The sequence below is a fragment of the Nostoc sp. genome, assembly GCF_036917135.1.
Classification (GTDB): Bacteria; Cyanobacteriota; Cyanobacteriia; order Cyanobacteriales; family Nostocaceae; genus Nostoc.
In genome coordinates this window covers 172387-216418 of sequence record NZ_JBALEA010000031.1, presented here as the reverse complement: position 1 = coordinate 216418, position 44032 = coordinate 172387, and the positions used below count along the sequence as shown (strand labels likewise).

The 44032-nt window shown below is 42.5% G+C and carries 37 protein-coding genes and 1 pseudogene; 12 read left to right on the top strand and 26 right to left on the bottom strand.

All coding sequences use genetic code 11. The features are described 5' to 3' along the window. Positions 1 to 240: 240 nt before the first annotated feature. The 13 genes from V7K50_RS09585 to V7K50_RS30660 form a co-directional block, all read right to left on the bottom strand. Positions 241 to 1173, bottom strand: a complete 933-nt coding sequence (locus V7K50_RS09585) for a polyphosphate kinase 2 family protein (protein WP_334959404.1) — start codon at positions 1171 to 1173, stop codon at positions 241 to 243. A gap of 41 nt (positions 1174 to 1214) precedes the next feature. Continuing rightward, positions 1215 to 3755, bottom strand: coding sequence for a plasma-membrane proton-efflux P-type ATPase (locus tag V7K50_RS09580; protein WP_334959402.1), 2541 nt, complete (start codon positions 3753 to 3755; stop codon positions 1215 to 1217). A gap of 206 nt (positions 3756 to 3961) precedes the next feature. Next, on the bottom strand, positions 3962 to 5104 hold the full coding sequence (locus tag V7K50_RS09575; RefSeq protein ID WP_334700534.1) for a baeRF7 domain-containing protein: 1143 nt from the start codon (positions 5102 to 5104) through the stop codon (positions 3962 to 3964). Between the two features lie 48 nt (positions 5105 to 5152). After that, complete coding sequence (locus tag V7K50_RS09570; protein WP_334700533.1) at positions 5153 to 5686, bottom strand: DUF3122 domain-containing protein; 534 nt, start codon at positions 5684 to 5686, stop codon at positions 5153 to 5155. 104 nt (positions 5687 to 5790) lie between these two features. Beyond that, a complete protein-coding gene (locus V7K50_RS09565) occupies positions 5791 to 6468 on the bottom strand; it encodes a DsbA family oxidoreductase (protein ID WP_334959399.1) in 678 nt (225 codons plus the stop codon). Between the two features lie 70 nt (positions 6469 to 6538). Beyond that, complete coding sequence (locus tag V7K50_RS09560; protein ID WP_334959397.1) at positions 6539 to 7060, bottom strand: rhodanese-like domain-containing protein; 522 nt, start codon at positions 7058 to 7060, stop codon at positions 6539 to 6541. Between the two features lie 203 nt (positions 7061 to 7263). Beyond that, the gene (locus V7K50_RS09555) at positions 7264 to 7629 is read right to left on the bottom strand and encodes an HPF/RaiA family ribosome-associated protein (protein WP_334959395.1); all 366 of its coding nucleotides are present in this window, start codon (positions 7627 to 7629) and stop codon (positions 7264 to 7266) included. 50 nt (positions 7630 to 7679) lie between these two features. Further along, positions 7680 to 10091 carry a phosphoketolase family protein gene (locus V7K50_RS09550; RefSeq protein ID WP_334959411.1) on the bottom strand — a complete coding sequence of 804 codons (2412 nt, stop codon included), beginning with the start codon at positions 10089 to 10091 and terminating at the stop codon, positions 7680 to 7682. Positions 10092 to 10113: 22 nt separating this feature from the next. Further along, positions 10114 to 10638, bottom strand: coding sequence for a universal stress protein (locus tag V7K50_RS09545; protein WP_334959393.1), 525 nt, complete (start codon positions 10636 to 10638; stop codon positions 10114 to 10116). Between the two features lie 133 nt (positions 10639 to 10771). Then, positions 10772 to 11284 carry a DUF1269 domain-containing protein gene (locus tag V7K50_RS09540; RefSeq protein WP_334700529.1) on the bottom strand — a complete coding sequence of 171 codons (513 nt, stop codon included), beginning with the start codon at positions 11282 to 11284 and terminating at the stop codon, positions 10772 to 10774. Positions 11285 to 11295: 11 nt separating this feature from the next. Beyond that, a complete protein-coding gene (locus V7K50_RS09535; RefSeq protein ID WP_334700528.1) occupies positions 11296 to 11859 on the bottom strand; it encodes a DUF3611 family protein in 564 nt (187 codons plus the stop codon). A gap of 114 nt (positions 11860 to 11973) precedes the next feature. Then, positions 11974 to 12549, bottom strand: a complete 576-nt coding sequence (locus V7K50_RS09530) for an HdeD family acid-resistance protein (protein ID WP_334959391.1) — start codon at positions 12547 to 12549, stop codon at positions 11974 to 11976. Continuing rightward, a complete protein-coding gene (locus V7K50_RS30660; RefSeq protein ID WP_363318227.1) occupies positions 12536 to 12625 on the bottom strand; it encodes a hypothetical protein in 90 nt (29 codons plus the stop codon). The genes V7K50_RS09530 and V7K50_RS30660 overlap by 14 nt, the downstream gene beginning before the upstream one ends. Before the next feature lie 702 nt (positions 12626 to 13327). On the opposite strand from V7K50_RS30660, the gene V7K50_RS09525 reads away from it, so the two are divergent. Together V7K50_RS09525 and V7K50_RS09520 are read left to right on the top strand one after the other, a co-directional pair. After that, a complete protein-coding gene (locus tag V7K50_RS09525) occupies positions 13328 to 14770 on the top strand; it encodes a glycosyltransferase (RefSeq protein WP_334959389.1) in 1443 nt (480 codons plus the stop codon). A 149-nt stretch (positions 14771 to 14919) separates the two neighbouring features. Further along, on the top strand, positions 14920 to 15693 hold the full coding sequence (locus V7K50_RS09520) for a sucrose-phosphate phosphatase (protein ID WP_334959387.1): 774 nt from the start codon (positions 14920 to 14922) through the stop codon (positions 15691 to 15693). A 65-nt stretch (positions 15694 to 15758) separates the two neighbouring features. Here the strand turns inward: V7K50_RS09520 and V7K50_RS09515 are convergent, their stop codons facing one another. The 11 genes and pseudogenes from V7K50_RS09515 to V7K50_RS09465 all read right to left on the bottom strand — a co-directional run bounded on the left by V7K50_RS09515 (position 15759) and on the right by V7K50_RS09465 (position 32165). Beyond that, entirely contained in the window at positions 15759 to 17999 is a 2241-nt protein-coding gene (locus V7K50_RS09515; RefSeq protein WP_442944566.1) for an HD family phosphohydrolase, read from the bottom strand. A 573-nt stretch (positions 18000 to 18572) separates the two neighbouring features. After that, on the bottom strand, positions 18573 to 20213 hold the full coding sequence (locus V7K50_RS09510) for an alpha/beta hydrolase (RefSeq protein WP_334959383.1): 1641 nt from the start codon (positions 20211 to 20213) through the stop codon (positions 18573 to 18575). A gap of 23 nt (positions 20214 to 20236) precedes the next feature. Next, the gene (locus V7K50_RS09505) at positions 20237 to 21055 is read right to left on the bottom strand and encodes an alpha/beta fold hydrolase (RefSeq protein WP_334959381.1); all 819 of its coding nucleotides are present in this window, start codon (positions 21053 to 21055) and stop codon (positions 20237 to 20239) included. 171 nt (positions 21056 to 21226) lie between these two features. Beyond that, positions 21227 to 22411, bottom strand: a pseudogene (locus V7K50_RS09500) (cation:proton antiporter); the annotation flags it as partial. A gap of 316 nt (positions 22412 to 22727) precedes the next feature. Continuing rightward, a complete protein-coding gene (locus V7K50_RS09495; protein WP_334959379.1) occupies positions 22728 to 23186 on the bottom strand; it encodes a cupin domain-containing protein in 459 nt (152 codons plus the stop codon). Positions 23187 to 23300: 114 nt separating this feature from the next. Further along, on the bottom strand, positions 23301 to 24377 hold the full coding sequence (locus tag V7K50_RS09490) for an AI-2E family transporter (RefSeq protein ID WP_334959377.1): 1077 nt from the start codon (positions 24375 to 24377) through the stop codon (positions 23301 to 23303). 33 nt (positions 24378 to 24410) lie between these two features. Then, positions 24411 to 26807: a glycoside hydrolase family 15 protein gene (locus V7K50_RS09485; RefSeq protein ID WP_334959375.1), complete on the bottom strand. Its 2397-nt coding sequence runs from the start codon at positions 26805 to 26807 to the stop codon at positions 24411 to 24413. A 50-nt stretch (positions 26808 to 26857) separates the two neighbouring features. Further along, on the bottom strand, positions 26858 to 27796 hold the full coding sequence (locus V7K50_RS09480) for a cation diffusion facilitator family transporter (protein ID WP_334959373.1): 939 nt from the start codon (positions 27794 to 27796) through the stop codon (positions 26858 to 26860). Between the two features lie 18 nt (positions 27797 to 27814). After that, positions 27815 to 29056, bottom strand: a complete 1242-nt coding sequence (locus V7K50_RS09475) for a permease (RefSeq protein ID WP_334959371.1) — start codon at positions 29054 to 29056, stop codon at positions 27815 to 27817. Positions 29057 to 29091: 35 nt separating this feature from the next. After that, entirely contained in the window at positions 29092 to 31215 is a 2124-nt protein-coding gene (locus tag V7K50_RS09470) for an amylo-alpha-1,6-glucosidase (protein WP_334959369.1), read from the bottom strand. Positions 31216 to 31352: 137 nt separating this feature from the next. Beyond that, positions 31353 to 32165 (bottom strand): SDR family oxidoreductase, encoded by an 813-nt coding sequence (locus tag V7K50_RS09465; RefSeq protein WP_334959367.1) that lies wholly within the window; start codon positions 32163 to 32165, stop codon positions 31353 to 31355. A gap of 729 nt (positions 32166 to 32894) precedes the next feature. Between V7K50_RS09465 and V7K50_RS09460 the strand changes: the two genes are divergently transcribed. From V7K50_RS09460 to V7K50_RS09415, 10 genes are all read left to right on the top strand, one after another. Next, entirely contained in the window at positions 32895 to 33389 is a 495-nt protein-coding gene (locus V7K50_RS09460; protein WP_334959365.1) for a DUF2231 domain-containing protein, read from the top strand. Continuing rightward, positions 33386 to 33967 (top strand): DUF2231 domain-containing protein, encoded by a 582-nt coding sequence (locus V7K50_RS09455; RefSeq protein WP_334959363.1) that lies wholly within the window; start codon positions 33386 to 33388, stop codon positions 33965 to 33967. Before V7K50_RS09460 ends, V7K50_RS09455 begins: the two co-directional genes overlap by 4 nt. 150 nt (positions 33968 to 34117) lie before the next feature. Continuing rightward, positions 34118 to 35038, top strand: coding sequence for a cytochrome c oxidase subunit II (locus V7K50_RS09450; protein WP_334959361.1), 921 nt, complete (start codon positions 34118 to 34120; stop codon positions 35036 to 35038). After that, positions 35028 to 36704: a cytochrome c oxidase subunit I gene (locus tag V7K50_RS09445; protein WP_334959360.1), complete on the top strand. Its 1677-nt coding sequence runs from the start codon at positions 35028 to 35030 to the stop codon at positions 36702 to 36704. The genes V7K50_RS09450 and V7K50_RS09445 overlap by 11 nt, the downstream gene beginning before the upstream one ends. Before the next feature lie 115 nt (positions 36705 to 36819). Next, positions 36820 to 37482, top strand: a complete 663-nt coding sequence (locus tag V7K50_RS09440; protein WP_442944565.1) for a cytochrome c oxidase subunit 3 — start codon at positions 36820 to 36822, stop codon at positions 37480 to 37482. A gap of 38 nt (positions 37483 to 37520) precedes the next feature. Then, on the top strand, positions 37521 to 37766 hold the full coding sequence (locus V7K50_RS09435; protein ID WP_334959356.1) for a hypothetical protein: 246 nt from the start codon (positions 37521 to 37523) through the stop codon (positions 37764 to 37766). Between the two features lie 199 nt (positions 37767 to 37965). Next, the gene (locus tag V7K50_RS09430) at positions 37966 to 39333 is read left to right on the top strand and encodes an NAD(P)/FAD-dependent oxidoreductase (RefSeq protein WP_334959355.1); all 1368 of its coding nucleotides are present in this window, start codon (positions 37966 to 37968) and stop codon (positions 39331 to 39333) included. A gap of 84 nt (positions 39334 to 39417) precedes the next feature. Continuing rightward, the gene (locus tag V7K50_RS09425) at positions 39418 to 39546 is read left to right on the top strand and encodes a hypothetical protein (RefSeq protein WP_334959353.1); all 129 of its coding nucleotides are present in this window, start codon (positions 39418 to 39420) and stop codon (positions 39544 to 39546) included. Between the two features lie 51 nt (positions 39547 to 39597). Next, the gene (locus V7K50_RS09420) at positions 39598 to 40308 is read left to right on the top strand and encodes a VOC family protein (protein WP_334959351.1); all 711 of its coding nucleotides are present in this window, start codon (positions 39598 to 39600) and stop codon (positions 40306 to 40308) included. Then, positions 40305 to 41807 carry an FAD-dependent monooxygenase gene (locus V7K50_RS09415; RefSeq protein ID WP_334959349.1) on the top strand — a complete coding sequence of 501 codons (1503 nt, stop codon included), beginning with the start codon at positions 40305 to 40307 and terminating at the stop codon, positions 41805 to 41807. The genes V7K50_RS09420 and V7K50_RS09415 overlap by 4 nt, the downstream gene beginning before the upstream one ends. Before the next feature lie 69 nt (positions 41808 to 41876). On the opposite strand, the gene V7K50_RS09410 is transcribed toward V7K50_RS09415, so the two are convergent. Both V7K50_RS09410 and V7K50_RS09405 read right to left on the bottom strand, forming a co-directional pair. Further along, positions 41877 to 42443, bottom strand: a complete 567-nt coding sequence (locus V7K50_RS09410) for a DoxX family protein (RefSeq protein WP_334959347.1) — start codon at positions 42441 to 42443, stop codon at positions 41877 to 41879. Next, on the bottom strand, positions 42440 to 43369 hold the full coding sequence (locus V7K50_RS09405; RefSeq protein ID WP_334959345.1) for an SMP-30/gluconolactonase/LRE family protein: 930 nt from the start codon (positions 43367 to 43369) through the stop codon (positions 42440 to 42442). Before V7K50_RS09405 ends, V7K50_RS09410 begins: the two co-directional genes overlap by 4 nt. Between the last annotated feature and the right edge of the window lie 663 nt (positions 43370 to 44032).

Genomic DNA, 44032 nt, shown 5'->3' with positions numbered 1-44032 from the left:
AAAAAGCGATCGCTAGAGTCGAGTCTCAAGCCAAAAGTTTGACGGAGAGCGCCAAGGGTAAGGCTACTAGCATTTGTAATCACGGTTAAATTCTTGTAGTAATTACATGAAGTTTAAAAGTCTAGACATTTGATCTAGGCTCCAATACCTAATATACGATATATTAAGAGCAAAAGAGAGATCGCCTAAAAATCACGACTCACAGGAATAGCGATCGCTAATATCAACCAATTCTCATCCTTATTTCTGGCTTTCCAGAATTTCCTTCGCATTTAAAAGTCCTTGATATTGTTCTTCGCTGACCTTTGGATATTTGAGATTCAATTCCTTTAACTGCGTGTAAATGATACCTGCCACAACTAGACGAGTAAACCATTTGCGATCGGCGGGGATAATGTACCAAGGAGCATATTTTGTACTGGTGTGATTGAACATATCCTCATAGACAGTCATATAGTCATCCCAAAAGCTACGCTCTTTCGCATCATTCACAGAAAATTTCCAATTCTTTTCAGGGCGATTAATCCTTTCTAGAAAACGTTCTTTCTGCTCCTCCTTAGATACATTGAGAAAAAACTTGAGGATAATCGTCCCGTTATTAACCAGATGTTTCTCAAAGTTGTTGATTTCTTCAAAGCGGCGCTTCCAAATATTATTATCAATTACACTAACAGAGATCGGTCGCTGCTCTAGGATTTCTGGATGCACTCTTGTTACTAAAATTTCTTCGTAATAAGAACGATTAAAAATTCCAATTCTTCCTCTTTCGGGTAAAGCCTTAGAACATCGCCACAAATAGTCATGATTTAACTCTTCCGTAGATGGAGCTTTAAAGCTATGTACCTGACATCCTTGAGGATTAATGCCCGACATCACATGTTTAATAGTGCTATCTTTACCAGCCGCATCCATAGCCTGAAAGATGATTAGCACAGCATGGGTGTTTTCGGCATAGAGAACATCCTGATATTCAGCTAACGCCTCAATACCTTCCTTTAATTGACCTTTAGCTTTCGACTTTTTGAGGTGATCGGTTTTGTAAGCAGGGTCATAGTCTTTGGCAAGAGAAATTTTTCGTTCTGGTGGCACAATAAAAGGACGAATCAAATCGTCAAGCTTTTCGATGGGAAATGGGTTTAAGGATGAATCAGTGTGGTTATGTTTATCGGTCATACTTTTAACTCTAAAATATTAAATTAATATCTTGGGTAAGCTCATGGTTTATTCTTCTTTGACGGCGATCGCTTAGAGATATCAGCTTGGGTTACGTGGGAAAAAGGCTTATGAGAAAACCATTGATTCAACCGTCTTAAACCCCGTGTTACATAGACGGGTTTAGCATGATTAAACACGCCGTAGGCACGTTGTTTTACCCAGTCTGCAATCAAAAACCAGATCAACGCATAAATCCAGACAAAACCTGCCAAACCCCATCCGAGAGGGGTCATAAAGATGCCATACACTGCAATCAGGGTTGCGAGTATTTGAGTTCCCAGGACGGCTGCTAGCAAAATTCGGGCTGGTTTAATCGACCAGAATGACCCCTTAGTGCGCGTTACGAAGATGGTGAGATGTCCGGCAATGGAGAGTTTCAGGTAAATTAGCGTTTGCAGAATGCTGCGATCGAGGTGAAAGTACCGTTCTCCCAAATACAACATCCCAAAAGAACTGGCTAACCCAGTTACCCCCAAAACAGTTGCCAGTCCCAAGACGATGGGCATATTCCAGGTTTCGGGGCGATTGGCGGCACGGGTGTTATCGTAGGCAATGGAGATGATCGCACCATCATTCAACAATGCCAGTAGCACAATCATGATGGCGGTGACGGGATAGAAGTTGTAAACCACAATGGAAAGGGTCATGAACAACAAAACCCGGATGGTTTCGGTAATCCGGTAAATAGCGTAGTTGTTCATACGCTGAAATATCCGGCGGCTTTCTTGAATCGCCTCTACGATTACAGAAAGTCCAGGTGTGAGCAAAACAATATCGGCGGCGGCGCGGGCGGCATCAGTGGCTCCAGAAACCGCAATTCCGGCATCAGCTTTTTTGAGGGCAGGGGCATCATTAACACCATCGCCAGCCATGCCCACGAGATGCCCCCGTTGCTGCAAGACATCGACGATATCGTATTTGTGTTCCGGGAAGACTTGAGCAAATCCGGCGGCGGCTTCAATCGCATCGCTAACTTGTCCAGTTTCGTGAGGTGCGGCTGCTTCTAGCAAACTGGCATCGAGGATGTCTCCCTTTAGACCTAGTTGATGAGCAGTTTCACGAGCGATCGCCTGTTGATCTCCCGTTAACATTTTCAGGTCAATTCCCAGCTTTTTCACTGCCTGAATCATCAGTTGGGAGTCGCTGCGGGGTGGGTCAAATAGCGGTAGTACGCCCAAAAATTGCCAGTTCTCACCATCGTCAGTCCGGGCAACCCCCAGCGATCTAAATCCGCGTTTGGCAAACTCGGCGATCGCTTTATCCACTTGCGGCTGCACCTGAGCGACATTTTTTGAGAGCGCCAGAATCACTTGGGGCGCACCTTTAGTTACTTGGAAGCGATCGCCACCACTTTCAACGGTGGCTTCGGTACGTTTCCCCACGGGGTCAAAGGGCTGGAAGTGGACAATTTGGTAAGCATCTAGAGGTTGATTTGGCTTCAAACCAGCGAGAATTGCCAGGTCAATGGGGTCTTTGTCTTCATCACGAGAAGCAAGGGCGGCGTTGAGGATCAGCGATTCTGGAGCCGTATTGCCCACGCAGAAAGGATCTCCCAGAGTTAACTGGTTGAGAGTTAAAGTACCCGTTTTGTCGGAACAGAGAATGTCAATGCCAGCCATCTCTTCAATGGCCGCCAACCGACTGACGATCGCTTCCTTTTTCGCCAGTTTTTGCGCTCCTACTGCCATTGTCACTGACAGCACCGTTGGCATTGCTACCGGGATGGAGGCTACTGTCAAAACTAAGACAAACCGTAGGGTAGTCAGCCAGGGATCGCCCCGAAACAGCGCTACCATGAACACCACTACCACCAGCACCAAGGCAATCACGATCAAGTAATCGCCAATTTTTAATACTGCTCGTTGAAAATGGCTGACTGTCTGGGCAGACTCTACCAGGTGGGCAGTTTTGCCCATGTAAGTATTAACTCCAGTGGCATAGACAATGCCATCCAATTCTCCTTGCTTGAGGATAGAACTGGAGTACAGCACACTTCCCACTTGGCATTCTACGGGTAGTGATTCCCCCGTCAACGCCGATTGGTCAACCTGTGCCGGATCGCCTGATAAAAACCGCACATCTGCGGGGACAATATCGCCCAGACGCAACCGGATCAGGTCGCCAGGAACCAGTTCGCGGGCAGGGATCTGCGTCCAGGTGTTGTCTCGTTTCACCCGTGCTTGGAGTGCTAATTTTGCCTTGAGAGCAGCGATCGCATTACCCGCTTGAAACTCTTCCCAAAAACCCACTACTCCGTTGCCAATTAGGAGTAGCAAAATGATGCCAAAATTAACCCAGTCTCCAACTATTGCGGAAAGAATCACCGCCGCCTCAATCATCCAAGCGATCGGCCCCCAAAAGTGCGATAGGAATTGCATGATTGGGCTGATGGTCGTTTCGGGTAACTCGTTGTAGCCACCTTTTGATTGCCGTTGCAGTGACTCTTTTTTGCTCAATCCCTGATTGGAAGTAGTCAGTTGCTTTTGTAGTGCTTCTAACGATAGATGTGAAAGCGTTTCTTGATCGGTAGATACAGTCATGAGATCACGCCTTTATGAGCAAATCGGCTTTTAACAAAGTTTGGGGGTTCAAATCCCCAGACGCTCTCTACGAGACGCTACGCGTAGCTTGCTTCTCCGTAGGAGTACGCGGACTCGCTAACGCAAGACTTAATTACGAATTACGAATTACGTTAGCATAGCGGGGCGTAGCGGGGCGTAGCGGGGCGTAGCCCATTACGAATTATTTAATAGCGCAGGATAGCAGCGATCGCTTTATGTTCAGGTACATCTCCCTGTTCTACGGCGTAAACCGTTCCCCCATTGGTCAGCGTATGTAGTGCCGCTAGATCGAGTAAATCTTCGTCACCTGTTTCCTGTTGAGCATGAATCTGAATGGAATTCCTCACTGGATCGAATATTCCCCAAACAGTTTTATCAATAGGCACAAACAAGGTTTCAACACGCTGGAAATAAGCGGCAGTTACAACTTTTTCGATAGTATTAGCCGTTTTTTCGCTACCTTGTAGTTCCTCGTAATGGGAAATTGTTGATACTTTGGTAAGATCAAAATAGGGTTGTGCAATCTGCCAAGCCTGGGTATGCAGTTCTTCTAGAGTCAAAGTTTCTGGATTACCAGTGATACCATCGGGTAGCAAGTGGGAATATGTATTTGCCTCGTGATAAATCGGCAATAGATAATCAACTCCTGCCAAAATTAGCGGTGCTTGCTGGTTTTTGAAGAAAGACTCTAAACCATTGTTAACTTGGCGAAAGTAACTCAATAAATCATTTTTGTGATCTTCGTTTCCGGCTCCTTGTCCATGAAAAATCGCACTATTGCCTTTTGATGAGCCTGTATGTGCTTGGAGGCTTTTTTCGGGATCATCGTACTGCAAGGCTGCTGCAATGTTGGTCGGTACATCCGTTAACTCAACTTCATCCAGGTGATAACGGGTTCCTTGAAATAACCGAACTTGGTTTTGGCTCAAGGCTAGAACAGAAAACGTCCCATCCCCTGACATTAGTTGCAGTAGTGGTTTGATGTGGAAGCGATCGCCAACTACCGCTAATTCAGGGAAAGCGATCGGTAAACAGTAGTAGCGGAACTGATTGGGAGATAGAAAAATTGCCAGTCCATCGCTTTGATGTTGCCAGAAGTCATCATTTATATTTAGTTCGTGGATGGGTTGCAGCAACTCTTTGGCATCCTGTCCACGTAGTCCTAGCGCCAGCAATTTTTCTTCAGCTTGTCGAACCAAATTCTTTAATCGAATCGGATTTTGCTTGGTTTCGATTCCTAAACGCTCCATTGGCGCATAGATCGAGATACACGTCGAGTTTGATGCTGTGGTTAAAGTGGTTAATTCATCAATAGTTAATAAGTTCATGATGTACCTCTCAGTAAATTTTTTGCTCAAGCTTGTATCAGGTTTTAATCAATGGCTAGTAAGGGTTTGCCATTCCTGAATTGCAGCAGAGGGAACAGATAAGCTGACGGATTCACCGTCGATGGTTGGTAATGTCAATTGCAGGGGAATCTCCGCCTGTAACTGAGGTAGGGCAAGCTTAATGTCATATTCTCCAACGTTCGTTGGGGTTGGTGTGTCCTGAGAAATTTCGCTAGAAATATCCTTGGCGGTCAGAGTTTGCCCCAGGGATGTTGTCAAGGTAAGTGGTTGAGTGCGATCTAATTTTGCCCCACCATAAAAGCCGATTAATCGCAGGGAGACGATCGCACTACCTTCTGGATGGATGCGCTTAAAGGCGATCGCTTGCCAGGAGTTTCCGTCCTGATCTCGCAGGGTTTGCCGGGATTGGTAGAGCATTTGCCCTGGATATTCTTCGATTTGCGTCACAGATGCAAAAGCGGATAAGGGACTTCCGACAACCAGTAAAACGCAGATTAAAGCAGCCAGTATCCAGCGCATCAGGCGAATTTTAGACCTGTTAAAGCTGATAGAGTTGATCATAAGAGTCCTCATAAAGTTAAAGTCTCTAGCCATTCCAGAATAAATTTTGGGGTTTTAATCTTAATTGTTGTTGTGCATTACCTATAGGCGATCGCCCAACATCCCTAACACCAGGATTGTTCTCCCGGAGGATTGTGTAGTAACTCCCGAATATTGGCTTCGATGACTCTGTAGCCCACATTGCCGTTGAGTCTCTGTCGTCCTTCATTAAAAATCAGGGTGGGGCTGACTGTAACTGTATGCTCTTTGACTAATTCAAAATCCTTGGATAACTGGGCATAAGCCTCACCACTATCGATCTGAGCTTGGATACCAGCGATCGGCAGTCTTAACTCCTCCGCAATTTGAAATTGCACCTTGCGGTCAGAAACGTTTGCCAGTTGAGTAAAAAACGCCTCCCGAAATGCCCAGGTTGCTTTTTCAAATACCTGTTGAGATTGGTCTACCAAACCCTTCGCTTCTAGTAGTTGAATCGCATGGAGAAACAAATGACAGGATGTAGATGAATGTGGTGTAAAGTTAGCCCAAATATCAGGATGAACGGTGATGTGATCGAACTTTTTCGCAACCTCCTGAATATGATTACTGTATCCTTGCAATCCTCCCCGATCTCGCCATCCGTTCTCCAGTTTTTCATGAGCAGTACCAAAGACAGAGACGAAGTGGGGTTCAATCGCAATTTGGTCTTGAAAGGTTGTTTTCAACTCATCCAGACGGATATGAGCAATATAAGCCCAAATGCATAGAACATCGGAAAAGTAAAAGATACGAATGGGTTCCATTGTTATTCCAGTGTGGGGATTGGTTTCCGTGCAGATTGTTTCTCAATCTCTCCCGTCGAATTTTGCACAGTCATGATTTGGTGATCGCTTCTCCTGCGGCTTGCCAACCCGTAAAGCTAGGTGGAAATCCCTGGACATTCTCATAGCCCAATAGGTGCAGCGTCATTACCCCCATTGCCGATCGATAACCGGCGGAACAGTACAACACTACGGGGCGATCGCGTGGAATTTGATCTAGATTATCAGTCAAGGTTCGGAGCGAAATATTGATTGCATCAGGTATATGTCCAGACTTATACTCAGAGGGTTCTCGCACATCCACCAACACAGTTTGAGGGTTCTTTAATAGGTTTTTTAACCCTTCCACACTAGCGATCGTGTAATAGCCTGGTGGAATCGATGTGAGAAAGCGATCGATTGCTGATTCCAGATTCACGGTTTTTTGAGACATTGCTTGCATCTTTTCTTGAAAGATTGGTCTAGTTTCTACGAGAGTTGCTGCGAGAATCGGCTTTTGCCCAATGCCAACCAAAAGACAAAAACATAGTGCAAAACCCAGTAATATGGTCTGAATTGATTTCTTAAAGCTCATAAATTTCTCCTAAAGTCCCAGTAAAAATTTGAGCCGATTTGATCTATTTCCTTTCAGGTCTTGTGCATTCATCTCTAACTCGAATGGCACTAAGAAAAACCCAAAGGCTTGTGTAGTCTCGTTCCCAGCCTAGAGGCTTGTTCCAGTCAGAGCAGAGGCCGTATCTTTTCATAGTGCCATTCATCTCTGACTCCTCGGAAAATTTATTGACTATTAACTGAGCTAGATAGAGGTGGGTCAGTTCTGTGATTTTCTTGGTGGTGCAGCCGTCCGAGAGTGCTATCGATCAATCTGGTCAATTTATCAGCAGCCCCGTCAACGGCTTGGTCTACGGTCGCTGCCTGATGTGTTACCGCAAGGGGTTGGTATCCTTTGAGGCGGGCTTCTATCATGCAGCGCATATCGTCATCGCCGCCCTTCTTGTCGCTGTTCTCATCGCTCAGGTGAACATCAACGTGAGTGATGCGATCGCTGAATCGGCTCAGGCTCTCTTCCACTACACCACTAACCTGAGTGGCTAGTGCTTCGTGACCTTCGATGTTATGGCCGGTATGGATTTGGATTTGCACGATGTTCTCCTGTTGTAATTGTGATTGGCTTAATATTCAGATGGAATGACCTAATTATTTCCTGCCCCCCACTTCCAATTGCGGATTTCCGGTAAGTCTTCGCCGTGCTTGTCGATGTAATGCTTATGCTCGATCAACTTATCCTGCATCATCTGCTTGAGATAGGCTCCTTTACTACCCAAATGCAGCAGACGATCCACTACGTCTTGCACCAGATGAAAACGATCCAGGTCATTTTGCACCCTCATGTCAAAAGCCGTTGTGATCGTGCCTTCTTCCTTGTAGCCCCGGACGTGGAGATTGCGATTGGTACGGCGGTAGGTTAGCCGATGCACCAGCCAGGGGTATCCATGAAAGCCAAAGATGATGTGCTTGTCTTTGGTAAAGAGCGAATCGTAATCCGTTTCGCTCAGTCCGTGCGGGTGTTCGCTCTCGGACTGCAACTTCATCAGATCGACGACATTAATTACCCGAATTTTCAGATCCGGCAGATGTTCCCGCAGGATGGAAACGGCTGCCAAAATCTCTAACGTCGGCGTATCTCCACAGCAAGCCATCACCACATCCGGCTCGGTATCCTGGTCGTTGCTAGCCCATTGCCAGATGCCAATGCCTTCAGTGCAATGCACGATCGCCGCCTCCATACTCAACCATTGCGGAAGCGCGTGTTTGCCAGCAACCACCACATTCACGTAGTGTCGGCTGCGTAAGCAGTGATCGAAGACCGATAGTAGACAGTTCGCGTCGGGTGGCAGATACACACGCACGATATCGGCTTTCTTGTTGATTACGTGGTCGATGAAACCGGGGTCTTGGTGCGTGAAGCCGTTATGATCTTGCTGCCAGACGTGGGAGGCAAGCAGATAGTTCAGCGATGCGATCGGTCGTCGCCAGGGCAGTTCCGATGTTACCTTTAGCCACTTGGCGTGCTGGCTGAACATCGAATCAACGATGCGAATAAACGCCTCATAGCTGTTGAACAGCCCGTGCCGTCCAGTTAGCAAATAGCCTTCCAACCAACCTTGACACTGGTGTTCACTGAGCATCGAGTCTAGTACTTGTCCGGCTGGCGCGAGGAATTCATCATTTTTTTCTTCCCGTGCGTCCCACTGACGATTAGTGACTTCAAACACCGCGCCCAAAAGATTCGAGAGTGTCTCATCTGGGCCGAAGATGCGGAAATTGCGCTGATTCAGCTTGACTACATCACGCAGGAATTGGCCCAGTACGAGGGTATCTTGGCCGTCAACGGCACCAGGTGAAGGCACATACACCGCGTGGTCGCGGAAGTCTGGCATTTGCAGGTCGTGCAGCAGTATACCGCCGTTGGCGTGGGGGTTCGCACCCATGCGGCGATCGCCCTTCGGGGCTAGTTCAGCTAATTCTGGCAGGAGTCGGCCATCCTCATCGAACAGTTCTTCTGCTTTGTAGCTTTTCATCCAACTTTCCAACTGCTGGACATGGCCGGGATGCTCGGAGTTCACCAGTAGCGGCACCTGGTGCGATCGCGATGTGCCTTCGATTTGCAGACCATCGACGACTTTTGGCCCCGTCCAGCCCTTGGGCGATTTCAGGACGATCGCCGGCCAGCGCGGGCGAGTCATATCGTTCTTGTCCCGTGCATTGCTTTGGATTTGCCGAATATCTGCGATCGCCTTGTCCAGAGTGCTGGCCATAAGTTCGTGCATCCTTTCCGGCTCGTCGCCTTCCACAAAGTAAGGTGTCCAGCCGCAGCCTCGGAGAAATTGCTCTAACTCCTCATGCTCGATGCGAGCTAACACAGTTGGGTTGTTGATTTTGTAGCCATTCAGGTGCAGGATTGGCAGCACGGCACCGTCGGTAATTGGGTTGAGTAACTTGTTGGACTGCCATGCGGTCGCTAAGGGGCCTGTCTCCGCTTCCCCGTCGCCGATGACGCAAGCGACAATCAGATCGGGATTGTCGAAAGCAGCGCCGAAAGCATGACTGAGGGAGTACCCCAACTCACCCCCTTCGTGAATTGACCCCGGCGTTGTCGGCGCAACGTGGCTGGAAATCCCACCAGGAAATGAGAATTGCGTGAACAGCTTTTTCAACCCAGCTTCGTCCTGAGTGACGTTGGGATAAACTTCGCTCCAGGTACCTTCGAGGTAAACGTTACCCACAATTGCTGGGCCTCCGTGACCGGGGCCAGCGATGTAGAGCATATCTAGGTCATATTTCTTAATCACCCGATTCAAGTGTACATAGATGAAGTTCTGTCCCGGTGTCGTACCCCAGTGTCCAACCACCAGTGGTTTGACGTGGGAGAGTTTTAGAGGCTCCTTCAGCAATGGATTGTCGTAGAGATAAATTTGCCCAACTGACAGATAGTTGGCGGCACGCCAGTAGGCATCTATCTTGTGGAGTAATTCTGGAGAAAGGGTCTTTGTTTTTATGGTTGATTGCCCAATGTCTAAGGCTAATACGCTAGTCCGATCAATTGCTTTCACGGTTCTTCCCTCTTTATTTATCTTTATCAGGATTTGTATCTTTTATGACTAAAACAGAACAATTCGCACGATCGACTACATGATTGCTGACACTACCTACGAAAAACTCTGCGATCGCTTCCAGCGGGGCGTAGCCCATCGCTGAGTGGTCATGCCGACCCAGTACGATCAGATCGGCATTCCACTCTTGAGCAACACTAGAAATCGTTGCCCCTGGCTCACCAAAATGGTGTTGATATTCAGTTGAAATATTTCGAGCAGTTGCCTGATGACAGTATTCTTGTAACCAAGCTTTTGCCTGCTCAATCTCTAGCTGAAGTGTTTCCTCGCGGAGTGATGGAGAAAACCCAGTGTTGATCGGATAGAGTCCAAACGTCCCACCTGGCTGGAATCCTGGATCGATCGCAGTAAAGTCTACAAGGCAATGAAGGATCATCAATTGAGCTTGCTCTTGCTGCGCTAAATTGAGTGCCCGATCGAACACTATGGATGTTAAAGGAGAATGATTAATGGCAACCAGAATGCGTTTAAAGTTCATTGTTTCGAGCCTTCAGGTTCATCTCACTTAAAGTAATCTGCAACTATTGCAACCAAGTATGTGGCGATCGCATCTATCGGGCGGTTACGTCATCGCCAGAAGGCGGGGCGGAGCATCGTCGCAAAAAGTGAGGCTATCCTACCTGAACTTCCTGCTCAGTTTGAACCTTTGCTAAAGCCGCTTTGAGATTTGCTTCCTCGACATTCGAGAGCGAAGTTCGTAACACTTTGCCGTCAAAGGGTTTTAATTCTTCTAGAACTTTATCTGGAGTGACTTTGCGGGCAAGAATAAAGATAGCAGAGGTTCCAGGCTCCAGAGTCTTGCCCAATTCTCGGATAAAGTCGTCATCAATTCCAACATCAGTTAATGCACCTGAAAGCGCCCCACTGACGATGCCAACGGTGACACCCAACAACGGATGGAGAAACAGCAACCCAATCAGCAATCCCCAAAAACTTCCACCTGCGACTCCTGCTGTCACTAAATCCAGAGTTTGCTTAACTTTGAGTTTACCCTTGTGGTTTTTGACTGCGACGACGGCATCTTCCAAGTCAACTAAATGCTCTTTCTGCATTTTTGCCAGCTTGAGCAACACTTCGTCCGCTTTAAATTCATCATTAAACCCAATCACAATTAAGTCACTCATAGTATTATTTTCTAATGGTGTTCTACACGACTTGCAAGCCAAAATGGAATTCCAATTCCCACAAATTGAGCCACAATCATACAGATATTTGCTTGTACAACAAAAATATGAATTGGCTCAATCAATTGCCCTGTCCGATAGATAGCGGCTCCTTGCGGAACTGAAAGCGTTTTGAGGAGCAATGTTCCAACAATTGTTTCGATGCCGACTAACGTCATTAACATTGCTGCCAAGTTAACTACAACTCCTAGTTGTAAAACTTGAATTATTTCTTTGCGGCTAGGATGTAAAGCTGGTTCCGGGGCTGACAATTGTTGCCCAAGATGAACGTAACGAAAGAACCAGTAAATGCTTAAGCCTAAAGCCGCAATTCCCCCAATTGCGGACAGCAAACCAATCCCTGATTTGAGATTGAGGTTGAGAGTCGGATCGAGAATCGCGAACCCTAAAATCAGAAGAGAAACAATGGTTAAAACAAACTGTATCCAAAACCCACTCCACCCCAACGATTGCAGTAAACTAGCAGCTTGCTGCCTCTCTGAAGGATGAGATTGTGATTTTAGGTAGGTAGACATAAGGCATTGCTCTCTAAATCTTGGCTTTGAAAAATAGCAGGTGTGTCAAACTGTGAGGCACACTCGACAAACGCATACCACTAGTCCTGCTGTGTGCGGTGCGGCTCTGAGTCTCTACTGTAAAGTGCGTCGCTGTCCTGAATGCAGAGTCAGCATCCAAACTCCATCAAACAAGAGATTGATTCCAATGAAAGTGCCAATTAGCCAAACTGCGCCAAACGGAAAGTTAGACCAAACGAAAATACCGAAAATAATGCCGATGATTCCGCTCACCAGCATCAATCCCCAGTTAGGTGAAATCCGGCGCATTTGAAATGCAATGGACACTTGAATGATGCCTTGCAAAAAAATGGTAATGCCCAACACTAACGTCAAGGCCAGCACCCCTTTTAGCGGATTTACCACTACTAAAATTCCAGCCAAGAGATACAAAAGACCGAGAATCAGCTTCCCGACGACTTTACCTGCACCTCTCGATTGAAAGGCATAAACGATTTGAGTAATTCCGGCAAAGATAAATACCCAGCCAAATACTAAGGTTGAAGCAACGCTGGCAAAGAAGGGAAAGGCGATCGCAATGACGCCCAACAGGATCATGAGAATAGCGATGCCTACGGCTACCAAGGGTATCGCGGTTGTCCATCCAGAGCTAACAACTTGCTCATCAGTTTCAGGCTCAATAGTTCTCATGTTGATCTCCTTTTGAATCAAATCTTAAATGACCGCAGAGTTCTCGAAGAATTTCTTCACCGTTGCACTCGCTCATCACTTTCTGTTGATTAACTCTCGACCTCCGCAAAATTCCTGATTAGTTCCCTAGTTTTTCACTAGAACAGAAAACATCGAATACTTCCTCTATCTTGCTAGGTAAATAAGTTCAATTTCATCTACCGCTTTTGAATGGTTTATCAGAATTTGTATAATTTATACATCAACTAAAACATTAAATATGACTTGTTGATAATTGCTTGTGGCTTCAAACCCTTATTTTGATATTTCCAGACTTAATTCGATATTTGATATTTTCAAATGAGATAGAAATTAATTTAGATAGCATTTTTTTATTAGTAACCGATTTCTCACCGATATTTAACCGATATTTCAACTTCTAAAATGTAACATCTTGGAACGAAAGCATTTTGGTAAGTTTATTTCAGTTTTCAGGAAATTTTTATGTCCCCTTTCTCAATAAATATTTCCAATATTGTTATTACTAACAAAGAGTATCGCAAGCTTAGAGCTTATGCAGTAGATAATCAAATATCAATTCATGAAGCAATACGGTTATTAATTGATTCTCTTCCAGAATGCTCTCAAAATCATCAAAAATCAAGTAGAAGCCATTCGTTTATTTTTCCTAGAAGGTTTTTACACGTTTCTTTCGATGATAGGTAACTTAATAAATAAATTTTTCTCCAACTTACCTAACTGTGAATTTTTGTACCACATACCATAGTGAATTTTGATTATGAATACTCTTACTTCTTTAAATTTAGTTAAATCTCTAGAAAATTCTGTTTCAGAAACGCCAAATTCTCAACCCATTTATGCCCTAATTTCAGTTCATGGCGACCCGACAGCTGAAATTGGTAAAGAAGGGGCAGGTGGTCAAAATGTCTACGTGCGAGAATTGGGATTAGCATTAGCAAAACGCGGCTGTCAGGTTGATATGTTTACCCGACGCGAATACCCCGACCAAGAAGAAATTGTGGAATTAGCACCAGGGTGTCGCACTATTCGTTTAAATGCTGGCCCAGCAGAATTCATTACTAGAAACGATTTATTTGAATATTTACCAGAATTTGTAGATGCCTGGCTGAATTTTCAACAACGAACAGGGCGCAGCTATGCCTTGATTCACACTAACTATTGGCTTTCTGCTTGGGTAGGATTAGAACTTAAATCTCGATTGGGACTACCCCAAGTTCATACCTATTACTCTATAGGGGCAGTTAAATACCGTAATGTGGAGAATCCGCCGCAGATTGCTGCAATTCGTAATTGTGTGGAGAAGGCTATTTTAGAACAAGCAGATTATGTAATATCCACTAGCCCTCAAGAAGCGGAAGATTTACGTCAGTTCATTTCGCAACATGGTCGTATTAAAGTCATTCCTTGCGGAATTAATACTGAACACTTTGGTTCTATAAGTAAAGAAGTTGCTCGGCGACAGTTGGGAATTGCTCCAGATTCTCAGATAATCTTGTATGTAGGACGTTTTGACCCCCTCAAAGGAGTTGAAACCCTGGTAAGAGCTTGCGCCAATTTGCCTTCAGCATTTCAACTCTATCTAGTTGGTGGTAGCCGTGAAGATGGAGCAGACTTCAAAGAACAACAACGCATTCAAACTTTGGTGAACGACCTGGGATTGGAAGCAGTTACAGTTTTCGCTGGACGAATTTCTCAAGCGCTTTTACCTGCTTACTATGCCGCAGGGGATATCTGCGTTGTACCGAGTTACTACGAGCCTTTTGGTTTAGTGGCGATTGAAGCAATGGCAGCCGGAATACCCGTAATTGCTAGTAATGTGGGAGGATTGCAGCATACGGTAGTGCATGGTGAAACTGGATTTTTAGTTCCTCCTCGTGATTTTAAGGCATTGGCGATCGCTATTCACAGTTTATTACAAAACCCGACTCTCAAAGAGAGCTATGGCAATGCTGCACAAAATTGGATTCAGTCTCGTTTTAGCACTCAGGGAGTTGCCACCCAAGTTCAGGAACTCTATCAATCTTTAACACTTGATACATTTGTTCAAGAAATTATTCAAACTAAAAAGTTAACTCCAGATTTGGAAAGACAAATCCAAAGTTTGTTGAAGTCCAAAGTTTTGAAATCCAATGAAATTAAAGCTCTAGAAAAATTAATTGACTCTTTTTCTAATGGCATTGTGCAGTGGGCAACCAGTTAAATGATATCGTTGCCGGTTAAAGACAGATAATTAAGGGCGCAGTTGTTGCTGGGAGCAGGCTTGCCGTGACTTGTGCCGAGCGGAGTCGAACGGGAGCAGGGGGAAAGAGGTTTATCAAAACTGTACTGTTTTAGTGAAAACAAACAAATATGAAACTGCTTTTGGTGATTGAATTAGATAATACCTTGGTTGGTAACAATCGAGCTATTGCTGCTTTAAACCAAAGGCTAGAAGCTATACGCAATCAGATTTACTTAGTCTATGTTACTGGTCGTTCTTATGCTTCTAGCCGTCGAGTGATAACAAAAGCACGGCTTTTGAAACCCGATTATTTAATCACCAGTTTAGGTACTGAAATTTATCAACAGGGTGTGCTTTTAGAAAAAGATTGGGCAAATCAAATTTCAAGAGATTGGGATTGGGATGCAGTTTGGACAATTGCTAGTTACTTTCCGGCACTGATACCTCAACCCGACAGCGAACAAACCCCCTATAAATTAAGCTTTTGCCTAGATATGGATGCGCCGCTTGAGGTTATCCATGATTTGCAGGATTTGTTAACTTTTACTGGATTGCAAGCGGAGGTGATTTTCAGCAATGGGCGAGACGTTGATATCATACCCAAGAACAGTAACAAAGGTGAAGCAACTGCATATCTGCAAGAATTGCTGCAAGCACAATCAGATGCAACCGTTATCTGTGGAGGTTCTGGAAATGACATCAGTTTATTTCAACAGCCATCAGCTGGGATTATCGTTGGTAATGCCCAAACAGAACTTCTATGGTGGTATTACAAGACACATTACCCTTGGCACTTTTTAGCTCACTACCCTGGCGCTGCGGGTATTCTTGAAGGATTAATTTATTTTAATATTTTGCCATTTCCTAATAGTTGGAGGGTGATGGGCTACGCGCCACCATAGGCCGCAACCTATTCCAAATTAACTCTATCGCACTTTGGAAATCCAGGAGTAGCCTTAGCTAATATCTAAAGTTTAGGATAGGCAATCCGTTGGTGATGAAATTGCTGCCAAACCTGGACAAAAATATGAGCAATTTGAGACATCTCTGCCCGTGTTAACCCTGAATCTACCAACTGATTATCCTGCCAACGTGCTTTCAAGATTTTATTTACCATTGTCAGTGCTGCTTCTGGGGTTGCATCTTTGAGGGAGCGTAATGCCGCCTCACAAGCATCAGCCAATATAGCAATCCCCGTTTCTTTGGATTGGGGAATGGGACCGTCATAGCGGAAATCTGATTCGTGTAAAACTTTTTCAGGATTTTGTTGCTGTGCTTGTTGGTAGAAATACGCAATTAAAATGGTTCCTTGATGTTCGGGAATAAATGCCTGAATAGCGCTCGGTAGCTTGTGTTGACGAGCCATTACCAACCCTTCGCTCACATGCTTTTTGATAATTTCGGCACTTTTCCAGGGATCATTAATCACATCGTGTTTATTAATACCTCCCATTTGATTTTCAATAAATCCTAGAGGGTCATGCATTTTACCAATGTCATGATAGAGAACCCCAGCCCTAACCAGTTCCACATTACAATTTAATGCTCGTGCCGCAGCTTCTGCTAGAGTAGCGACAAACAGTGTGTGCTGGAAAGTTCCAGGAGCTTCATTAGCTAGGCGTTTTAATAAAGGTCGGTTGGGATTGGACAATTCAGCCAAACGAATAGGTGTGACTAGATCGAATAAAGCTTCTAGGTAGGGGCTTAAACCTAGTGCTAAGATGCTCCAAACTAACCCTGCTAAACCGTTGAGGACTGCTGCACCCAGCACAGCATACCAAAGGGGTGCGATCGCAGTGTTGACCAACAAATAAACTACTCCCTGCGTCAACCCAATTAAGATTCCCAAGGTAGCTAATTCCTCTCGCGTTCGCAGTGCTTCTCTACCAGGGAATCGCCATTGTCCCGCCATCAATCCGCCAAGAATTCCGCCAGCTGCACTAGGTACTAAATAATGCCAGCTAAGTTCCGTTCCCATTGAGAGCAATATCGTTAGTAACCCCATAACAGTACCTCCGATCGCAGTACCGTAGAAGCTACCAACAAGCAAACCAATAGCAGGTAAGCCTGTAAATGATTTGGTCAAGATTATTAGCAACGGCGCACTGAGAGTAAGGAGCAGTATCAAGAGATAATCGCTTCGTCGTAATTTGGCGTAAATCCTTCGTTCTACCAGTTTGAAAACAGCCACAGCCAATCCCACGATCCCACTAAAACGAATCAGATGCAGCCAATCGATTCCGCGTTGACTCAAGTGAAAGTGGTCTAATAGAACAAAATCAGCCTGGGTAATTTTTGCTCCAGCCTGAACGATAACTTCACCTTTTTGAATGCTGACAATCGCCGATTCTACTGCTTCGGCTGCTTGTTCTGCAATCAGCTTGGTTTGCTCAATATCTTTAATTAGATTAGGTGCGATCGCCGCTGATAGCAATCGCCTTGCTAAAGATTGTGCTGCTTCTGGCACAGAAACACTCACCTGCATCCCGATTGCATAGTTCAGGTTTGTTTTGGATAACCCTGGATAAATACCCTGTGCTAACATTCGGTCTAAAGTTTGACGCACTTGGATTTGAGTTTTTTGCCAATCTGTATCAGACAGGTTTAAGAAAGTGGCATCGTAAAGGGTTTCGGGTTGAGCATAGACGCTTTGCGTGTTGTCTTTAGACATCGCGCTCAGGGCTTTTAGGCTGATATTATAGCGCTGACGAGCTTGGGCGATCGCTTTTAATAGTTGAGCAAAAGCCTGGGAGGAGTTAGACTCTCGGTAAGTTCGCAGTTTTTTCACTGCTAGCTGCTGGGCAGAATTTAAACCAGTCAGATTGCTATTTTTATCCAAACCTCGTAATACTTGCTGCCATTGAGGTTCTGGTGCTTGTCGCAGGTAAGTTTGTGTAGCAGTGGACAACACTGAAGTCTTAACAAAGGGAAAATTGCCCAAATTTTCGCGGATTTGATTGCCTTTTGTGAATAATTGCTGGAGATTTTGGTGAATTTGCTCATTAATTACTGGGTCGTCAACCCAGACTGCTGAAGCACCGCTACGAGCCTCCCTGCGTCTTTCTTCTGTTGTTTTTACATCTTCAACATTGGCTGAACTTGGTGCGGTAAGCGTTTGGGGAGCTATCTTACCTACATCCAGTTTTGGTTGGTTATAAAAACGGTAGCCTAGTCCACTGGAGAGAGATAGTACGACAAACACAAACATCCCAGTAGAATAGAGACGGTTTTTTAGATGCGATCGCTTACTCTTAGGTCTAGTTTGCCTGTAATCCCTACGAAATAAACTCAAACACCACCCCCAAAAACTACACCACTATAGTGCTTGTTCATTATAATTGGGCAATTATCGATATCAGTGACCAATCTATTTTATCTACAACAAAACTTACTTTACATTCCTCCCCTATCTAACTCACTACCCTACTACCGCAGATATTCTTTAAGGATTGCTCTATTTTAATGTTTTGCCATTCCCTCACAGTTGGAGGGCGATGGGCTACGCCCCACCATAGGCGATGGTCTCCGACCGACCGGAGGTCATCGCAACCTATTCCAAATTAACAATGATGGCTTAATATCAACTTGCACCTGCTGCTGGCAATATTAACAGCAATAAGCCTAAAGTAATCCAAATCAGTGATATTTCTGGAATTAGGCACAATACATAGATTGTCTCATTGCGATTTGCCATATTCATAATTACTGCTAATTATTAAGCCTTGCTTTCCAAATTAATAATATTTAGTATTTATTTTATCAATCTATAGCTTCAAAATCTTTATTTAAACGCTTGTTCTAATTCTTCAGGTGTCAGAGATTTTATTAAACTTAACGGTAGTGGCTGCTGGCTAATTGTATTAACGTAATCTGTACTCAAATAAGGAAGGTAATTTGACTGTTCAGCAATGTATGTTTCAAAAAAAGGAACACTCAAAGCTTTAAGATAACGACGTGCCAAAGCAGGACTTGAACCGATTACTTGTGTAGGAACAGGTATAGTTGCATTTGGTGATTCTGCAATAGTAGAAAAATGTGTACCGCCATTGACAAGTACTAAATATTTATTTGGAGTTGTTAACCAAGTAAAAGGCTGAATTTGCTCTGGTAAAGCCGGAGCAACTGTATCAGAACTGCCAGATACAATCATCACCGGAATTTTGATTTGGCTGAGACTAGCTTTTCCAAAAATACTACTATCAACTGGATCGATCGCAATTACTGCTTTTACCCTTGCGTCAGATAAGTTATATTTAGCATTTGGTAAATTGAGTGCTAAACATTGAAGTAAAAGCGAAACATTTAATGTATCTTCCAAAGCTGGACAGTCAGCTTTCAGTTGCTCAAAATTAATCTTTGCACCCGCCAATGCTAATGCCGTATATCCACCAAATGATTGCCCTATTACACCAACTTGTTCTAAATTTAAACGTCCCTTAAATGTTGAATCAGACTGTGATAATATAGTAAGTTCATCTAGTAAAAATTTAATATCTAAAGGTCTATCAATTAGTTCTCTAGGATTGGTAACTCTATTTGCTGTACCTGCTAATAATGCTTGCAGTTGTCTTGCATCACTACCAGGATGTTCTGGAACAGCAACCACAAAACCATAAGATGCGAGATGTTCGGCTAAATATGCAAAACTCGTTCTATCAGAACCAAGTCCGTGGGAAATGACAATTATCGGACGAGGAGTTTGAGCAGTTGGGAGGTAAATATCAGCAGGAAATCTCCTCTGACGCGAGAGGTCATTAAGTGTAATTGTTTGCTTTGAGAAGCGAAAACTTCCGATTTTTCCCAAGTCCATTAATGGAACAGTCTTAAGTGTAGAAGCTGTAGTTAGTTTTTGTTGAGATTGTTGGTTAATAAATGCTACTGCATTTTGAGTTTGATTTACTAAATTCTGTAATGACTCGGCTATTGCCAAACTCTGGCTTAAGTTAATGGAAATTGCGCTTGCTGGAAACTTACGTAATACATTTAAAAGTGTAAAACTTTTTTGATCTGCGGCTGACAAAATAAGTGCTGCACGAATTGCATAGAACCCTGATAAGCGAGATTCTGTCTGAATAACTTTCCCCAATTTTTCTAATAATCGCTCACCAATGGGTGTATAAAGAAATTGCGAAATTTCTACTTGATTTAAAGGAATAGGAGTTAGTAAAACCTGACGCAGTTGAGTTAGTTGTTTTTTGTCTACATAATGACTATATCCAGCTAAATCATTGTCTACTTTGCCTGTTCTAGCATAGGTTTCGAGCGAACTAATTGGGATAGAGCTTTCTAAAAGACCATAATTAAATTTTAGTCGTTCTGCACCGAAAGCCGGATAAGCAGTTAGTGTAGGTAGCAATCCTATACTAAAAATTCTCAAAGCCAATTTTAGCCAAACAGTTTTTTTATTTATCAAATGAGTCATGGTATGTCAGTTAAAATAGTACATTATGCAACAGTAAAATTAGCGGATAATAAAAGTTGATAGAGATTAATATCCCTTTCAACTAAGCAAGCATGACCGCTATAAGGTAAATTTATTATCTGAGAATTAAGGAAAATATGACTTAAATATTGTGCTTCTGCTTCTGAAGGTAAAAGTCGGTCATTTCTACTACCAATTAGTAAGACAGGTTGAGTAATTTGAGATAATTTATTCTCGTCAACATCAAATTCTCTCATCAGGGATAATCGCTGATTAGCAGTTTCTTGTGGTGCGGAACTAGTCGATTTTGAAAGAGCAAGGCTTGCAGTAGGTGAAATTCGACTTAAATTAGCTAGAAAAGGTAAAGATAAAAACGAGGATATTTTATAAAAAAGTTGAGGTGTGTAAGGAAATAAAAGTGAACCTAAGTTTAACCAAGGTACTCGATGAAATGAAGAAGCAGAATTAATTAAAATAATCTTTGTAAATAACTGAGGAAACTTTTCTAATACTTTAAGTGCCAAACAACCACCGAATGATTCTCCACAAAGATAAACGTGCGATGTCTCACGACAAGACACTTTGTGTCTACGCGGTACTTTTTCTAGTTCTATCTTGGTTAAAGTTGCTACTTTCTCTGTCATTTCATCCCAACTTGTTAGAACATCAGGGGGAATGACAAAACAACGTACATCAAAAGCTGCTTCTAAACCTGCTGTTTGAATATACATCAATTCCTTGCCAGTCTCATCCATTCCAGGTAGAAATACAAAGAGTGGATAATTAGAGTTAGATAATTCTGGAGTTAAAAAATAAGGATGACTACGAATTTTAGATGGCATAAATAAACTAATTTACGAGAACAAGAGTGATAATTTCGATAAGTTAGTAAAAAAATTTAGCTACGACTCAATTAACTTAGAAGTCAAGCTGTTTTTATCTACATCTTTTTGGCTATTGACATCATCATTAGTTCCTTGCAAAGAATCTTGATCTATTTGATCTACTAAACGTAAATCAAGCAGACTGGCGACCCAAGCAGCCGTCAATCCTTGGAAAAAAACTGTCATCATTATTGTCAAAAATACTAAGGCTTTAATTGAATCACCGCCATTGATACCCTGTTTTGTAAGTGAAACTGCAAATAAAGAAGCCAAAGAAGCAGCTACAATTCCACGAGGAGCAACCCAAGATAAAAATAACTGCTGTTGCCAGTTAAAACCTTGATTCCAGGTGGATATTAAAATATTAATAGGACGCACTATTAGCATCAGCGCTAGAACTGTCAGAACACTACCCCAACCTAAAGCGAAAACACTGGCAATTGATAAGTCTGCTGCTAACAGAATGAACAAAACCGAATTAGCTAAAATGCTCAACTGTTCATTAAACTTACGCAATAAAGATTCTGAAGGTAGGTTACTAGCTCTTAAAACTATCCCCATAACTACAGCAACCACCAAACCAGATTCACTACGTAACACCTGTGCCAAACTAAATAAACCCCAGACACTAGCTAAAACGACTAGATTTTTTAACTCTTGGGATAAGAATTGATCCTGTTTGATAATTTGGGATAGTAACCAGCCTCCAGCTATACCAATAACTACGCCTATACCCAAACGCAAAACCAAACCCTTAATTAAAATGAGCGGCTCCACATTTCCACTCAAAACAAAGTGAAGCACAATCACAGCCAAAATTGCACCAATTGGATCGATAAAAACACCCTCCCCTTCTAAAAGTGTTGAGACTTTTTTTTCTACACCAATTTGTTTAAGGAGTGGATTAATTACTGTTGGGCCTGTCACAACTACTAAGGAGGCATAAAGAAAAGCAATTGACCAGGGAAATTCACTCAGCCAGTGTGCAGCTATTCCAGCACCAGTTAATGTCATCAGCACTCCCAAAGTGACAAGATTGCGAAGACTACTAGAAACCTCTTTTAACTCTCCTAACTGTAGATTTAAACCACCCTCGAATAAAATTAGCGCCACTGATAGGGAAACCACAACTTCTAAACCAATGCCCAGTAAAGATGGATTTAAAAAATCAAAACCATCTCGTCCCAGAAGAATCCCAAACAGAAGTAGCAAGACTATACTAGGAATGTGAAAATAACCAGCTAAAACTTGAGCAGCAATACCAGCCACAACTGTTGCACTGATCAGAATAGTAATTGGCAAGGATTCTTCCATAGAAAAATTAAGTTGCGCTGTACAACCTCCTATAACTGAATACTCCTAAATTATGAGGTTTATATTTCAGGAAAAAATGATAGCTATTTACGCTGTGCTGTACTAGCTTTTTAACAGGCTGATGCTGGTGTGAGTAGGCTATGGATTTTACTTCACTAAAGGAGTATAGTAACGCACTGCTAGCGCGATCGCTACTAACTCAATACGCTTGGGTTAAGGGCTACTGGCAACAATTTTGGGTTTTCGAGACGCGATAAATCGCCGTCTCTACAAAGATTTTGTTGCTTATTCTGAACTGTATTGGCTACTAACTCACTTATCTAAATCGACAAGATTGATCTATAGTCGGAGTCTCTTCAAATTGCACCATTATTAGAACAGCTGGTACATCGCCTACTGTTCCAGACAAGTGACCTTTATGACCTTGTGCGTCTGCTTTCGTACCCTGGTCTTCTCCAAAGGAAATTTCGCCTTCCCCCATCTCGACTCGCTGTCCGTCCATAGTCTCCACAAACCAGCGTCCCGACAAAGGGATGATCCACTGGGGTTTCGGGTTTTCATGCCAGTTACCAACCCATCCTACGGGTAGGACGGTAAAGGTGATTGTAGCACCGGACTGTTTCAAATTAGAAAGCCACTGCGGTGAGGTATCCGGGGCTATGCCTTTTTCGATGAAGTCTTCAATTTGACAACGGGATTGGTGACTTATACCGTCGTCGTCAGTCCAGACGTGCCAGTATTCAATTGTTGGTTTGGGTGATGAGTTATTCTGCATAATAATGGCTCTTTTTGATCCGAAATGTATGAAAGGCGATCGCTATTCAATAGCTTCGCCAATTTACGAGGCTTACGAATAGTGTTCACCTGAGTGAATATGATAGTTGCTTATTTAGTCGTTCGATTCAACATCTATTCTACCTTCAATTCCTACCGACTCTATCAGCTTTTCTTCAGGCATAAACTCATCAATCAACGTAATTATCACTGCTGCCGCAGGCACTGCAAGCAGCACACCAATAAATCCAAATAGCTTACCCATTACCAAAAATGTCACAATCACCATTACTGGATGGATATTAACTTGTTGACCCATCACCAAAGGCTGAACAACATGGGCATCTATTTGATTCATTACAAAAAAAAGTATCAATACAAATATTAGTTTTAGCGGTGAAATACTCAATGCTACTAATGCTGGTAAAAAAGCACCAATAATCGAACCAAAGTAAGGAATTATTTCAAATAAACCTGTAATAATCCCAAATGTTAGGGCTGACGGAATCCCCAAAATCAAAAGTCCAAACGTTACTCCAGCACCCAGAAATATCATCGCTATTCCTGTCCCAAAAATCCAGCCTCGCAATCTTATTTCACAAGCCTTAAGGATTCGTTTAAACCTCTGTTGATGTTGCCTTGGTACTAATCTTAAAATCCCTTTCACTAAGGAATTAGGATCGTAAGCCATGTAAAGCGCTAAAATTAATGTCGCTACCAACTCAATGGTTAAACTTAAAGCTTCACCTAAGAAAACTGGTACTCCCCTTAGCAACTGCTCGGTCAAATTCCGTAATTGTATTAGTGCTCGCGAAATGTCAGGAATAAAAGTGAATTTTTGGCGCAGTTGCTCAACATCTCCTGTCAACCTATTGAGATAAGTTGGTAATGTTTTGATTAATTTTTGAGATTCAAATGTCATATTAGGTAGGACTACAGTAGCTAATACCACCACAAATCCGATGATTAATCCAATCAGTAGCAAAACAGCAACATTCTGTGATTTGACTAACTTTTGTAAAAATCGTAGTAGAGTTCGCAAAATTAAAGCGATCAATGCTGCAATAACTAAAAGTTCTAATACTGGTAAAAGTTGATATAAAATGTAGAGTGCCGCAGCTACTATTACTGCCAATGGCGCACCACGAGTTAACTGCGACCATCCATTGTCTGTATCTCTGGAATTCGACATTACTATCACTTCTTATTATGTTTTAATTACGAATTACGAAATTGCAACCGTATAATTCCGTCCTTCCCATTTGCTGCTTTCAATCCAGAAAAAGGTAAAGTTTATTGGCTGTTCCTGATTATCAGAAATAGATATATCTACAAAATTTACTCCTAATTTTGTAGAATTTGCAGGTGTATCTTTTACGGTTTGCCAATTATCATCCGACCAATGCAAATGAAAAGATGCTAAAGCATGAATTCGCAATGTATAACCTTTTTTAACTTTCTCTATTTGTCGGTTAAACTTCCAAATTTCAAATGATTTACACTCTCGTCTTTCGCCTAGATATCGATTCGCCACCTCTGGAATCAAATCAAATACCTGACCATCATGAGTTGACCGCAACATCTTGATATACTCCGAATGCGCCCACATCAAAGGCATTGCCGAACCTGTTGGTTTTCCTAAATACAGATGGTTTTCAGGTATATCTGCTTCATCCCAAACCTGTTCGGGTAGTAAACAAGTATCTGATGCAAATCCTTCCATCGCCTTGATATATGTTTTGACATCGCCGCCAACAGCTAATTCATAATGTCCCCGTTCTCCTGTTAAGAGAGGCCAAGCGCGTCCCTTACCAAAACTGGTATAAGGACTGCTGTCTTCTTGTTGTCCGTAGCCGTCGTGGTTGTAACGATGCCAACAAGGCCCAGCAGATGTATCTACTTTTAAAACTGCATCAATTACTTTGACAGAATCAACAATAATCGGGTCATCAGGCTTGCGAATTCCATAGCGTACTAATTGCAAAAACCCACCATCAACAATTTCCTTCGCGGGAAATTCTGACGGTTCACCAGGTGGTTGACTGCTGATAACCAGAGTTCCTTGGTTAGGATTTTCGTTGGGTTGAGGATTATTAATATCTGTAGGAGTAATCCGAATGTAATGGCGTTTGATGCCAGAAACTAAAGTTCCTTCAGTAGTAACTGTCCAAGCTTCGATGTGAGATTCTAAAAAATCAGCGTATTCTTCGATAAAGTTTGCTGTTGCTTCATCGCCACGTTCACGAACAAATTGAGCAGCACAAATTAAGGCGGCAATATTAGATGCTAATGTTGATGGTGAATAACCACTATTTTCTTCCCAGCGTTCTTGTTGGGTAGCTGGGCCATGACGAATTAAATAACCCGCCGCCCGTAAAATCATCGGATAAATATCGAAGTTTAAACAAGTTTTCTGTTGGTGCAATAGCCATGCTAACAGAATGGGAAATGCCACCTCGTCAAGCTGGATGCCTGTCCAATAAGGTTTACCATCAACCCAGAAGTTTTGGGGAAAACCGCCATCTTCCTGCTGACTAGTGGCGAGATAAATTAGCGATCGCACTGCTGTATCAGTTTTGCCAGCAGCCACTAAACCTGATACACTGCTAACCATATCCCGCGTCCAGACAAGGTGATATCCTCCTTGGTCTTGGTCGTCTTTGGCTTCACCCCAAGGGATAGCTAGAGATGCAATTAATGCACCGGGATAGGTTTTATCTTCGTGTGCCAACAACAGACTAATGCTGTTGTGATACAACTTACCCTCATCATAAGAACTATTTTCTAATGAATGGATGCTGTCGCGCGATCGCTTCCACTGCTCGTTATATAGCTGCTTCTGCTTTTCAAAAGGAATATTGAGTGACTGAAATAGTGTGGAAATTGCGTTGTGCAGATTTGTCCCAAATGCCAATCCTAAAGTAAACTCTTTAGTGCTATCTAAATTTAGTTCTCCAGTCAGAGCCAGGTTGCCATCTACAGCACTGTCAAACTCCCAATCCATCTGAAAATTATCAGCTAAATCTGACCAACCATCACTTTCACCAACGTAGCCACAAGAAATCCGGGTAAAGGGAATTGTTGCACCCAGCGCTAACCATCTTCCTCCTTTCTCGGCTGTGAGAATTCGATGTCCAGCAACTTGTACAGCGTAACCATTATTCCCTCTACCTCCAACTTCCAGATGTGGCGCACACAAAGCGTATAGCTGGAGTTGGGAAATAAAATCGCTATCTCCTGTTAATTTTGTGCGTTGTAAAATACAGGATAAATGCGGGTCAGCAATTACTTCTTTGATTACAGCATAACGCCCTTGTGGATCGGAATTAGTAATGCGATATCCTAAACCATGAGTCCACATCGGTTCAACTTTTGATTCAAGATGGCGCTTCTCTTCGTGAAAAAAGCTTTTTCCATCAGAAATTAAATACTGCAAGTCCCGAACTTGGGGACTGTCTACTGTGGGATGGTAGACTTCAGTAACAACACCATTCCAAATAGTAAACCAAATGTTACTAGAGGTAGAGTAAGCTGTGCCGACTCCATCTTTATTCGCATGAGTCCATCGAGGATCGATACCCGGTGAGCCAAAAGCCTGTCCTTGACTAAGAATTTTTACCATAATTTGTTGTGCAGTTCAGTGCTGTAGTTGATATTTATTTGATTAAAAAATTATTGAGAACGTTGAGAAGTTCTTCGAGCAGTAGTTAAGGATTTAGCTTCAATAAAAATTTGTTTGATTTCAGGATGCTTTTGGCGAATACTTGCTTCTAAACTTTCTACAGTTAAAGCTATTTCTTCACCTGTAAGATTGTGAGAAAATTGAAGTTCTAAGTTGAGTAATACCTCTTGTGGAGCAAGTTGCATTGTTAGCACCCGGATAACTTCTTTCACTCCTGGTTCTGTTTTTGACAGAGAACGGATATTAGCTATAGTTTGAGGATCGGCACTTTCACCAACTAATAATCCTTTACTTTCTCTCGCTAGTACCACTGCTACTATAGCTAAGATAATGCCAATAATAATTGAGGCAATACCATCAAAATAAACATTATTAAATAAATGTCCTAAAAAGATACCTATTAAGGCAACGATTAAACCTAAAATTGCCGCAGTATCCTCAAATAATATGGTGAATACTGTGGGATCTTTACTGCTTTTGATAGCTTGCCAAAAATTTTGTTTACCCTTTGTCGGCAAAAACTCTTTTAAAGCTACAGTCCAAGAATAACCCTCCAATAATATTGCCATACCTAATACAATATAATTCCACATTGGGTCTTCTAAAGGACTGGGGTTAATTAAATGAGTAATTCCCTCATAAATTGACATCCCGCCACCAATGGCAAAGATGAGGATGGCAACGATAAAAGTCCAGAAATAAAGTTCTTGTCCGTAACCAAAGGGATGACTATCATCTGCTGGTTTTTGGCTTCTGCTAATTCCCAGCAAAAGTAATAGTTGGTCGCCAGTATCTACAACTGAATGAATACCTTCAGATATCATAGCCGAACTGCCAGTAATAGAGGCGGCGATAAATTTAGTAATAGCGATCGCTAAATTCGACCCCATCGCCGCAAAGATTGTTTTTTTAGATGAATCAATTGCCATGATTGTAAATATTAGCTTCTAAATAGGTAAGTTTCTCACAGATTTATTTCTCCTCCTTCTCATAGCATAATGCATCATATTATGGTGTTTGCTATGTTCTTGTTCGCTGCCGCTATTCATCATTTGCAGCATATTCAGACCGCCAGTTTTGAAGAACCGCGCAACTAGTAAAGCTGCTAGAGCCAAAAACAAAATATTCAATGTTGTAGTGTAGTTAAATTGGATAGATGCCTCAACTACTTTGGCGTTGTGTTCTTGTGGTATTAACCCCAAAACTTGGAACAGAACTTCAATGATTAATGCCGCACTTACCATCGCTGTGTAGAAAGCGATCGCTAGAAATATGCTAACTTTTAAACCGTAATATTTGCGGTAAATATTCAAAATTGGTAGTATAATCAGGTCGGCAAAAATAAATGCTACTACACCTCCAAAGCTAATACCTCCATTCCACAGCACAGCCGCTAGAGGAACATTCCCCACAGAACAAACAAAGGAAAATATCGCTACAATTGGCCCGACAATTGGCCCCCATAACTTCGACCATATAGGGTGATCTGTGAGAAAGAATGCTTGCCAAAAGTCGTTGGATACCCAAGCAGCCAAAGCACCTGCAATTACTAATCCCAGTGCAATATCTAACCACACAGAAACCCAGTCCATAACAAAGTAGTGGCTAATAGATGTAAACCCTTTATCAGAAAAAATTCTTTGCCAAATAGAACCTTCTGTTACTGACATATCCATATTGGCGTGTCCTTCCATTTTGCCAGAGAGTCCCCGGTTGGCTTGCTGTTTAGCTGATTTCACCATCTGGGGTTTTAGGAATACTTTAAACAGAAATACCAGTATGGCAATCATCAACAGCCCACCGACATACTCAGCTAGGGTAAATTGCCACCCCATTAATACTGCCAAGATAATGCCCAGTTCAATGACTAAATTAGTTGAGGCAAATTGAAATGCGATCGCTGCTGTAAAGTTACCACCTTTGCGAAAGATGGAACGGGTAAGGGCGACAGAAGCATAAGAACATGACGATGAAGCTGCACCCAAACCACAGGCTACTGCAATCGATTTTGGTGACGCATCTGGTAGTAGTCGGCTCATTTCCCCTTTAGAAATTACCGCTTGAACAATCCCTGATAGTGTAAAACCAAGAATGAGCGCCCAAAGAATTTCCCAGAACATAGAAAATGTCATGCTGAGTGCTAGGAAAATTCCATTTATGGGGTCGCTGAAAGGGTTTATAATGTTCATTTTTATCAATTATCAGAATAGTTTTATCCCAATTTCTAAGTAGTAGAAACTTCTAATTCACCATCGAGATGGGTAACTTCCCATTGGGTTTGTTCGCCATTGCGCCAAAATCGCAATCCCACCGTAGCGTCTCCTACGGACAAATTTGTAAGTTCCAAATCGGGTAAGCAATCTGGTAGATTCGGCTGTACTTTTAACTGTTGCTTGTAAGCATCAGCCTTGAGTCCTAAAATGGTACGAATGAGTAAAAAAATTGAACCAGCAGCCCAAGCTTGGGGTATGTTAGCGTCTGGGTATGGGACTGGAAAGTTATCATCTTGGCGTTCAATTCCCGCAAACAATTCTGGCATTCGTCCAGCTTGAAAATAACTAGCAGCAGCAAAGATACCCTCAGCAATGCAGTTAGCTTCTTGGTGATAGCCATACTTTTTTAATCCCGCCGCGATGATCGAGTTATCATGAGGCCATACACTACCCCGTTGATAACTAATTGGGTTATATGCCGGATTTTGAGATGAAAGAGTCCGCACACCCCAACCACACCACATATCGGGTTGAAAAAGTCGGTTAACAAGTTTTTTTGCTCGTTCCTGTGGGACAATACCAGACCAGAGGAGATGACCAGGATTTGAGGTAATTGATTGAATTTGCTGCTTTTTATCGTCTAATCCTAAACAATAAAAGCCAACTGAATCCATCCAGAATTGTTCATTAAATCGTTGATAAAGTTCTTCGGCTTTTTGACGCAGCTTTTTGGCTTGCTCTTTTTCGCCCCAGACTTCATAAATTAAAGCTGCCCTTAGCCACGCATCATAAACGTAGCCTTGAACTTCACATAAAGCGATTGGCGGCTCAACTAACTGCCCATCGGGGTAAACTATTGCGTCACCCGAATCTTTCCAACCTTGATTGCGTAATCCTTTTGATGAACGAGTTAAATACTCAACAAAGCCATCCCCGTCAAAGTCGCCGTATTTGTCAATCCAATTTAGGGCTTTTTCCAGTGGCGCTCGACATTCATCAAGCATACTGACATCGGCGTTCCAGTTATAGGCTTCAGATAAGGTAACAATCCAAAGGATGGTAGTATCTACTGTTCCGTAGTAGGGATGATATGGAAGTAGGTTTAATGTAGTTAACTCATCTCGGCGCATTTCGTGCAGCATTTTACCTGGTTGGGCATCGTGCCAATCATCCAACTCAGTTGCTTGGAGTTGAGCCAGTTTCAGTAAGGTGCCACGGGCAAATTCATGATAAACTGCGATCGCCTGCAAGCTAGCAATTATTGAGTCGCGTCCAAAAACAGCAACAAACCAGGGAATACCAGCAGCTGGCATCCAAAATTGATGTCCATTATCATCTACCTCAATTCGCAACGCTCCCATATCTGCGATCGCTTGCTGATAGTATTCGGCAATTTCAGCATTAGACGATCGCAACTTTGTCGCATTAGTCAGAAATTCATCTCTAACCTTTCCCGCTTTTGTATTGTGAGGCACAGCGCAGGTATTTTGAGGTTTGAAGACATTTCCATCGGCTAAGGCTGTAAAATTGACACAACTGTGCCATGTTTTGCCAGGAGCAATGACCACATCAAACATTAAACGACCATTGGCATAGCGTGGTTCAGAAGTAGTACAAACTGGCTCAATCACAATACCTCGGAAGAAAGAGCCGTTGCAATATTCAGTGGTGAGTACACCATTTTCCCATTTGGTTTGTGTCTCACCTCGCGTCAATATTTGCTGTGATTTGACATCAAAAATATCCGCAAAATCAGAACGCACAGCTAGCATTAATTGAAACTTAACAGTTTCATTCTGATAGTTAATTATATCAATATCTTCATGCATCCCTTCCACAATGTCGCGCCGAACGGTTACAAGCAAACTACCAGCAGGTAACGAGCCGTTGATAATAGAAAGTTGTGGGTTGGTAAATTGGTAAAGGGCATCATGATGGCTGATATTGTTAGAGGCTAACAGCGAAAGTCGGCAGCGATTCACAGAAATTTCGTAGTAAGAGATTAGCCGTGTATCCCGAACAAAAAAACCTTGAGGTAAATTTTCGTCGATGGAACCATCACTAGCCGTTACTAAAAAAGAGGAACCATCGTTGATGGTTATCAAACCAGAATTGACAGTAACTTTTGTAGGCATTCTCAATTAACTAATTCTGTGGTTTTAATTCCCGCGCTTCCAAAAAGCACCAATTTTTGTGGCTCTTTTTAAATCCCATTTACAAAACTTAATTACATTAGCGAGTCCGCAAACATCATTACGAATTACGAATTATCCTAACCGTTCTCTGTAAAACCCGGATACAAAGTCATTCCACCATCTACAAATAGTGTTGTACCGTTGACATAATCAGAGTCATCAGAAGCCAACCAAACTGCTGCTTTGGCAATATCTTCTACATTTCCCACACGTTTTGCTGGAATCAGTTTTAGTAAATTCGCCTCTGCTTGTGGAGTATCCCAAGCTGATTTGTTAATTGGGGTTTTGATTGCACCAGGAGCAATACTATTAACACGAATTTTGTGAGGTGCAAGTTCTTGGGCAATACTTTGCATCATCATATTAATACCACCCTTGCTAGTAGCATAATTAACATGAGTAGCCCAAGGAATTACCTGATGTACAGAACTCATACAAATAATCTTACCTGCCGCACATGAAATATCAGGCTTCACACCCCGACGCAAAAATTCCTTGGCAGCTTCTTTAGCACATAAGAATTGTCCTGTCAAGTTCACATCAATAACTTTATTCCATTGGTCAAGGGTCATATCTACAAACGGTGAATCTTTTTGAAGACCAGCATTGTTGATCAAAATGTCAATAGTGCCGAATTGCTGGATCGTCTGGCTGAACATTGCCTTTACTTGGTCTTCTTTGCTGACATCGGCTTGAATAGCGATCGCTTCTCCATTAGTAGCTTTGATATCATCAACAATTTTTTGGGCTTCTTCGGCTTCCGAATGATAATTGATAACTACTGCTGCACCTGATGCAGCTAAATAACGAGCTATAGCTTCACCAATTCCAGAACTAGCACCCGTCACAAGTGCTTTTTGACCTTTAAGTAGGTAAGGGGAATAACTCATAATACTTTTTCAGAATTTTTGCTATGTATTTTCATTTGCAAAGTTTGAGGATAGCTGATATTGAAAACTTATGATTGAATCCAAATTGAAGCAAGCTGTCCTACGTTTAAATTTTTATACCAATTACACATTTTGCTTATGTGTTTAATTTTTGACAGCTATTTTGATGATTCTGGCATTACTTTAGAGGTTTGCAAGAATGAACGCTTCTAGCCATTGGAATAATAAATATCTCTACCGAAAGAACTATAAAAATTTCATCACGATTTCATTATTGGATGAAATCTTTAAAGGATGAAGTCAGTTGCATGTCTTTCTTAAGCAGGAGATAGATTTTTTGAAGAATTCAGAAGTCAGAATTCAGGAGTCAGAATCAAGACACTCGCGGACTCGCTATCAGTCGAGGATTCAGACCCGCGACGGATTGAAGACCACCAAATCTACGATTTGGTGGTCTTCAATCCGGTTATTCAGACGCTCGTGGACTCGCTAACGCTGCGCTATCCGCCACTCGCACAGAATACCCAACGGAATTCTGTTCGATAATAATTTCAATTTTTTGATATGGATTTATTTATACAAGAGTTTGATTAATGGTAAGTAACCAGTTACTAAAGTTATTTATTAATATTATAAAGATGCATATTTTCAGGTGTATATAATTATTGATGATAAAATTCAATGGATTTCTGTAGTAATCACCGATCCTGATATCCCAAGGAAAAAGCGATGTCTGCCTTACCTCTCAATAGCCAGAATCTACCGTACCCTGATCCCTTGCACCCGATCATTGTCCACTTCGTAATCGCAATGGTGCTTTTTTCTTTCGTGTGCGATGTTCTAGGCTATTTTACCCGCAACGTGCGTTTGTTTGAGGTGAGTTTCTGGAATATGTTTGTTGCTGCGATCGCAATTTTTGTAGCGGTGATCTTTGGTCAGTTTGAAGCAGGATTAGCCCAAGCCCAGACAGCAGCCCAGTCAACACTGAATTATCATACCGTCTTAGGTTGGTCATTGGCGGCGATTGTTGCCGCGATCGCAGCTTGGCGTTTTGTGATTCGCAACCGCAGCCCCCGAAAAGTACCACCTGCTTACTTGGGGGCTGCAACCTTTTTAGTCTGTCTAGTGTTTTTGCAAGTGTATTTAGGTAGTAAACTGTTTTGGGTATATGGATTGCACGTCGAGCCTGTAGTTCAAGCCATGAAACAGGGAGTTTCACCATGAACCCACAACTGATAGATCAGTTGAGACTACGACTGGGTGCTAACGGATTACCCTACGAGATTCCTGTACATCCGCAGTTAGTGCATTTAACACTGGGTTTATTCATCATTGCCATCATTTTTGATATAGCAGGAGTGTTGTTTTCTTTAGAAAAACCAATTTTCAAATTTTTGGGATTGGCTACCATCCGTTCTAGCTTTTTTGATGTCGGCTGGTACAACCTCATAGCAGCAACAGCTATCACGTTTTTCACAGTTGCGGCTGGTTTTTTTGAGCTACTTTTGGCAAATCCACCAGTCGATCAAAAGAGTGCTTGGGGATTGAGTGCTGGTTGGACGATGCTTTTACATGGTTTGGGTGGCGTTTTGCTGTTGGGAATTATTGTAGCCATGACTGTATGGAGAGGTTTGCAACGCTATCGCTGGCGCAAAGATACTTCCAGACAGGTGCAGTGGAGTTACCTGTTAGCGGGGATTGCAATACTAGGTATCTTGTTCGTTCACGGAACTTTGGGGGCGCAATTGGGAGAGGAGTTTGGGGTTCATGTTACTGCTGCTAAGTTAGGTAGGCATAATTAAACATAAAATAAAATCCTAGTTCGTAGTGAGCGATTCATCGCTCAAAACAAGGATTATCATCAGGACTAAAGTCCCGACTACAAACTTTAATTTTTTTGTACCTAGTTACTTAATACCATTGCCAAATTAAACGAAAATTTATTGAATTTTATGTTTAGTGTTTTTGAATATGTATTAATAGCGTTTTATGTAGCATTACTGCTCGTAGTCAGTCGGTGGATTGGGCAACAGGCGTTTTCTTGGATGCCTCCCCAAGCCACAGCAGAAGCACAACGGGTAGATGATTTGTTTAGCTTCTTAGTCTCAATTGGAGCATTTATCTTGCTTGGGCTAGTTGGCGTTATGGTGTATGCGATCGCATTCCATCGCGCCCCCCCAGAAGACTACACCGAAGGACACGCTTCTAGAGGTGATGCGAAGCTAGAAATATTGTGGACAGCAACCCCAACATTGTTAGTAGTGTGGATTGCCTTTCAAAGCTTCAATATTTATCAGCAATTAAATATTTTGGGTTTAAACGAAATCGTGCATTTGCATACACCCCTAGAATCTGCACCAGCATACGCCGAAACTGTTAGCGATCGCCCCAAGCCTGCATCTGAAACTATTGATGTTTTCGTTAAGCAGTGGGATTGGTCTTTTCGTTATCCAAATAACGTTACTAGCAATCAACTGCATCTGCCGATCAATCGCAGCACTCGCTTAAATCTGCAAGCCCAGGATGTAATCCACGGTTTCTATGTCCCTGAGTTTCGCTTAAAGCAAGATATTATTCCAGGGCGCGACATTGATATTGTGCTAACGCCCATTCGCCCAGGCAAATATCGGCTGAAAGATTCTCAATTTAGCGGTACTTACTTTGCCCTAATGGAAACGGATGTATACGTTGAATCACTCGATCAATATAATCAGTGGCTCACACAAACTGCTAATAGCGAACCAACCCCTGTAAATCAGGTAGTTGCCGAAAATATTCAACCACCAAAAACATTGTTTAATAGCGGTTGGTACACCGTCACACCGGCTCAACCTGGCATTGCCAATAAAAGGAAGCAAAATAATGACACATGATTTTAGTCAAGAGATTACCGGGGATCAAGAATCGGAAAGTTCCCAGAACCAGCAGGGTAATACTTGGCGGCAATATTTCAGCTTCAACACCGATCATAAGGTGATTGGAATTCAGTACATGGTGATGACCTTCATTTTCTTCCTGATTGGCGGGCTGTTGGCAATGCTCATTCGGGCTGAATTGCTCACCCCAGAATCAAATTTGGTCGATCGCCCGCTTTATAATGGTTTGTTCACCATGCACGGGACAATCATGATTTTCCTGTGGATTATTCCCTTCAATGCCGGTCTTTCTAACTATTTAGTACCGCTAATGATTGGAGCGCGGGATATGTCTTTTCCCCTGCTCAACGCCATCTCATTTTGGATTCTACCACCCGCAGGTCTTTTACTACTATCTAGCTTCTTCTTACCAAACGGCACTGCCCAATCTGGTTGGTGGGCTTATCCACCAGTTAGTCTGCAAGTTATAGGTGGTCAGTTGATTAACGGCCAATTTATTTGGATAGTTAGCTTAGTACTAATCGGCATCTCTTCAATTATGGGGGCTGTCAACTTTGTCACAACCATCTTTTGGATGCGCGCCCCAGGGATGACGTTTTTTCGGATGCCCGTGTTTGTTTGGTCGGTTCTCAGCGCCCAGTTGTTGCAACTGATTAATTTACCTGCCTTGACAGCTGCATTGGTACTGCTGTTGTTTGATCTCTCCTTTGGTACACAATTTTTTAAACCGGATGGAAATGGCGACCCCATTATTTACCAACACCTATTTTGGTTCTACTCTCACCCAGCAGTTTATATCATGGCACTACCTGCCTTCGGTATTTTTGCTGAGGTTCTGCCTGCATTTTCTCGCAATCCCCTATTTGGTTATCGGTCAGTTGCTCTTGCTACTCTAGGTATTGCTGCGATCAGCATCTTCGTTTGGGTACATCACATGTTCACCAGTGCCACCCCTGGTTGGATGCGGATGACCTTCATGGCTACCTCAATGTTAGTTGCGATACCCACTGGTATTAAAGCCTTCGCTTGGACTGCCACCATCTGGAGGAGCAAACTACACCTAGAGACACCAATGCTGTTTGCAATGGGAGGTGCAGCCATGTTTATTTTTGGCGGTGTTACTGGTGTAATGCTTGCTGCCACGCCCTTTGATATCCACGTTAATAACACCTACTTTGTTGTGGGACACTTCCACTACATCGTTTTTAATACGATCACAATGGCAATCTTCGCGGCAATTTACTACTGGTTTCCTAAGATCACTGGAAGAATGTATGCTGAGGGTTGGGGCAAGTTACATTTTTGGCTGACCTTTATTCCTGCCAATATTACCTTCTTCTCTATGCACCCATTAGGTTTACAAGGGATGCTCCGCCGAGTTTCTTCCTACGATCCACAGTATCAAGGATGGAACGTCGTCGCTAGCTTGGCATCATTTTTACTAGGAGCATCCACGCTGCCTTTTATTGCTAACATAGTAGGTTCTTGGCTTTACGGGCCGCGGGCAGTTGACAATCCTTGGCACGCGACTGGCTTAGAATGGACAACCTCTTCACCACCTCCGCGAGATAATTTTGAAGAGATTCCAACTGTAACCAGACCTCCTTATGACTATGGAAATCCCAAGTACTCAATAATCGAAAACTCTGATAACAATGAGTAAGGAATTAGACCAATTTTAATTACGAATTACGTTAGCGAGTCTTCGATAGCGACGCAGGAGCGTCGCGTCATTACGAATTACGTAGCTTGCTTCTCGCCTTTGACGAGTATTACGAATTATGCGTCGCACTCATATAGATGAAAGTCCAATCCGTTTTGATTTGTGGCGGCGACGCTTGCCAAATTGGTTACAGCGCTTCCTTCCAAGTGGTGGCGGTAGTCATGAAGATCATCATGGTAAAGGAATGTTCGGATTTACCGTGTTCCTCCTATCAGAAAGCATCATATTTCTAAGTTTTATCTTTACTTATGTTGCTCTCCGACTGAGTACTAATAACTGGCTACCACCCGGTATTTCTGGGCCAGAATTATCTACATCTGTAGTTATTAATACAGTAGTATTACTTTCCAGCAGCTTTGTCATTCAGCCAGCAGAAAATGCCCTTAAGCGTAATCAACTCACTAAATTTCGTTCGCTATGGTTAGTAACGATCGCAATGGGAAGTTACTTCTTAGTTGGTCTGCTAATTGAGTGGAAAAGTCTCAATTTTAAGATTACTACAGGGTTAGTTGGTTCGACATTTTACTTACTAACAGGTTTCCACGGTCTACACGTTCTGGCTGGTGTTGTGCTTCAGATAATTATGCTGATTCGCTCATTCATTCCAGGCAATTATAATAAGACTCACTTCGGTACAAGTGCGACTACTCTTTTTTGGCACTTTGTTGATGTAGTTTGGGTCTTTATTTTCTCGCTTCTCTATCTTTGGCGAACATAAAAACATTCAGAAATCCAAGTATTTTAAGGAGTAATGTGATGAATCTATTCTTGCAAGAAATACCAGCCTCAGAACGCGCCCCAAAAACAATTCAAGAAACTCCAGCACCAGGTCAAGACCCACTAATTGCACGCGGATTACAAAAAGAGCAATATGCTGGGATTATTGGGCTAGCGATCGCTCTAATTGCTGCTGTCGGATTTTTTAGTCAGAGAGTTGAATATGCTATTGCGTTCGCTCTTATTCTCAGCGTTATTTTAATTGCTTTGTTTTTATTCGTATAGCAAAGCTTTCATTAATAAAACATTTTAATTTCACAAGATTTACGAAAAAAAGCAAATATACCAGGCGATTATAAATCGCGGCTACACAAACAAAGTCCGCGTAGGCGGACTCTTAGGAATTTCAAACCCGAAGATGTGTTTTTACAAAAGTGAGATGCTCCCGGCTTAGTTTTCCCTATTCCCTTTCATGAGAGATTTTATGAACAACCCAGTTTATCAAACTGTGATTATCGGCGGTGGTTTCACCGGGCTATTTACAGCCTTACATTTAGCTCACGAAAACTATCCTCGCTCTGTTATCTTGATTGATAAAGATGAGCGCTTTTGCTTTAAGCCATTACTTTATGAGTATTTCGATGGCGAAATGGATAGCTTTCAAGTAGTACCGCGCTTTTCAGAATTACTTAAAGGTAGTGGTGTCATCTTTGTGCAAGATACAGTGCAATCGATAGACTTGCATCAAAGGGAAGTCAAATTAGTATCGGGAAACTCCTACAATTACAGCAACTTAGTATTAGCTTTGGGTAGTGTTACTGGCTATCATCAAGTTGATGGTGCTAGAGAATACGCCTTTCCTTTTTGGACGCAAGAAGACGCGATCGCTCTTGACCGTCATTTACGTGACTGTTTGCAAAAGGCCGTCCAAACTGAAGATTCAGAACAACGCCGAAAACTATTAACAGTAGTCATAGTTGGTGGTGGTGCTTCTGGTGTAGAAATGGCAGCTACTCTAGCGGATTTTCTACCACATTGGTATAGCGCTTTGGGAGGAAATTCTGCTGAAATTCGCGTGGTATTACTCAATCATGGTAAAGAAATCCTTGATGGCGATATTAATAATCCATTGCGAGAAATTGCCGAACGCGAATTGAATAAACGCACTGTGCCAATAGAAATAATTGTGGAAGCCGAAGCCACTACTATTAGTCTCAACTCAATTCAATATAAGCATAATGAGCAGATTGAGACATTAGCAACACATACTACAATCTGGACAGCTGGCACTTCTATCAATCCACTGATTAAAGATTTACCAATTCCCAAAGAACATCGTGATCATCACGATCGCCCCCTAGTCACTCCAACCATGCAACTACTTGATTTTCCAGAAGTTTTTGCAGGCGGTGATTGTGCAGCAGTTCAAGATAATTCACTACCACCTACAGCCCAAGTTGCTTATCAACAAGGAGCAAATATTGCCCAGAATTTGAAAGCGATCGCTCTAGGAGAAGAACTCAAACCTGTTAAAGTTAATATCCGTGGAACCCTTTTAAAATTAGGGGTAAATAATTCTGCTGCTAATCTTTTTAATGTTTTTGAAGTTACAGGTGAACCCGGACATTTAATCCGCCAAGGCACTTATCTAACGCTATTGCCAACACCAATTCATGACTTCAAAGCCACCACTGAATGGGTGGATGAAGAGATTTTTCATCACCACCTCAGCCCTCAAGATGTAGGTAAAAAAGTCGTACAAGCTGTGGAAATAGTTAGTGCAGGAGTTGTGGGTATTCTAGCTGCGAGAAAATTACTAAAAATGTTAGGAGAAGAAGAGAAAAGTAAATAAGGATTGGGGAGTGCTAAAAAGCTTTTTCCCTTGACATAATCTCCTTTAAGAGAACGTTAATTATAAGTACAGAGGCTGTTGAATATGTCTAGTCAAACCGATGTACAAGTACAAAGAATTAGAGCTATTGGCTTAACAGTGACAAACTGCGTAGGCGCAGCCCGTCGTAGACATCGCTCTTTGGAATTCTATACACAAGCACTCTTGTTTTAACTCGTTTCTGACATTACTGTTGAAGGACAGGATTACAGCGACTTAGAAGGTGTGACTGGGGCAAAAATTCGCATTATCACTTTACGATTAGGTGATGAACTTATCGAGTTGAGGGAGTATCTTAATATTCAGGGTAAACCCATCCCCAGCGATTCACAAAGTAACGATCTGTGGTTTCAACATCTGGCGATTGTAGTGAGTGATATGGATCGTGCTTATGCTCACTTGCGTTCATTTTCCATTGAACCAATTTCAGTTACTCCCCAGACAATACCACATGAGAATAAAGCATCTGGTAGTGTCCGCGCCTTCAAGTTTAAAGACTCTGATGGTCATGATTTAGAGTTAATTTGGTTTCCGCCTGATAAAGGACAAGATAAATGGCATCAAAATAGCGATCGCTTGTTTTTGGGAATTGATCATAGCGCAATCGCAATTTCCAATACCGAGCAAAGTCTACACTTTTACCGCGACCTCCTGGGAATGCAAATGGATAGCCGCAGTGTCAACTGGCGTGCAACCCAATCTCGCTTGGATAATTTACCAGGAGCAGAAGTCAAGATTACAGCACTGCGACCTGTTCAAGGTGGTGTGGGAATTGAACTGTTAGACTATATTTTGCCTGGAAAAGGTCGCCCAATGCCGAGTGACTGGAAAAGTTATGATATCGCACACATGCAAATTGAGCTTGTTGTAAATAATCTTGAGCAGTTAGTGGATAAGCTACGGCGTAACGGGGTTCAGTTCGTATCACCTTTGTGATCTTTGACAAAAAAGAAGGTATTACAGATTTGTCAAAGGCTCTGGTTGTTCACGCCCGTACCCTGGAGATTTACGACCAAGTGGGTCTAGCTCAACAAGCTGTTGCAAAGGGCGAGGTCGTGCAGAAAGGCAACCTCATGCACGACGGTAAAATCAGCGCCCACCTTGATTTTTCCTACTTCGGCGGGCAACTCAGCCCTTTTCCTTTTATGCTCGTTTTTGAACAAAACAAAAACGAGCGTCTGCTTTACGAGCATCTTCAACACAACGGCAAAGAAGTTCAATGGCAGACCGAAATGGAAAGCTTAACGCAAGATGCAAACGGCGTGAAAGCAGTTCTAAAAAATGCAAACGGCGAAACACAAACCATTGAAGCCCAGTATCTAGTGGGTTGTGACGGTGCAAGCAGTCCAACGCGCCATTTCCTCGACCTCCATTTTGAAGGTTCGACTTACGCACGCCTGTTTTACGTCGCGGACGTGGATATGGAATTTCAATCAGACAAGGCAACGTTTTACGCCACTCTGGCAGAGAATTCCTTCGTGCTAATCGTTCCCATGCAAGGCGAGAAGCACTGGAGATTAATCGGCAACCTGCCCGAATATGATGAGCAAGGCGATAGCGAAGTAACCTACGATGAAGTCGAAAACAAGGTCAAGCAATTGGTGCAGCGACCATTGGAGATTACAAACGTGCGCTGGTTTTCCAGTTACAAAGTACATACTCGTCGCGCCGAGAAGTTTTCCAAAGGTAGATGTTTTCTGGCTGGCGATGCGGCGCATATTCACACACCTGCGGGGGGTCAGGGAATGAATACGGGTATCCAGGACGCTTATAACCTGGCATGGAAAATCGGGTTTGTTTTGAAAGGCTATGCCAAGGATTCAATTCTGGAAACTTACAATGAAGAACGTCTTGCCAACGCGAAACGGCTCTTGCAGACGACTGACCAGTTTTTTGATGTCGCGGCGGGCAACCAGTGGTATCTACAGTTTTTCCGTGACAACATTTTGCCAAGCCTTGCTAGTGTTGTAACACGATTTAGCGCAGCAAAAGAGTTTATCTTTCAGCTAGTTTCTGAAATCGGGATAAACTACCGCAACAGTTCTTTAAGTCTGCATCCAAGCGATTCTCGTGCCCAGAGGCTGCGCCAACGCTCCTTTGAGGTCAAAGCTGGAGACCGAATGCCCTATTTTCTGGCGGACGGCACTAACGTTTACGATCGCCTCAGCGCTCCGAAATTCCACTTACTTGTGTTCTCCAATGGGGAATACGACTATGAAGATTTGCAAGCGGAACTCGCAAACAAATACGGCGATTTTATCGATTTCAACGTTGTTCCGCTTTACCCACGCGTCGTGGAAATCTTCGGCACTAATCAGCCTTTCAAAGTTTTACTAAGACCAGATAACTACATCGGACTGATCTCTACAGAATTATCCTTGGACGATCTCAAAGTCTATATGAATGGGTTTATACTAGATGTCTCCGGTAATTAATTATACGTTACCCAGAACCCTTGGAGAGACCTAGCAATGCGTAGAATACAGTGTTAACGATAAAATAACTCAACTTCCAAAAATCAAAGCATCGATCGAATAAGCACCAGGGCCTAAAACCGCGATCGCAATTAACATAACGCAATACATAAACGCCTTTTCCCAACTTGGTGGTTCACCTTGTCCTAAAGCACCCTGATACTGTTCTTGAGGAATTAAGTATGGATCTTGGGCTACAAAAGGCTTACTTCCAGTGATGTGCAAATATATCGCAAAAATCATTAAGCAGAGAATGGGCAAAGTTGCTAAGAGTGTGAGGAATCCAATAATCAGAAAAATTCCGCCAGCTAACATCGATGCTGCTGATAAAAAGCAAAGAAAGACAGGCATTTTTAGAGACTCAGCCCACCGTCGAAGATGCATTATCTTGGGATAGCCGTGTAGTATAAACAACCAGCCAAGGCTAACTCTGAGAAGTAAAAGTGCCAATCCGGGAAATCCGTCAGGATACACAGGAGAAAGTGAACTTAATAAGTGTGGACTTAGCTGTAGGAAATTAAATGCAGCTAGGAAAAAAGCGAGTTCCTTCGGAATAGCTCCGCTTAACGCTATACCCAACCCAAATTGATAAATCATAGCTGTACACCACGAGTATTAAGGTCGATAACATATAACGAATGACCGGCTGTGATAAATAAGCATTTACGAAATGTCCCTGAAAGGGAATCGCCTTCCTTACTACCAAAAGTCAGGTTAGCGGATGTCTCCGGTACGAGAATTTTTCCTAAGCGAGTTCCGTCGGGGGCGTATATCTGCACACTGTCTTGATAACTAGTAAAAACATTGCCATGTTTGTCAACCCGCAGTCCATCGGGTTGTCCTGGTTCAATGACTGCAAATACACGCCCATTCTTTACAAAGCGATTGCCCACAACCTCATAGACACGAATATGATGAGGCCCTCCAGGAATATTAAACGCAGCTGTATCTGAAACATACAAAAGGCTTTCGTCTGGACTGAAAGCCAACCCATTCGGGCGTACCATATCTGTTACTACAGGAGAAATCTCACCTGTTGCCGGGTCAAAGCGATAGACGTAACTTCCGGGTTGTTCTTGTTCGCCGCCGTAACCTTGGTTTGGCTCGGTAATCCCATAAGGCGGATCGGTGAACCAAATTGTACCGTCGCTTTTGACTACCAAATCATTTGGACTGTTCAGGCGTTTGTTGTCGTAGCGATCGACTAAAACCTTCCATTTACCATCATGTTCGTGTCGAATAATAGCACGCAGACCAGAGGAACAGGCAACCAGACGACCCTCTAAGTCACGGTAATTACCGCTTTGGTAATCAGATGGATCTCGCAGGACACTTACACCATCGGTAGAACTCCACCGCAACAGGCGGTTGCCGTGAGCATCGCTCCACACAACACTGTCATCTTCATGGAAGTAAACAGGCCCCTCGCTATGGACTGCACCATTGGCTAGCTCCTGGAGTAAAGCACCGGGGCGTACAATAGCAAGGAGGCGATCGTCATAAATCTCAATGGCTTCAGGCATAGAAATCTCCTGTTATTTAACTTGGCTACTGACGATAAATAGCAGGTTTAAATTAATACTAAAATACTATAGATGTATATTTAATATCGTGTAACCAACTGAGTACGCCACGGCGGAAATAGAGCAACCATTTAAAACCCCTAAAAAATTGATTTCATAATACTTTTGACTTCCGGCTTGCAGTACTGAGTGTAAAGTTTCTAGCTGTTTTCATCAGTTACTAAATACAATATTAAAGTTAATTATTATAAAGCTAATTCTTACTTTATTGATTTCTATTAACATTGAACCATAGATATAGATTGCACCAAAAGACTATTTTTATTCAAAATAAAGTTATTCATTTTTAAAATTAAATATTTTTTAACACATCAAATTAATAGCTTCATCAAAAATGCCAAGCAAAATTTATTTCCTATTTTTGTAAAGAGATTACATAGCTAATTCATACAATAGAAATAAAAAATGAAATTAAAATGAAATACTAACCTGTCTTTAGGCATAAATAAATATTAATCCATTAGAGAGAAGCAATATTGTAATTAAAGCTTTAGTCTAAGCATAAGAATCTGTCTTTAGAGCTATTTAAATTTTGATAAAACTTATAAAGTAACTTAAGCTATTGCCAAATTAATTTGTGGCATCAAAGAAATTAAACCGTAA

Excerpts from the sequence above, each read along its gene's own strand:
- V7K50_RS09585 (WP_334959404.1), bottom strand. The coding sequence starts at position 1,173 with ATGACCGATAAACATAACCACACTGATTCATCCTTAAACCCATTTCCC.
- V7K50_RS09580 (WP_334959402.1), bottom strand. The coding sequence starts at position 3,755 with ATGACTGTATCTACCGATCAAGAAACGCTTTCACATCTATCGTTAGAA.
- V7K50_RS09575 (WP_334700534.1), bottom strand. The coding sequence starts at position 5,104 with ATGAACTTATTAACTATTGATGAATTAACCACTTTAACCACAGCATCA.
- V7K50_RS09570 (WP_334700533.1), bottom strand. The coding sequence starts at position 5,686 with ATGATCAACTCTATCAGCTTTAACAGGTCTAAAATTCGCCTGATGCGC.
- V7K50_RS09565 (WP_334959399.1), bottom strand. The coding sequence starts at position 6,468 with ATGGAACCCATTCGTATCTTTTACTTTTCCGATGTTCTATGCATTTGG.
- V7K50_RS09560 (WP_334959397.1), bottom strand. The coding sequence starts at position 7,060 with ATGAGCTTTAAGAAATCAATTCAGACCATATTACTGGGTTTTGCACTA.
- V7K50_RS09545 (WP_334959393.1), bottom strand. The coding sequence starts at position 10,638 with ATGAACTTTAAACGCATTCTGGTTGCCATTAATCATTCTCCTTTAACA.
- V7K50_RS09540 (WP_334700529.1), bottom strand. The coding sequence starts at position 11,284 with ATGAGTGACTTAATTGTGATTGGGTTTAATGATGAATTTAAAGCGGAC.
- V7K50_RS09535 (WP_334700528.1), bottom strand. The coding sequence starts at position 11,859 with ATGTCTACCTACCTAAAATCACAATCTCATCCTTCAGAGAGGCAGCAA.
- V7K50_RS09530 (WP_334959391.1), bottom strand. The coding sequence starts at position 12,549 with ATGAGAACTATTGAGCCTGAAACTGATGAGCAAGTTGTTAGCTCTGGA.
- V7K50_RS30660 (WP_363318227.1), bottom strand. The coding sequence starts at position 12,625 with ATGAGCGAGTGCAACGGTGAAGAAATTCTTCGAGAACTCTGCGGTCAT.
- V7K50_RS09525 (WP_334959389.1), top strand. The coding sequence starts at position 13,328 with ATGAATACTCTTACTTCTTTAAATTTAGTTAAATCTCTAGAAAATTCT.
- V7K50_RS09520 (WP_334959387.1), top strand. The coding sequence starts at position 14,920 with ATGAAACTGCTTTTGGTGATTGAATTAGATAATACCTTGGTTGGTAAC.
- V7K50_RS09515 (WP_442944566.1), bottom strand. The coding sequence starts at position 17,999 with ATGTTTGTGTTTGTCGTACTATCTCTCTCCAGTGGACTAGGCTACCGT.
- V7K50_RS09510 (WP_334959383.1), bottom strand. The coding sequence starts at position 20,213 with ATGACTCATTTGATAAATAAAAAAACTGTTTGGCTAAAATTGGCTTTG.
- V7K50_RS09505 (WP_334959381.1), bottom strand. The coding sequence starts at position 21,055 with ATGCCATCTAAAATTCGTAGTCATCCTTATTTTTTAACTCCAGAATTA.
- V7K50_RS09495 (WP_334959379.1), bottom strand. The coding sequence starts at position 23,186 with ATGCAGAATAACTCATCACCCAAACCAACAATTGAATACTGGCACGTC.
- V7K50_RS09490 (WP_334959377.1), bottom strand. The coding sequence starts at position 24,377 with ATGTCGAATTCCAGAGATACAGACAATGGATGGTCGCAGTTAACTCGT.
- V7K50_RS09485 (WP_334959375.1), bottom strand. The coding sequence starts at position 26,807 with ATGGTAAAAATTCTTAGTCAAGGACAGGCTTTTGGCTCACCGGGTATC.
- V7K50_RS09480 (WP_334959373.1), bottom strand. The coding sequence starts at position 27,796 with ATGGCAATTGATTCATCTAAAAAAACAATCTTTGCGGCGATGGGGTCG.
- V7K50_RS09475 (WP_334959371.1), bottom strand. The coding sequence starts at position 29,056 with ATGAACATTATAAACCCTTTCAGCGACCCCATAAATGGAATTTTCCTA.
- V7K50_RS09470 (WP_334959369.1), bottom strand. The coding sequence starts at position 31,215 with ATGCCTACAAAAGTTACTGTCAATTCTGGTTTGATAACCATCAACGAT.
- V7K50_RS09465 (WP_334959367.1), bottom strand. The coding sequence starts at position 32,165 with ATGAGTTATTCCCCTTACCTACTTAAAGGTCAAAAAGCACTTGTGACG.
- V7K50_RS09460 (WP_334959365.1), top strand. The coding sequence starts at position 32,895 with ATGTCTGCCTTACCTCTCAATAGCCAGAATCTACCGTACCCTGATCCC.
- V7K50_RS09455 (WP_334959363.1), top strand. The coding sequence starts at position 33,386 with ATGAACCCACAACTGATAGATCAGTTGAGACTACGACTGGGTGCTAAC.
- V7K50_RS09450 (WP_334959361.1), top strand. The coding sequence starts at position 34,118 with ATGTTTAGTGTTTTTGAATATGTATTAATAGCGTTTTATGTAGCATTA.
- V7K50_RS09445 (WP_334959360.1), top strand. The coding sequence starts at position 35,028 with ATGACACATGATTTTAGTCAAGAGATTACCGGGGATCAAGAATCGGAA.
- V7K50_RS09435 (WP_334959356.1), top strand. The coding sequence starts at position 37,521 with ATGAATCTATTCTTGCAAGAAATACCAGCCTCAGAACGCGCCCCAAAA.
- V7K50_RS09430 (WP_334959355.1), top strand. The coding sequence starts at position 37,966 with ATGAACAACCCAGTTTATCAAACTGTGATTATCGGCGGTGGTTTCACC.
- V7K50_RS09425 (WP_334959353.1), top strand. The coding sequence starts at position 39,418 with ATGTCTAGTCAAACCGATGTACAAGTACAAAGAATTAGAGCTATTGGC.
- V7K50_RS09410 (WP_334959347.1), bottom strand. The coding sequence starts at position 42,443 with ATGATTTATCAATTTGGGTTGGGTATAGCGTTAAGCGGAGCTATTCCG.
- V7K50_RS09405 (WP_334959345.1), bottom strand. The coding sequence starts at position 43,369 with ATGCCTGAAGCCATTGAGATTTATGACGATCGCCTCCTTGCTATTGTA.